The sequence below is a fragment of the Enterococcus sp. B2E4 genome (assembly GCF_030499455.1).
GTDB classification, from domain to species: Bacteria; Bacillota; Bacilli; order Lactobacillales; family Enterococcaceae; genus Enterococcus_D; species Enterococcus_D casseliflavus.
In genome coordinates this window covers 1-57,671 of the sequence record NZ_JAUKPK010000001.1, presented here as the reverse complement: position 1 = coordinate 57,671, position 57,671 = coordinate 1, and the positions used below count along the sequence as shown (strand labels likewise).

Below are 57,671 nucleotides of genomic sequence, written 5' to 3'. Positions count from 1 at the left end.
ATCAACACGTATGGGATCAATAGTATGCACATGGTCAACAAAGCCAAAAGACAAGGGAAAAAAGTGATTTATCATGCCCATTCTACAGAAGAGGATTTTCGTAATTCATTTATCGGCTCAAACCAGCTTTCGCCATTATATAAAAAATATTTGATCAATCTTTATTCTAGAGCCGATCAGTTGATCACCCCGACTCCTTATTCGAAAGAACTTTTGGAAGGGTATGGTATCCAAGTACCGATCGAAGCGATCTCAAACGGCATCGATCTTGACAAATATCAGCCGGATCAAGAGAAAGAAAAAGCCTTTCGTGAGTATTTCAATCTCTTACCAGATCAAAAAGTCATTATATCCGTCGGTTTATTTTTTGAACGAAAAGGCATTCTTGATTTTGTAGAGATAGCTAGACAATTGCCTGAGTATACGTTTATCTGGTTTGGTCATACACCAATGATGACGATCCCTAAACAGATCCGCGACCTCGTCAATGAAGACCATCCAGAAAATGTGTTGTTTCCAGGTTATATCAAAGGGGATATCATCGAAGGTGCATATTCCGCTGCCGATTTATTCTTCTTTCCTTCTTATGAAGAAACAGAAGGGATCGTAGTCCTTGAGGCGTTAGCCAGCCGCCAAAATGTGCTCGTTCGGGATATTCCTGTTTATAAAGGGTGGCTAAGTAATGGGCACAATGCATACATGGAAAAAACCAATGAAGGATTTATTGAGAAAATCAAAGGAATCGTGGAGGGCTCGTTACCACCATTGAGTGAAGCGGGTTATGAAACAGCAAAGCAAAAGAGTATTGATGAAATTGGGTTTAAATTACAAGAGGTTTATACAAAAGTGATGAATACGGAATGAAGAAACTAATGTAAAGTTTGGAGGTACCGTTTTGAAAATCGGATTTTTTACTGACACCTACTTCCCCCAGGTAAGTGGTGTGGCGACATCGATCAAGACATTGAAAGAAGAGCTTGAGAAAAAAGGCCATAAAGTGTATATCTTTACAACGACCGATCCAAATGCTGATCTGGACGAAGAAGATATCATTCGCATGCCAAGTGTCCCGTTTGTGTCCTTCAAAGATCGGCGAATCGTGGTTCGCGGCATGTTGTATGCCTATTTGATCGCCAAAGAATTAGAATTGGAATTGATCCATACCCATACAGAGTTTGGTTCTGGGATGTTGGGGAAAATGGTGGGGCGTAAATTGCAGATTCCTGTGATCCATACCTACCATACAATGTATGAAGATTACTTGCACTACATCGCAAACGGAAAGGTCTTGCGGCCATCTCACGTGAAATATCTTTCACGGCTATTTGCCAACCACTCGACAGGTGTTGTTTGTCCAAGTGAACGGGTCATCGATACGCTGAGAGGGTATGGTGTGGTTTCACCAATGCGGATCATCCCCACAGGGATCGAAGTTGAGAAGTTTCGCCGACCGGATATTACAACTGACATGAAAAAAGAATTGCGGGAGAAATTGGGCATCACTGAGAATCAACCCATGCTGCTTTCCCTCAGTCGTATTTCTTATGAAAAAAATATCCAAGCAATCATCGACGGCATGCCAGAAATTTTAACGAAGATTCCTGATGCGCAATTAGTGATCGTTGGGAAAGGTCCGCATAAAGAAAAATTAGAAGAAAAAGTGGTGGATATGGCTTTATCTGACCATGTTCAATTTGTCGGTGAAGTGGCAAATGATAAAGTGGCGATCTATTACCATGCTGCCGATTACTTCGTCAGTGCCTCCACATCAGAAACACAAGGACTGACTTACACGGAAGCAATGGCTGCTGGAACACCGTTAGTCGTTGAAGGCAATGACTACTTAAACACCTTGATCGATGATCCGTCTTTAGGCGTCACCTATGAGAGTGATCGGGATTTCGCAAAAGCATTTATTGATTATTATGAACGAAAGATTCCTGCTGATCCCGAAGTTCTTGCTAGAAAAATGTACGAGATCTCGGCATTGCGCTTCGGTGAGTCGATGCTATCTTTCTACCATGACATGGTCGCTTATTATGAAACAGAACGCATCGAAAAAGAAACCGAGCAGACGCTAGAAAAATTCAAAGTAAAATTAAAGGCCTTTCGCCGAACGATCGATTAAACAGAAAATTTTCGCAAGTTCATGTTTTTAGCGTATACTAAAGACATGAACTTTTTTATTTTGGAGGGATCTGCATGGAGTTAGGATTTATCGGTACTGGTGTCATGGGTCAAGCGATGGTTGGTCATCTCTTAGCTGCAGGACATACAGTGAATGTTTACAATCGGACGAAAGAAAAAACAGATGAACTCGTTGCGAATGGAGCAATTTGGTGTGACACCCCAACAGAAGTTGCATCAGAAAGTGAAATCATCTTTACAATGGTTGGTTATCCATCCGATGTTGAAGAGGTTTACTATGGGCCTCAAGGGATTTTTCAAACGGCTGTGACGGGCAAAACATTGGTGGATTTTACCACCAGTACACCTGATTTGGCAGAACGAATCTACCAGACAGCGAAGGAAAAAGGAGCAGCGAGTATCGATGCGCCAGTTTCTGGTGGGGATCTTGGTGCGAGAAACGCTACGCTAACGATTATGGTTGGTGGCGATGAAGAAGCTTACCAACAAGTAAAACCACTTTTTGAAGTATTAGGAAAGACGTTTCAACTTCAAGGAGGGGCAGGAAAAGGTCAGCATACGAAAATGGCCAATCAGATCATGATTGCCGGAACCATGACGGGGATGACAGAAATGCTGGTCTATGCGAATCAAGCCGGTCTTGATTTACCACGAGTGATTGACACGCTTTCTGGCGGTGGGGCAGCCAATTGGTCCATGACGAATTACAGTCCTCGTATCCTAAAAGAGGATTATTCTCCAGGCTTTTTTGTCAAACATTTCATCAAAGATTTGGGGATCGCTTTGGATGAGGCCAAGAAGATGGGATTGGATTTGCCAAGCACCGCTTTAGCTAAAAAATTGTATGATCAGTTAGCTGAAAAAGGCTTCGAAAATGACGGAACGCAGGCGCTGATTAAACTTTGGTGGCAAGATGGAAAAAAATCTTAAAATGACAAAAAAAATACGAAAAATCAATGCAAGATAGAGGATGTTTTGATACAATATAACGGACAGAAAAAGGAGGCTTACGAATGAAAAGTTCGCAATTAGTCGCTATCATCAAACGTTTAGAAGCGATGGTCGAAGCGCAAGACAATGAAGTTCAAGTACGTCGTTTTGAAAAAGAAGGCGTCGAAAAATGTACCGTTACTTATGACAATTCGACAGAAACGTTTGAATTAACGGAAGCAGAATCAAGTCAATCTTATCAATTTGATAACGTTGATATTGTAGCCATGGAAATCTATGATTTGATCCAATAAGAATGAGTGGGACGTTCGTCGTCGCTTTCTCATTTCTAAACAGCAAGCCTACTTGGGCTTGCTGTTTTTTATTTATCTGCTGCTTTTTCTTGGCGATACAAGTGATTAAGGATGATCCCTAATGGATCGAGATCTTCCGGGGCTAAAGGAAGCGCAGCGCTTGCTGGCGGGAGTGGCTGGAATGTTTCCTCGGGAGAAAGAACTTTTGTTTGGATCAACTTGCCAAAGCTAACTTGATAGTATTTGATTTGAGTCGTCTGTGATCCTGGCTCCTCTAAGTCAAGGAGAATAGAAAAAATCACTTCTGGTTCTTGAATAAACTGATTGACCCTCACGATTTCTTGGTAAAAGCTTTGTGCTAAATGGATCTCGCGCTGCAGTACACTAGCTTGCTCAAACAATAGGTGATCAATCAGGTATGCTAAGCGTTTTTTAAGGAGTGAAAAACAATCGGTCTTCTTTCCTGCAAAAAAACAGCCGATTTCTCGCCACTTCTGTTCCAAGGGATACGCATCCATTTGAGGGAGCTGCTTACGCAAGGTCAATAGCGTCAGTTCGTTGACAGTCGGCAATTGAAAGGTTTCTGACAATAATTGAAACAATGCTGGCAATTTTTTTGTTTGCCGAAAGGGGCCATAACTGCCAATTTGTGGTGTTTGAGTGATCGTGAAGGTATGATTTGTCAAGTCAACAAAGCAATAGTTGGCTGAATGGTTCATTTGTCGGTTGTAGATAGGATGAAAAGCTTGGATCAAACGACATTCAAGTAATAGTGCATCCAATTCTGTATCTGTTTCGATCGTTTCAAAATCAACGACATTATAAACAAGTCGAAGCACCTTATTGGCATGCTGCTGGTTTTTTCGGAAGTAAGAAACGACACGCTGTTTCAATGATTTGGCTTTTCCTACATACAAGACTTCGTTGTGCTGATCTTTCATTAAATAAACACCAGGCTTTTCAGGCAGTGCATTTGCTTTGTTTTTTAAAAACTCTTTGTTCGGATTCATCGATCGTTCCTCTCCTTCCTTCAAAGAGTAGCAGATGAAGCGTAAGAGAGCAACGTTTGCTGGCCATCGACAAGAAAAAATTAGAAATAGAGTGGAGGCAACAAAATGATAAACTTTGACATTCAAAGGAAATTTCTTTATAACGGAAACGGATTATTTTGTCAACTCGCAGCTTTTAAAATCTTAGAAAATCAATTCTTAAATAAAAATGCGCTTAAAAATAAAAAAAGTTCGAAAAAATTCTTGCATTTCTCAATAACTTCCGATATAGTTTGACTATCAAATGATTTGATTATCAAAGTATTCGGATGGTGAAGGTTATGGAACCCAATTTAGAAACAGTTAATGACTACTTAGTCAGCGTCTTTAATGACATCTTAGTGATTGAAGAATCTGAATTGAAAAAATCTCAATTCAAAGACCTTTCAATTACCGAAATGCATACCATCGAAGCCATCGGGATGTACAAAAAAAAGACCACGACTGAAGTTGCCAAAGAGCTTTCGATCACTGTTGGGACTTTGACCATCGCGATCAATCGTTTGGTGAAAAAAGAATATGTAGAACGGATTCGCAGTGAAGATGATCGGCGAGTCGTCAAACTAGGTTTGACGAAAAAAGGAAAACTCCTTTATCGTGTTCATCAGCATTTTCATCGTGAGATGGTGAAAGGTGTCTTGAGTCAGATGTCTCCTGAAGAGGAACAGGCACTGTTGAAAGCACTGAAAAATCTGCATGACTTTTTACAAGATTATAAGTGAGAATAATGGATGAATATGTTTGGAAAAATTACCGCGACTGCAAGTTATGTTCCAGAAAAAATCGTAACAAATGATGATTTATCAAATTTGATGGATACTTCAGATGAGTGGATCCATTCTCGCACGGGAATCAAACGAAGAAGAGTCGCTGTCGGCGAAAACACTTCAGACCTTTGTATTCGCGTCGCTCAAACGCTTTTGCAAGATGCTCAGCTTTCAGCAGAAAGTCTAGATTTTATCTTGGTAGCGACGATCACACCGGATTTCAATACACCGGCGGTTGCTTGCCAAGTCCAAGGGGCGATTGGGGCAGTCAATGCCTTTGCTTTTGATATCAGTGCAGCATGTGCTGGTTTCGTGTATGCATTGTCTATGGCTGAAAAACTGATTCGAACGGGCGCTAAAAAAGGATTGGTCATCGGTGGAGAAGTACTTTCAAAAGTCTTGGATTGGAACGACCGTTCGACGGCTGTTTTATTCGGAGATGGTGCCGGCGGTCTATTGCTGGAAGCATCTTCAGAGCAGCATTTGCTCAAAGAGTCTTTAAAAGCAGATGGGACGCGAGGCATGTCCTTAACATCTGGTTTTCGAACGAATGAGAATCCTTTTTCACAAAACGCTCCGGCGTATAGTGCTTGTATGCAAATGATTGGACGAGAAATCTTTGATTTTGCGACGCGTGATGTGGTCGCCTCGATCAATGATCTGACACAAGATGAAGCAATCGATTATTTTTTGCTTCACCAAGCAAATTCACGTATTTTAGACAAAGTTGCTCGCAAGCTGAAGCAGCCCCGTGAGAAATTTTTGCAAAATATGCAAGATTATGGCAATACTTCGGCAGCCTCGATTCCGTTATTGCTAGATGAAGAAATCAAACGAGGTACACTGTCACTTGGCAGTGGTCAAAAAGTGGTGTTCTCAGGTTTTGGCGGCGGATTGACATGGGGAACTATGTTAGCCACCTTATAACTTGTTCACGAAACAAAATTACTATTGAAAAACACATTGGAGGAATATACACATGGTATTCGAAAAAATTCAAGAAATCGTAGCAGAAGAATTAGGAAAAGAAAAAGAAGAAATCAAATTGAACACAAACATCCAAGAAGATTTAGAAGCAGACAGCTTGGATCTTTTCCAAATCATTAACGAGATCGAAGATGAATTCGATGTGAAGATCGAAACAGAAGATGGTATCACAACCGTTGAAGATCTAGTTAAATATGTAGAAAAACAACAAGCATAAAACAAAGGCTAGGCAGACAGCCTAGCCTTTCCTTTTTAAGAACGTGTTTTTGCTGATTCATAGACGAACTGCAAGAAGCCATGTTCTCCAACGACAACGATCAAAGTAATGAAGGAGTGCAAGATGAAGACAGCCTTTTTATTTAGCGGTCAAGGCGCACAGTACCCCCAAATGGGAGAAGAGCTCTATCACCAAGAAGCAATCGTTCGTGAGACGTTTGAACAAGCCAGCACCATTCTAGGATATGATATGGCCGAGCTATGCTTTACTGAAAACGAACGTTTAAACCAGACGGAATATACGCAGCCTGCCATCTTAACGGTAAGTACGGCTTTTTGGCGACTTTTGGATGCGCAAGGAATCAAAGCAGATGCTGTTGCTGGCTTGAGTTTAGGCGAATATACAGCCTTAGTCGCTAGTGGTGCGCTTGATTTCCAGACAGCAGTCGCATTGGTGCAAAAGCGCGGTCGGTATATGGCAAGTGCAGCGCCAGCAGGTGTTGGGAAAATGGTCGCTGTGATGAACACACCCGCTGAAACGATTGAAGAAATCTGTAAAGAAGCAAGTCAAGTGGGGATCGTGACACCAGCGAATTACAATACGCCGCAGCAGATCGTCATTGGCGGTGAAGCGCCGGCAGTGGATAAAGCGGTGGAATTGTTACAAGCTGCTGGAACCAAACGGGTGATTCCTTTAAATGTCAGCGGTCCTTTCCATACTGCTTTGTTGGAACCCGCATCGCAGCAATTAGCACAGGAATTAGCTCAAATCACCTTTGATGAGTTACAAGTACCTGTCATCAGCAATACGACCGCGCAGCCAATGCAGCAAGACCAAATCAAGGAACTGTTGACGCTGCAAGTGAAATCGCCAGTGCGTTTTTACGAAAGCATTGCGACACTGAAGCAGCTTGGCATCCAACAAGTCATCGAGATCGGACCAGGAAAAGTATTGAGCGGTTTTATGAAGAAAATAGACAAAGAAATACAGACTGCGCGTGTAGAAGATAGCCAAACGTTGGCAGATACACTAGCCCGATTCAACTAGGAGGAATTTATGGATCTGCAAAATAGAAACGTCTTTGTAACTGGTAGCTCGCGAGGGATCGGTTTTACCATCGCGGAAGCCTTTGCCAAAGAAGGAGCGAATATCGTTTTAAATGGACGAAAAGAAATTCCCCAGTCACTGATCGATCGCATCACCAGCTACGGCGTGAAATGTGTAGCGATCAATGGGGACATTTCTGATTTTGATCAAGCGGCAGCCATGCTTTTAGAAGCAGAAGCGGCAGTCGGACCGATCCACATTTTAGTCAATAATGCCGGGATCACGAATGACAAATTATTGTTGAGAATGAAACCCGAAGATTTTGATTCAGTGATCAAAATCAATTTGACTGGTACCTTCAATATGACGCAGCACGCGTTGAAAAAAATGATGAAGCTGCGAGAAGGCCGCATCATCAATTTGACGAGTGTGGTCGGCTTGACGGGAAATATCGGGCAAGCCAACTATGCGGCAAGTAAAGCTGGCGTGATCGGTTTTACGAAATCTGCCGCTCGTGAAGGTGCCGCTCGGGGGATCACATGCAATGCGATCGCCCCAGGATTTATCGAAACAGAGATGACTGAAGTGCTGTCGGATAAAGTCAAAGAACAATCATTGGCAAATATTCCGTTACAGCGTTTTGGTTCCACACAGGATGTTGCGCAAACAGCAGTCTTTTTAGCAAAAAGCCCCTACATCACTGGTCAGGTGATCAGTGTAGACGGCGGGATGGCAATGCAAGGGTAGGAGGAAGAATAGATGAATCGAGTAGTAGTTACAGGATACGGCGTCACTTCTCCAATCGGAAATGACCCCGAAACATTTTTAGCAAGTTTACAAAACGGGACCAACGGCATCGGCCCGATTACAAAATTTGACGCAGATGCAACAGGGATCTCAGTTGCCGCTGAAGTCAAAGATTTTCCGTTAGAAAAGTACTTCGTTAAAAAAGATACGAAGCGGATGGATCTTTTTTCCATTTATGGAATTTATGCGGCGTTAGAAGCGATGGAAATGGCGAAGTTAGATACAGAAACCATTGATGTGGATCGTTTTGGCGTGATGGTTGGTTCAGGGATCGGCGGCTTGCCAACGATTCAAGACCAAGTGATTCGGATGCATGACAAAGGAGCAAATCGGGTATCACCAATGTTCGTACCGATGTCGATCGTAAATATGGTTGCCGGCAACATTGCATTACGGGTAGGTGCGAAAGGCATTTGTACGACGACTGTTTCCGCCTGTGCTTCTGGTACCCATTCAATCGGTGAAGCTTTTCGGAACATCAAGCATGGCTACGCAGATGTTATGATCGCTGGTGGTTCAGAAGCGACGATCTGTGAAATCGGTATTGCTGGTTTTGCGTCTCTGACGGCGTTAACCACTGAATCAGACCCTGACAAAGCTTCCGTTCCGTTTGATAAAAATCGTAGTGGGTTTGTCATGGGTGAAGGCGCTGGCGTCTTCATTTTAGAATCATTGGCGCATGCGCAAAAACGTGGGGCAACGATTTTAGGTGAAGTCGTAGGGTACGGTGCGAACTGTGATGCCTACCATATGACTGCGCCAAATCCTGATGGATCAGGTGCCGGAAAAGCAATGAAATTGGCGATGCAAGAAGCAGCGATCACCCCGGCTGAAGTTGGCTACATCAATGCCCACGGTACAAGCACGCCCGCCAATGACAGTGCAGAAGCGACATCGATCCAATACGGTTTGGGCGAAGACTATAAAAAACCATATGTTAGCAGTACAAAGTCAATGACTGGTCATTTGCTTGGGGCGGCTGGTGGAATCGAAGCCATTGCTTCACTATTAGCATTACAACATCAATTTATTCCACCAACCATCAACGTGACAGAACAAGATCCTGAGATCGACTTGAACGTTGTTATCAATCAAAGCCAACCAGCAGAATTGACCTATGCCATGAGTAATTCACTTGGGTTTGGCGGTCATAATGCAGTGATCTTGATGAAACGTTGGGAGGAAGCGTAATTGGAAACACATGAGGTAAAAGAGCTGCTCAGCCAATTCGATCAATCGACGTTAACTGAGCTTCGATTAAAAAAAGAGACATTTGAACTTTATTTTAATAAAAATACGACAAGTGGGCTACAAAGTGCATCCTCTGCACCTGCATCTACTCCTGCAGCGAATGCTGCGCCAACTCCTGTTGCACCAACGCCTGCTGTCTCAGCAACACCGGACACAGTAGAAACGGCAAAACCTGTCTTAGAGGGCAAAGAAGTTGTCTCTCCATTAGTGGGTGTCGTTTATTTGAAACCAAGTCCTGATAAAGACAACTTCAAACAAATCGGCGATCACGTGAAAAAAGGTGATATTCTCTGTATCGTTGAAGCGATGAAAGTCATGAATGAAATCGTCAGTGACGTCGATGGCGAATTAGTTGAAGTCTTGGTTGAAAGCGAACAAATCGTTGAATACAATCAACCATTATTCCGTGTGAAAGAAGGGTAAAGCAATGAGCGCATTAACGATTCAAGAAATCAAAGAAATCATCCCTCATCGTTATCCGATGCTTTTAGTGGATCGGGTAGAGGAGTTAGAAGAAGGCAAACGGGTCGTTGCGAAGAAAAACGTTACTATCAATGAGCCGTTTTTCCAAGGTCATTTTCCCCATGAACCAGTGATGCCCGGAGTATTGATCGTGGAAGCAATGGCGCAAGCAGGTGCTGTAGCATTGCTATCATTGGAAGATTTTCGTGGGAAAACTGCCTACTTTGGCGGTTTAGACAAAGCGAAATTCAGAAAAAAAGTAACACCAGGCGATACCTTGATCTTAGAAGTAGAAATAATCAAAGTGAAATCTGCAGCTGGCATCGGCAAAGGAATTGCCTATGTTGATGGGAAAAAAGTGGCGGAAGCAGAATTGACTTTCATGATTGGATAGGTGAGACATGTTTTCTAAAGTATTGATCGCAAACCGTGGCGAAATCGCCGTACGTATCATTCGCGCTTGTCGCGAATTAGGTATTCAAACGGTCGCCGTTTATTCAGAAGCAGATAAAGAAGCGTTGCATACAGAGCTTGCCGATGAAGCGATTTGTATCGGACCTGCCAAAGCAGCCGACTCTTATTTGAATGTACAGCAGATCCTAAGCGCTGCGATCGTCACAAAGGCTGAGGCGATCCATCCTGGATTTGGCTTCCTTTCAGAGAATAGCCGCTTTGCTGCGATGTGCGAGGAATGCAATATCGTCTTTATTGGGCCAAAGAGTGAGACTATCGATGCAATGGGAAACAAAATCAATGCAAGACGCTTGATGATCGAAGCAGAAGTACCGGTCATTCCCGGAAGCAAAGGCGCGATTTCTGATGTGGAAGAAGCTTTAACGATCGCTGAAGAGATTGGTTACCCAGTCATGCTCAAAGCTGCGGCCGGCGGTGGCGGTAAAGGGATACGGAAAGTCGCAGATAAAGAAGCATTGCCTCATCATTTTGCTTCGGCGCAGCAAGAAGCGAAAGCGGCATTTGGCAACGATGAAATGTACATTGAAAAAATCATTTATCCTGCTCGACACATAGAAGTGCAAGTGTTAGGTGATTCTTTTGGTAATATTATCCACCTTGGTGAACGCGATTGCTCGCTACAACGCAACAACCAAAAAGTGTTGGAAGAATCCCCTTCTGTGGTGATTTCTGAAAGCAAGCGAGCAGAACTAGGAGAAGCAGCGGTGCGTGCCGCACAAGCGGTAGGGTATCGTAATGCTGGCACGATCGAGTTTTTAATGGCGGACACTGGGGAGTTTTATTTCATGGAAATGAACACTCGAATTCAAGTGGAACACCCGATCACCGAAATGGTGACAAACATTGATTTAGTCAAAAAACAACTTGAAGTCGCTAGTGGTGAACCGCTAGGTTTGACGCAAGCAGACATCAAGATGACGGGCGCGGCGATCGAATGTCGGATCAATGCAGAAAATCCAGCCTTCAATTTTGCGCCGTCACCAGGCAAGATCAACAATTTGTTTTTACCAAGTGGCGGCCTAGGCGTTCGTGTAGACAGTGCCATGTATTCTGGCTACACGATCCCACCTTATTATGATTCTATGATCGCTAAAGTGATCGTTCACGGCGAGAACCGTTTCGAAGCGTTGATGAAGATGCAGCGGGCGTTAGCCGAATTAGTGACCGATGGTGTCATTACGAATGCAGAATTCCAAATGGACTTGATCAGTCACCCGAAAGTGATTGCGGGAGACTATACAACCGCCTTTTTACAAGAGGAATTTCTGCCAAATTGGACACCTGAACAATAGGAGGGAAGATGAGTGGCTTTATTTAAGAAGAAAAACTACATTCGCATCAATCCTAATCGAGGTCAGCTGCCAACGAACGAACCAGTCGTACCAGATAATCTTTGGGCGAAATGTCCTAGTTGCAAACGAACGCTTTATACGAAGGAGATGGGGGCAGAGAAAGTCTGTCCTCACTGCGGGTATAATTTCCGAATCAGTGCCTGGGAACGGATCGCTATCACGATTGATGAGAAAAGTTTTGAAGAATGGGACACAGATGTAACCACAAAAGATCCTCTTGATTTTCCTGGATATTTGGATAAAGTCGCACAAATGCAAGAAAAAACTGGGTTGCATGAGGCTGTCCTCACAGGAGAAGCAAAAGTTCAAGGATTGCCGTTAGCGATCGGGATCATGGATGCGAATTTCATCATGGGCAGTATGGGAACGGTCGTGGGGGAGAAGATCACCCGTTTGTTTGAACGTGCGATCGAAAAACAGCTACCAGTTGTTCTTTTTACCGCTTCAGGTGGTGCGCGGATGCAAGAAGGAATTTTGTCACTGATGCAAATGGCAAAAATCTCTGCGGCGGTAAAACGCCACAGTAAAGCTGGCTTGTTTTATCTAACGGTTTTAACGGACCCGACAACCGGTGGCGTCACCGCTAGTTTTGCGATGGAAGGGGATATCATCCTGGCAGAACCGCAAGCCTTGATCGGTTTTGCTGGACGACGTGTGATTGAACAAACCATTCGTCAGGAACTACCTGAAGACTTTCAAAAGGCAGAGTTTCTGTTAGATCATGGCTTTGTCGATCAAATCGTTCCGCGGACGAACTTGCGGGAGAAAATCCACCATTTGATTTCTTTGCATACGCGGAAAGGATGGGATCGTAATGACTAGAGCAGCCTACGAGATCGTTGAACTCGCTCGCAGCAAAGACCGTTTGACGGCACTGGATTACTTTGACGGCATTTTTTCTGAGTTTGAAGAGTTTCATGGAGACCGTCTGTTTGGCGAAGATGAAGCCGTTGTTGGCGGCATTGCTTGTTTAGATGGCAAGCCAGTGACCGTGATCGGTATTCAAAAAGGCCGTAATCTGCCTGAAAATTTACGCAGAAACTTTGGCTCGCCACATCCTGAAGGTTATCGCAAAGCGTTACGATTAATGAAGCAAGCAGAAAAATTTCAGCGACCTGTGGTCACATTGATCAATACAGCAGGGGCGTTTTGCGGTATTGGCGCGGAAGAGCGCGGAGAAGGCGAAGCGATTGCCCGTAACTTGATGGAAATGTCCGATTTAACGGTGCCGATCTTGGCAATCATCATTGGTGAAGGCGGCAGCGGCGGTGCCTTAGCACTGGCATTAGGCGATGAGGTTTGGATGATGGAACATTCGATCTATGCCATTTTATCTCCCGAAGGCTTTGCTTCGATCCTATGGAAAGATGGCAGCCGTGCCAAAGAAGCTGCTGGCTTGATGAAGATCACAGCTCAAGAACTATATGAACTCGGTGTTATTGAAAAAGTGATTGCTGAAACCCATGAAGAGGCCTTTTTACCGAAAGAGCAATTGATGGAACAGATGAAAGCGGCAATTTCAAAGAAACTTGCCGAACTTTCTACCTTGCAAACAGATGAATTGCTTGAGGCAAGGTATCAACGTTTTCGCCGATTTTAAAAACTAGGATATCCACTCTGATTAGAGGATGGGTATCCTAGTATTTTTTTATTAAAAGTGTTATTGAATAAATCGTACAAATGGCGAAGTTTTTAGTTTAAAATTTAATTATTCTGTGCTATTATGTATATATTCTGAATATAAGAAGATTATATTGCATAAATATTTGTTTTGAAGAGGAGCGTTTTTAATGAAAAAATTATTTGGAGCACTTGTTGTATTGACGGGGATTTTGGTTTTAGGAGCTTGTGGGAATGGCGGCTCATCGAGTACTGGAAGTTCTAGTGCCAGCGGTTCGGCGGATAATCAATTGGAAGCCATCAAAGCAGCTGGTGTGTTAAATGTGGCAACTTCTGCTGACTTTGCCCCGTTTGAATTTCATGCCTTGATCGATGGCAAAGATACGATCGTGGGCGCAGATATCGATATGGTCAATGAGATCGCTGATCGTCTTGGTGTCGAAGTGAATATTTTGGACCTTGATTTCAATGCTGTTTTGACTGCTTTGCAACAAGGGAAAGCCGATATCGCTGTTTCAGGCATCTCAGCAACTGACGAACGTAAACAGACTTTTGATTTCACCGATAACTATTTTACACCAGAACAAAAATTAGTTGTTAATAAAAACAATGAATCGGCATTTGATTCAATCGAAAGCTTGTCTGGCAAAAAAGTAGGCGCTCAAAAAGGCTCGATCCAAGAAATGATCGTTCAAGATCAATTAGCTGATTCGCAATTGGTTTCCATCGCCAAAGTTCCGAATCTAGTCAATGAATTGAAACAAGGCTCGATCGACGGTTTGGTCCTTGAAAGTGCGGTTGCTGAATCGTATGTTGCACAAAATGATGACCTCGTGATCACTGATGTAGCATTAGAAGCATCTGAAGGCGATTCTTATGCAATTGCTTTACCTAAAGGGAGTACCGAATTACAAGAAGAACTAAACAGTATTTTGAAAGAATTGATTGAAGATGGTACAATCGATGAGTATGTACAAAAGAACACAGATCTAGCCAACGAAAATGCGGCGCAATAGATAGAACGGAGTAGACACAATTATGGATTTATCCTTTTTAGCGATATATTACCCTTATTTTCTTTCTGGTGTGGTGATCACCATCGTGATCTCTATCATCACCGTGATCTTTGGAACGATTCTAGGGGTGATTTTCGCCCTAATGAAATTATCAAAAGTGACGCCTTTGCGCTGGTTTGCTAATGCGTATATTGAAGTCATCCGCGGCACACCGATGCTGGTGCAGATATTGATCGCTTTTGGTCTTTTGCAAGGAATGTTTGCCTTGCCGACGGTCTCGATCGGCGTGTTGAGTCTTGATTTTGGGCGGCTATTTCCTGGGATCATTGCGCTCTCGCTTAATTCTGGGGCATATGTTGCTGAGATCGTCCGAGGGGGAATCAATGCCGTTGATTACGGTCAAACAGAAGCGGCTGGTTCTTTAGGGTTGCGGCCTTTTCAAACGATGCGTTATGTCGTATTGCCACAAGCACTACGCAACATTTTGCCGCCACTAGGCAATGAATTTATCGTTTTGATCAAGGATTCCTCTTTGCTTTCAACGATCGGCATCTACGAGCTGATGAACAGTGCGCAGATCGTTGTCACCAGTTCTTTCCAACCATTAACGCCTTTCTATGTGGCGGCGGTCATTTACTTCATCTTGACGTTTACGACTTCGCGACTATTGAGTTTATGGGAAAAGAAACTAGGCAAAGGCTATCGTCGTTAAAAGGAGAAGACAAGCTATGATGTTAGATATTCAAGATTTACACAAAACCTTTGGCAGCAATCAAGTGCTAAAAGGGATCACAACGACGATCGATCAAGGAGAAGTCGTAGTGGTGATTGGGCCATCTGGGTCAGGAAAAAGCACGTTTTTACGCTGTTTGAACCTATTAGAAGTACCGACAAGCGGAAAAATCTTTTTTGAAGGAACCGATATTACCGATCCAAAGAATGATTTGTATAAGATGCGTGAAAAAATGGGTATGGTATTTCAAAATTTTAATCTTTTTCCGAATATGACGGTTTTAGAAAACATTACTTTGTCCCCGACGAAAGTCAAGAAGGTAGCAAAATCGGCGGCTGATCAGTTGGCAAAACAACTACTAAATGATGTTGGCTTACCAGACAAAGCAAAAGCCTATCCTCAAAGTCTTTCTGGTGGACAAATGCAACGAATCGCTATCGCACGTGCCTTGGCGATGGAACCAGACGTGATGCTCTTTGATGAACCGACTTCAGCGTTAGACCCAGAAATGGTTGGCGAAGTATTGTCCGTCATGCAGCGTTTGGCTCAGCAAGGAATGACGATGGTCATCGTCACTCATGAAATGGGCTTTGCGAAAGAAGTCGCGGATCGGATTTTATTTATGGATCAGGGAATCATTATGGAGGAAGGAACGCCAGAACAGATCTTTGATCATCCGAAAAATCCACGAACCATTGATTTTTTGAGTAAAGTATTGTAAACTGCGAGAAGTTCGCAGTTGTTAGTGATAAATTTGGACCTTTCCTAAGCATCCTTTCAGTAAAAGGATGCTTTTTTGACGGAAAAAAGACTACTTTAAAGAAGTGATAGAACAAACGGTTGTCTTGGCAGGTTCCTTTTTCAGTTCTTTTACAAGAAACCTGCAGAAACTGGCGCACTTGCTAGTATTCAAAAAGATTCTATTGTATAATTACAGGTTGAAGAGGTCTGATCTTGATAGAAACCATCTGCGTGATTGTAGGCAGATCGGACTGTTTCTTTTTAAGGATCGACAATTTGGATCGATGACTAGTCGCCGATTTTTAATACGTGAAGAAATCATGCAGCAAAGGAGATTTTATGTTTTCAAATTATAAACCGACTTGGATGGTCGATGCGATTTATAAAATCACCCCTAGCCAACTAAAGGCACAGGGGATCAAAGGGATTTTGACCGATCTTGATAATACCTTGATTGCTTGGAACAATCCTGACGGAACCGAAGAACTAAAAAACTGGCTACTGGAAATGAAAAATGCTGGGATACCTGTAGTTGTCGTTTCCAACAACAATAGTGAACGAGTGGCACGGGCAGTTGCGCCCTTTGGTTTAAAGTACGTACACCGCGCATTAAAACCCTTTTCAAGAGGGATCAAACAAGGCTATCAACAATTAGGCTTGAAAAAAGAAGAGGTCGTGATGATCGGCGATCAAATCATGACGGATGTACGAGGTGCCAATCGTGCCGGTGTTCGCAGTATTTTAGTGAAACCAGTGATCCCAACGGATTCTTGGAAAACCCAATTTAATCGAGCCGCAGAAAGAAAAATCATGAACTATTTATTGAAGCACAACCCAGAGTTAAAATGGCGTGGAGGAATTTAATATGACAGAAGGAATCGAAGAAATTCACTGTATCGGCTGCGGGGCAGTGATTCAGACAACGAACCCCAATGAATTGGGCTACACCCCGCAATCCGCATTAGAAAAAGGACTTGAATCAGGAGAAGTCTATTGTCAACGCTGCTTCCGTTTGCGCCATTACAATGAGATCCAAGATGTTTCCCTTACCGACGATGATTTTCTGCGTCTACTGAATGAAATCGGGGAAAAAGAAGCCTTGATCGTTAATGTCGTTGATATTTTCGATTTTAATGGTTCATTGATCCCAGGACTGCACCGCTTTGTCGGCAATAATCCTGTTTTATTAGTGGGCAACAAGGTGGATATTTTGCCAAAATCTTTGAAAAAATCGAAGATGACCCAATGGATGAAGGAACGTGCTCATGAAGCTGGTTTAAGACCAGTGGATGTATTATTGACGAGTGCCAAGAAGCCAGGTGAAACGGAAGCTTTACTGCAAGCGATCGAAACGTATCGTGAAGGACGCGATGTCTATGTGGTGGGTGTGACGAATGTTGGAAAATCAACATTGATCAATCAAATCATCAAACAAACAGCGGGGATCAACGAATTGATCACGACTTCGCGTTTCCCAGGAACCACATTGGATAAAATCGAGATTCCCTTGGATGACGGACACTTCTTGATCGACACACCAGGAATTATTCATCGTCATCAAATGGCGCATTATTTAGGTAAAAAAGATCTAAAAATCGTGGCACCAGCCAAAGAGATCAAACCAAAGGTGTATCAGTTGAATCCAGAACAAACTTTGTTCTTAGGAGGACTTGCCCGATTTGATTTCATTCAAGGAGAACGCAGTTCATTTATTGCTTATGTAGCAAATGATGTGGCGATCCATCGGACCAAATTAACGAAAGCCGATGAGTTTTATGAGAAACATGTTGGTGGGCTGCTGCAGCCGCCGCGAGCAGATGAAGTGGCGGATTTTCCTGAACTCGTCCGTTTCGAATTTTCAATCAAAGAAAAAACCGATATCGTTTTTGCTGGACTTGGCTGGATCACGATCACCAAACCGTGTGTCATCGCTGGGTGGGCGCCAAAGGGTGTCGATGTGCTTAGACGTAAAGCATTAGTATAAGGAAGAAGGAAGAATATGGACTTACGAGGAAAACAAAAAAGATTTTTACGAAGTGAAGCGCACCATTTAAACCCGATTTTTCAAATCGGCAAAGGCGGCTTGAATGACGCGATGATGGCGCAAATTGAAGAAGCGCTAGAAAAACGAGAATTGATCAAAGTCTCATTGCTCCAAAATACCGATGAGGTTGCTAACGAAGCAGCTGAAACGATCCGTGAGAAAGTCGGCTGTGAAGTGGTACAGATCATCGGACGAGTGATCGTTTTATTCAAACCGTCAAGCAAAGAAAAATACCAAACGATTTCAAGCAAAGTTCGTTCAATTTAGGAGGGAGAAGGCATGCAAGGACAAACATTTGGAAAGGTACAAACGGTTTTAGAGACGCAAACACAAGAACTTGTACCGAAAAAGCAAGTGGGCATTCTTGGTGGGAATTTTAATCCAGTACACTACGCACATCTGGTCATGGGTGAGCAAGTAGGGCAAGCATTAGGGCTGGATAAAGTTTATTTCATGCCTGAGTATTTACCGCCTCATGTTGATGAGAAAAAGACGATCCCAGCGGAGCACCGCTTGGCGATGTTGGAGTTGGCGATCGCCGATAATCCGCGATTTGCTGTAGAGACCATTGAGTTGGAACGAAAAGGTAAGAGTTATACGGTTGATACGATGCGGGAATTGACAGCTAAGAATCCAGATACCAATTATTATTTTATCATTGGCGGGGATATGGTGAACTATTTACCAAAATGGCATCAAATCGATGAGCTGATGGAATTGGTGACTTTCGTGGGGGTTCGTCGTCCAGAAGTGCCGATCGATAGCCCATACCCGATTATTTGGATCGATATCCCGCTAATGGATGTCAGCTCAACAACAATTCGTAAAAAAGTGCAACAAGGTTGTTCGGTTCGCTACTTATTGCCAGATAATGTGTTACACTATATTCAAGAAAAGGGGTTGTACTTGGATGAAGAGTGAACACTACACACAAGCAGAACGGGAACTTTTGATGCAAAAGGTCCAAATGCAGATGAGTCAAAAGCGCTTTGAGCATGTGTTAGGTGTCGAAAAAACGGCCGTTGCCCTTGCGGAAAAATATGGTGCTTCACCGGTCAAAGCCAGCATCGCCGCCTTGACGCATGATTATGCGAAAGAACGCAGCGATGAAGAATTTCAATTAGTCATTCGTAGAGACGGATTCGACTTGGATCTCTTGAACTGGAACAATGCCATCTGGCATGGACTTGTCGGTGCTGATTTCGTTCAACGAGAATTAGAAATCGATGACGAAGAAATCTTACAAGCGATCCGTTTGCACACCACCGGAGCTGCTAAGATGAGCCTGTTAGATAAAATCATCTATGTGGCAGATTATATCGAACCCGGACGTACGTTTCCTGGAGTCGTTGAAGCCAGAGAGATCGCAATGATTGACTTAGATGCCGCTGTTGCTTACGAAACGAAACATACCTTGCTTCATTTGATCGAAACAGAAGCAGTTATCTACCCAAAAACGATCGAAACCTACAATTTTTGGGTAGCCAAATATAGGAGGGAATTACCATAGATAGTCAGAAAATATTAGAAATTGCTGTAAAAGCCGCCGATTCAAAACATGCCGAAGATATTATGGCATTAGATGTGCGGGAAATCTCTTTGCTAGCAGATTACTTTGTGATCTGTTCAGGAAATAGCGAACGTCAAATCAATGCGATCATTGATGAAGTCATCGATAAAGAAGAAGAAAATCAAGTATCTGTTCGTCGTGTCGAAGGAAAAGATGGTGGAAAATGGGTCTTGATCGACTTAGGTGACGTGATCGTTCACGTATTCAGTGCCTCAGAACGTGCTTTTTACAACCTAGAAAAATTATGGTCTGATGCGCCGCTTGTGGATCTTAATGAATGGGTCGTGGCGTAATGGCTTACGAAACCTTCGCATTTGTCTATGACGAAGTAATGGATTCCAGTCTCTATAAAAAGTGGCTGGATTTTTCTTGTCGTCATTTAGGAAAAAGAAAACAGCTGTTAGAATTGGCTTGTGGAACTGGTGCGTTAGCCGTTGAGTTTGCGAAGGCTGGTTTTGACGTGACTGGGTTAGATCTTTCAGAAGAGATGCTGATGATCGCTAGTCAACGGGCTGAAAAAGAAGAGGCGGCTGTGCAATTTGTTGCGGGTGACATGCTGGATCTCGTAGATGTTGGCACCTATCAAGCAATTACCTGCTATTCTGACTCCCTTTGCTACATGGAAGACGAGCAGAGTGTGCAGCAAGTGTTTGATGGTGTTTACAGTTGTTTAGAAGAAGATGGCGTCTTTTTATTTGATGTGCATTCCGTATATCAAATCGATGAAGTCTTTCCTGATTATAGCTATCATTACCAAACCGATGAATTTGCCTTTCTTTGGGAAAGCTATCAGGGCGAAAAAGACCATAGCATTGAACACTTCTTGACCTTTTTTGTTGCACAAGAGAATGGGTTGTTTGAACGCTTAGATGAGCTTCATCAAGAAAGAACCTATCCTCTTGAAAGCTATTTAAGAATGTTAGAAAATGCTGGTTTTGCTAATGTTGAATGCTATGCTGATTTTATCGATACGAAGCCAAATGAAAAAAGCCGTCGCTGGTTTTTTGTCTGCCATAAGTAACCGTTATGTAAAACAGGAGGGATGTCGATGAAGGCTTGCGGACTAGTCGTAGAATACAATCCTTTTCACCATGGACACCAATACCATGTGGAAAAAGCACGGCAAGTAACGAATGCTGATGTCGTCGTTGCGGTGATGAGTGGAAATTTTTTACAGCGTGGCGAACCAGCAATCATCGATAAATGGCAGCGAGCTCAAGCAGCACTACAACATGGGGTAGACTTGATCGTCGAATTGCCCCCCGCTTGGGCCGTCCACTCTGCTGATTTTTTTGCATCGGGAGCGATTAGGATTCTGCAGGATCTGCAATGTGAGTTGTTATGCTTTGGCACAGATACGAAACACCCCTTCGACTATGCCAAGTTTGCTCACTTTGAAAAAGAAAATCAACTAATGATCGATGACGCATTTCAACGCTTAGCGAGGCAAAATACTACCTATAGTCAAAAAATGAGTGCGGTCCTCAGTGAGCTTTATCCCGAGTACCATGCAGAAAAAGACCAGCCCAATCATCTGTTGGGTATGGCGTATGCACGGGAAGTGCTGCATTATGAAAAACCAATGCGCCTGGTCCCCATCCAACGCGTTGCGGCGTCTTATCATTCAGAACAATTCGATCATCCCACGATCGCCAGTGCAACAGCCATTCGCCAAGCAATCAAACAAGGTGCAGCTGTTGTGGATTTTGTTCCTGAAGCCACACAAACCTTTCTTTCACAAGCAACAGTCGACTGGGAAGCCTTTTGGCCGTATCTTCAATACCAGATCATTTCTGCCCCAATCGAAAAATTAGCTGCTATTTACCAGATGGAAGAAGGATTAGAATATCGACTAAAACAATATGTGACGGCGGCGGATTCTTTTGCAGATTTTATCAAGTTGTTAAAGACGAAACGTTATACCCAAACGCGGCTGCAGCGTCTTGCTTGTTATGTGTTGTTCCAAGTGACAAAAGCTGAAATGAAGGAAGCTCAAGAACATTCCTTTATTCGAGTCTTAGGGTATACGAAGCAAGGGCAGCACTATTTAAAAGAGGTCAAAAAAGAGCTGACCCTGCCGCTGATCGCTAAATTTGGTAAGCAAGAAGCACAGCGCTATGGCTTGTCATTGCGGATCGACCAGATCTATCAGCAAGGGAATCCTCAAATCACAGAACAAAATTTTCGAAGAATTCCGCTTTTTATTGATAAATAAGTGAAAATTACTTCACAGAACGCCATTTGACAAGTATAATGAATAAGGATTTTTAAAAACAAGAAAGCGAAGTGAAATCATGGGTCGTAAATGGGCAAATATCGTAGCGAAAAAAACTGCTAAAGATGCAAACAATAGCCGAGTTTATGCAAAATTTGGAATCGAAATCTACGCAGCAGCAAAATCGGGTGATCCCGATCCTCACGCGAACCAAAAATTACGCTTTGTTATCGAACGTGCGAAAACCTACAATGTGCCAAAACACATTATTGACCGTGCGATTGAAAAAGCCAAAGGTTCTGGCGATGAACAATACTCAGAACTTCGATACGAAGGATTTGGACCAAATGGATCAATGGTGATCGTCGACACGTTGACAAATAACGTCAACCGCACCGCAGCCGATGTTCGGGCCGCTTTTGGTAAAAACGGCGGGAATATGGGTGTTTCAGGAGCCGTTGCTTATATGTTTGATAACACGGCACTCTTTGGCTTTGCCGGTGACGATGCGGATGAAATCTTAGAATATTTGATGGACAAAGAGATCGATGTTCGTGATGTCGTTGAAGAAGATGGACAAATCATCGTTCACGGTGAACCAAGTGACTTCCATGCCATTCAAGAAGCCTTGAAAGAAAAAGGAATCACTGAATTCTCAATTGCAGAAATGCAAATGATTCCTCAAAATGAAGTAACCTTGACGGGTGACGATCTAGAAAAATTCGAAAAAATGATCGATGTGTTAGAAGATCTTGAAGACGTACAAAACGTCTATCACAATGTGGCAGACGCGGAAGAATAAGTGTCGCTTGGCAGCCTAGAGACAATCTGGCTGCCATTTTTTTAGTATGTTTTTTTATGTAGAAGCTTTGTCGCTTATGCAAGAGAAATAATGAAGCGGTAGCGTTGCTCATTTACTGAAAATTCTTCTGTGTTGATCATCTTTTCAGTTGGTTTCTATACATTTTATGTGTTATGATTTACTACATAAGCAAACAAATCGTTAGGGGGGCAGACATGGAAGAAAAAATCGTTTTAGAGCCATTTAATCGAATCTTAAGTGGTTTTGAAAAGCTAGCAGAAGTGTCTGTATCGATTTCTGACTGCTCGGCTCTTTGTCGGAAATATCAAAAGTACGGGGTAGAAGGGTATCGTCTAGGTGATTATCGTGGTTCTTCTTATTTGAATCGTTATTTAAATGTCGTCGTTGATCGCGCACCCTTATTAATTTATAAAGAGCGATTCTTGATTCCATTAGTCTTTCGCATGTCGGAATACTCTGAACGGCTCTTTATCGATGAGTATCGAATGGAAGGGTTCTTCTTGCTTTTGGATTGGCTTTTAGAGCACCGACCAGAAAAAGCAATTATTGATTATAAACGAACGCGTGCTTTGCCTCATAGAAAAGAATTTGTCATCGATAGTTCCTATGTACTTTTTCGATTGACAGAAATTCTAGATGGCGCTGGCTTCCCTCTTAGTCGCTTTACGACGATTGAGGAATTTAGTGAGTGGAATCGTACCCATCGCTTGATCGATAACGGCAGTATTGGACGACATACAAAATTATTCGTTCCAGAAGATCCCGAACACGTTTCTGAGCTGCAAATGATTTTAACCATCGTAGGGATGCGCTATCCAGAAACCCGTTTATTTATTGGCGAGTTAAAAGGCTAAAAAAACATCACGATCGGCTTGTTTCCTTTGGGAACTCGCCGAAAGTGATGTTTTTTGTTATCCGATCGTTGATGCTTCTTGGAACTGATAAGTGGTAGGATCAGCTTTTGCTAGCAGCGGCAATTCCTCTTGGGTGAGGACGGTCAACTGATGCATCGCCCGTGTCGCCATTGTATAAAAAATCAATTGGTCTTGTTCAGTCACGAAAGTGGCACCTGGTGTCCAGACAAATACTTGGTCAAACTCTAGCCCTTTTGCTAAAAAGGCCGGGAAGATCATCACATTGCGTTTCATGAAGTCTTCTTCAGAGGTGATCAGCTGCACTTGTTCCTGCATTGTTTCTGCCAGCTGGGCATATAACTGCTGGCAATCCTTTGCGGTTTTACAAATGATCGCGGTGCGCCAACGCTGATTCTCAGCGGCGTCACGAATACTGGTTTCTAGGAAAGCCAGATTTTCAGTTGCAGTTCCTTTAACAATTGTTGGTACCGCCCCTTTACGAGCCGTCAATTCCACTTGATCACTGCCAACTAAAAATTGATTGGCGAAATCTGTGATTTCCTTAGTCGAACGATAGCTGGTTTTCAATTGATAACGTTTCACACTTTCGCGGGGGAATAATTCTGCTAATGCCCCGACGATCGTTTCATTGCCATACACTTTTTGATTCAAATCGCCGCACAGGGTGATGCCAGCCTTTGGATAAAGCTGACGCAGTAGGGCCACTTGTGCTGGTGGAAAATCCTGCATTTCATCGATAAAGATAAACCGAGCTTTTTCTTCGACATGAACAGGATAAAGCTGTTTGATCAGTAAGAAAAACAAAACGGCGTCTTCTTGTTTGATCTGTCTTTGGCGCATGCCTTGTCGAATATCGGCAATACTTTGCTGCCAAGCCGCAGCCTCGATGCCAGTTTCTTTGACTGCAGCAGACTCAACCGATTGTAAAAAGTGTAAGTATTGCTTGGCTTGGTTGACAAACTGAAAGTTTTTCACTCCCCGGGTCAAGGAACGGAACTTCTTGCGGACGATCTGCTGTCTAAGTTTCTTCCGCAAACGGCGTTCGTTTTCTTCGCTGTATTCTTGATGAGGATCATTGGCAAATACTTGTTGCAATTGTTCTTCGGTCGCTTCTTTGACCCAGTCTTTTTTGGCTTCATCTTTTTCCAAGCCGCCGATTTTTTTTAATAATTTCGTTTGAAGCAGTTGGGTTCTTTGGTAAATCGGCAGTTCGTTATTGGTTTCTTGATACCAGCGGCGAATCTGTTCTTTTGTCAAATAGGTTTGCCCTTGGATTTTTAGATCACGGAACAAGGGACCGATCGGTGCAATCGAACGGACATAACGGTTGATTTTTTCCACCAAGAAAAGACTACTTTTGATTTTTTCAATGGCATCATCGTCGCCGCTTAAAAAGGTTTCTTCTTGTTGGGTTTCTTTCGTCACTTCATAGCCAGTCAGAATCAATTGGATAAAGTGGTGGAAGGTTCTTGTGGGCACTTCACTTTCACCTAAAGAAGGCAGGACCATGGAAATATAGTCAGAAAACAAATGATTGGGTGAAAACAGCAAGACTTGTTTTTCGTCCAACCATTTGCGATTCCGATAAAGTAAAAAGGCGACCCGCTGCAACAAAGCAGAGGTTTTCCCACTTCCAGCAATCCCTTCGATCAGTAAGAATTTATTGGTGGTATCACGAATGATTTGATTCTGTGCTTTTTGGATCGTCGAAACGATGTTACGCATTTGAGAAGAAGAGGCTTCATCCAATATTTCCAACAAAAATTCGTCATTGATGATCTCCGAAGTATCGACCATCGACAAGATTTCACCATTTTGAATTTTAAATTGGCGTTTCAAAAGCAATTCTACCGTAAACCGATCAGTGTCTGTTTCGTAGAAGGTTTCACCAAGCTCTCCTTCATAATAAAGATTGGCGATCGGTGCGCGCCAGTCGATGACGATCGTTTCTTCATCTTTGTCTCGCAATGAAGCGATCCCCAAATAGAGGGTCTCGGTTTCTTGTTCTTCTTTGAAATCGATGCGAGCAAAATACGGATTGCCCGCCATCGTTGTTAAGGTTTTGACGCGTTTTTCTTGTGATTCTGCGGTTTGGTATTTTATCAGCAATTCTTGTTCATGCTGCTGGTACTCGATAACTGATTCATAAAAGGCTTCACTGTCGCCCCCGCGAATTTTCTTATCGGCGATTTCTTTTAATTGATCATCCATTTTAGCGGCTAATTCTTGTTTTTGCTGCGAAAGGATCGCTTGTTCTCTGTGGATCAGAGCAATGGTTTCATTGACATGTTGTTGTTCTTTTTGACGTTCGTTCACGAAGGATCCTCCTTAAAAAAATTGCGACATAAAATTATAGCATATTTTCCCTGCGAATGTCGTGAAAAAAAAGAAACTATGCTAATATTTATAAAAAGAGCTTAGGTGTTCAAAAACGAAACGAAAAAGAGGTGGAGACGGTGAGGGAAGAGGCAGAATTACACCAATTGATCCTGTCTGTGGGGCAACGTGTTGGGGCACGTGCCATCGGTTTATCTGGTTCACGGACCGATCCACAGGCGCCAAAAGATTTTTTGCAAGACTTTGATGTGGTTTACGTAATGGATGATATTCAGCCCTTGGTCGATGATCCTTCATGGTTAGAAGCCTTTGGACCGATCATGATCAGGCAAACACCGGAAGCTAGCACCATCTATCCGCCAAGCTTGGGCGGGTGTTTTACGTACTTGATGCATTTTTAGACGGAGTAAGAATCGATCTCATGCTATGTCCTCTTGCACTGGTCGATCGTCTGGCTAACGAACCAGGCTTGCAGCCGCTGCTTGATCCAGACCAAATACTAAGTTTTGCTAAACAAGCAAATCATTCGCATTACTGGATCAAGCGCCCGACCCAAGCCGCTTTTCAGGAACACTGCAACGAATTTTGGTGGGTAAGCACGTATGTCGTGAAAGGGCTGCTTCGAAAGCAGCTGATTTATGCTGCGGATCATTTATACACTATTTGTTGGCAAGAATTGTTATGGATTGAAGATTTGTTCGTTGCCCAAGCTCAGCAATTTCAGGTGAGTACAGGGAAAAATCATAAATACCTACAGTCGTTTCTATCGGAAAAGGAGTGGCGGGAATTGACCTCATTGCTTGATTTTTCCACGATCACTGCCTGCGGTCAGTCCCTCTTGAAGATGCAAAAACGTTTTGATGGCCAAGCAAAGAACATCAGCGAGAAATTAGGGCTGGCCTATGATTGGCAAGAAGCTGAGAATGTCCAAACATATACGAAGTATTGGAGTGAAAAAAATTGGCAGATGAAACCAGAGAATCAAAAATAAAAGACTGTCAGATTCAAGTGTTTTGGCAGCGGTTTTTAAAAGCAAATCCAAGAAATCAATCTCCTTTGACCTATGAAGATGCTTGGTCCTTTGGTGATACCCCACAAATGGCCGATGAACTGGCAGCACTGGTTTTAGCTGGCAAAAAGACGGCAACGACATCTGCCGCTGCGCTCTATGAAATCGAGCAAGAAGCATTGCCGCAATCAGGAACCTATAGTGTCCTTTTAAATGGGTCGGATGTACCAAAAGCTGTTCTTTACTTAGAGTTAGTGTCGATCATGCCTTTTGATGAGGTGACAGCAGACTTTGCCTTTTTAGAAGGGGAAGGAGATCGCACTTTGGCTTATTGGCGCCGTGTTCATGAAGCTTTTTTTCGACGAGCTTATGCCTCAGCGGGATTGTCTTTTCACGATCAAATGCTGTGTGTTTGCGAAAAGTTTTGTGTCGTTTATCAGGAAGAATAAAGTCATTGTTTTCTTTGGAAACCAAGGTAATAGTTTTTGTCTTTTTGAAAAAGGTGTATAATCAAAAGCAAACAAAGGAGGAAGTCGTATGCCATTTATCCATGTCGAACTAGTTGAAGGACGTTCGCAAGAGCAACTGACGAATATGATGAAAGAAATCACTGAGGCGGTCCATAAAAATACAGGCGCCCCTAAAGAGCATATCCATGTTATCATCAATGAAATGAAGCAAGGAACCTATGCTGTGAATGGCGATTGGAAATAATTCTCTTGCTTTTTTATCAAGAGAGTGGTTTAATTGAGCCATAATCGATCAATAAAAAAGACACCTGAATTTGAGAGTCTTCGATAAGAGAGGGAAATCTTGGCTGAAAATTTCCTAGAAGAAAACCAAAGGATGACCACTTTTTTAAGACCTCTGTTGAAACGGAGGCGGTTGAACCGTTATCTCATGAAGAGGAAAACAGACTTTTTCTGTTTTTGAAGAATAGGTGGAACCACGAGTGATCGTCCTAGTATCGTAACCGATACTAGGACTTTTTTTATTGATTGAAATCATCAAAGGAGGACATTCATATGTCATTATTTATTACATTTCCTGATGGCGCAAAAAAAGAATTTGCTGTTGGGGTAACAACCAAAGAGATTGCTGAAAGTATCTCGAAAAGTCTTGCAAAGAAAGCCTTAGCTGGAAAAGTCAATGGACAACTGATCGATCTTTCACGTCCGATCGAAGAAGATGCAACGATTGAGATCGTGACACCCGATCATGAAGACGCCTTAGGCTTACTTCGTCATTCGACAGCTCATTTAATGGCTCAAGCTATGCGCAGACTCTATCCATCGATCCATTTTGGGGTAGGACCTGCAATTGATTCTGGTTTTTACTATGACACAGACAATGGGGAAAACCCAATAACTGCAGAAGATCTACCAGCAATCGAAGCAGAGATGATGAAGATCATCAAAGAAAATCTGGCAATCGAACGCCGCGTGTTAACAAAAGAAGAAGCGTTGACCCTTTTTGCCGAAGATCCATACAAAGTAGAGTTGATCACTGAATTACCAGATGATGAAACGATTACTGCCTATCAGCAAGGTGAATTTGTCGATCTTTGCCGCGGTCCTCACGTCCCATCAACTGGTCGTATCCAAGTGTACAAATTATTATCAGTGGCAGGTGCTTACTGGCGTGGAAGCTCTGACAACCAGATGATGCAACGGGTATACGGAACAGCCTTTTTCGATAAAAAAGACTTGAAGGAATTTATCCGTTTACGGGAAGAAGCAAAAGAACGCGATCATCGCAAATTAGGAAAAGAATTAGAATTGTTCATGTTATCACCGGAAGTCGGCGCTGGTTTGCCTTTCTGGCTGCCAAAAGGAGCTACGATCCGTCGTACGATCGAACGGTATATCGTGGACAAAGAAATCAGCTTAGGGTACCAACATGTGTATACACCAATCATGGCAAACGTAGATCTATACAAAACCTCAGGGCACTGGGATCATTACCATGAAGATATGTTCCCGCCAATGGATATGGGTGATGGGGAAATGTTAGTATTGCGACCAATGAACTGTCCGCATCATATGATGGTTTATAAAAATGACATTCATTCGTATCGTGAGCTACCGATTCGGATCGCTGAATTAGGCATGATGCATCGCTATGAAAAATCAGGGGCATTATCTGGATTGCAACGGGTTCGGGAAATGACTTTAAACGATGGGCATACATTCGTCCGTCCGGATCAAATCAAAGAAGAATTCAAACGGACACTTGATTTAATGATCGGTGTTTATGAAGACTTTAATATCACCGATTATCGTTTCCGTCTAAGTTATCGTGATCCACAAAACAAAGACAAATATTTTGATGACGATGCAATGTGGGAAAATGCGCAAACGATGCTAAAAGCCGCTATGGATGAATTAGAATTGGATTATTTTGAAGCAGAAGGCGAAGCAGCTTTCTATGGACCAAAACTAGATGTCCAAGTGAAAACAGCTTTAGGCATGGAGGAAACCTTGTCAACGATCCAATTAGATTTCTTGTTGCCTGAACGGTTTGACCTAACGTATGTTGGTGAAGATGGTGAAAACAACCACCGTCCAGTGGTGATCCACCGCGGCATCGTTTCAACGATGGAACGCTTTGTGGCTTATCTGACGGAAGTCTATAAAGGCGCATTCCCAACTTGGTTGGCGCCGATCCAAGCATCGATCATTCCAGTTTCAGTCGAAGCTCACAGTGACTATGCTTACGAAATCAAAGAACGCTTGCAGGCACAAGGACTGCGGGTAGAAGTGGATGACCGCAACGAAAAAATGGGGTATAAGATCCGCGCATCACAAACCCAAAAAATTCCTTACCAAATCGTTGTTGGGGATCAAGAAGTCAATGACGCGACAGTCAATATCCGTCGCTACGGCAGCAAAGAGACCCAAGTCGAAGAATTGAATCTGTTTGTTGATGCAATGGCTGCAGAAGTGAAAAACTATAGTCGAAAATAGTTTTATGATGGATGAAGCGAAAAAGCACCTTCTTTAAGACGGTGCTTTTTTGTCTGAATTCATCAAAATAAATAAATAGGTTTTGTTATGATGATTAGATTGTAGTATAATTGATAAGTGGCAAAAATGAAAAAAAAGAAAAGGAGTTTGTGATGAATTATAATTACGGAGTTAGAGAGAAATCGGTTGTATCGGTCATTTTATTAACATTTATTACTTGTGGCATTTATACATTCTTTTGGATGTACCAAACAACCAAAGAGCTAGCAGAGTACAGCGGGGATAATCGTCTTTCGCCAGAAACATCGATCTTATTATCGATCCTTACTTGCGGATTGTACCAAATTTATTGGTGGTACCGAATTGCGGATGTCTTTATGGGGGCACAGCAACGAGCGAATATGCCTCGTCTGAGTGACAACAAAATCCTTTTTGTCGTCTTGAGCCTTTTTGGTTTTGATTTTATCAACATGGCGATTTTACAAGGAGATATGAACCAAATGTGGGAAGCTGCTGATCAAAATGTCATGATGTCATCTGCTACATCAAACGATTCGTCTGATTCAGATGATTGGGTCGATTATTGATTTGTCCGTTTAAATGGTTAACGGGGTTTCCTTGTCCAGGTTGTGGCATGACGCGCGCCTACTTGCACTTATTTCAGGGCGATCTTGAAGGTGCGCTGCATTTTCATCCCTTGTTTTGGTTAGTGCCGATCGTATTCGGAATCGTTTTGTTCAAAAAAAATCCGAAAATCAGCAAACTTTACCACAGTCACAACCTGTGGCTGACCTTGACACTTTTGGTACTAGTGGTTTATGGTGGTCGGCTCTGGCTTCATTTCCCACATGACGCGCCAATGGACTTTGATCCAGAGAGCATTTTCCCACAACTACTACGTCGGATTGGTCAAGTGATTCACTAACAGCCATTCACCCAAGCATTAAAAATCTTTAAGAAAATGCCTTGTTTTTTTCTGAAAGCGAAGGGAACATGCGACAGTAGTTGAATCTTTATGAAAATTGTGTTATATTTACAATGTAATGATACTTAGAGTGAGTGAGCGGTTTTTTCGCTCACTCTTTTTAATGGAATGAAGTTCGTTTCGTTGAGAAATAAAGGAGGCGATGTTGTGAGTACGGTAGTGGAAACTGTTACAGATATAGTGACCCCTATTCTGGATGCGCAAAAATTTGAATTAGTTGAAGTAGAATTCGTGAAGGAAGGGAAAAATTGGTTTCTTCGTGTGTTCATCGATAAAGAAGGCGGAATCGATATCGAGGAATGTGCCTTTGTCAGTGAACAACTTAGTGAACAATTAGACCAATGCGAACCTGATCCTATTCCACAGGCCTATTTCTTGGAAGTTTCTTCCCCTGGCGCCGAGCGTCCATTGAAGAAAGAAGCAGATTATCAACGGGCAGTCGGCGAGTACATTCATGTTTCTTTATATCAACCGATTGATGGAGAAAAACAGTTCGAAGGCTTTTTACAGTCATTCGACGAAAATCAGCTAGTTATTAAGACCCGAATCAAAACCAGAGAAAAAGAACGAACGATCGACCGGAAAAATATTGCCAAAGCTCGTTTAGCCATTCAATTTTAAACACGGAGGAATGAAAGAATCATGAGTAAAGAAATGTTGAATGCATTGGATGCATTAGAAGCAGAGAAAGGCATTTCAAAAGAGATTGTCATCGATGCCTTGGAAGCGGCATTGGTTTCAGCGTACAAACGTCATTACGGGCAAGCACAAAATGTGGAAGTTGAATTTGATCAGAAAAAAGGCAACATCCACGTCTATGCAGTCAAAGAAGTGACAGAAGAAGTCATGGACTCGCAACTAGAGGTTTCATTAAAAGAAGCGATGACAATCAACCCCGCTTATGAAATCGGCGACAAAATCCGTTTTGAAGTAACGCCTAAAGACTTTGGTCGTATTGCGGCGCAAACAGCAAAACAAGTCATTTTGCAACGGGTCCGTGAAGCGGAAAGAAACATTATCTATAACGAATTTAGTGCGTACGAAAAAGACATTCTGCAAGGAATCGTTGAACGCCAAGACAATCGTTATATCTATGTAAACTTAGGCAAAATTGAAGCCGTGCTTTCAAAACAAGACCAAATGCCAAATGAGTTTTATCAACCCCATGATCGGATCAAAGTATTCGTTTCTCGTGTTGAAAATACTTCGAAAGGCCCTCAAGTATTCGTTAGCCGTAGCCATCCAGATTTGCTACGCCGATTATTTGAACAAGAAGTGCCAGAAGTATATGATGGTACTGTAGAGATCGTAAGTATTGCTCGTGAAGCAGGGGATCGTGCCAAAGTCGCTGTTCGTTCCTTTGATGCCAACGTCGATCCAGTCGGCACTTGTGTCGGCCCTAAAGGTCAACGGGTTCAAGCGATCGTCAATGAACTAAAAGGCGAAAACATGGACATCGTGGAATGGAATGAAGATCCAGCGATCTTTATCGCCAATGCGTTGAATCCAGCAGAAGTCAGCGACGTTATTTTCGACGTTGATAATCCGAAAGCATGTACTGTTGTCGTTCCTGATTACCAATTATCATTGGCGATCGGTAAACGCGGACAAAATGCTCGTCTAGCAGCCAAATTGACTGGCTTCAAAATCGATATCAAATCAGAAACAGACATGGAAGAGTTTTATGCGAAGCTGGATGAAGGCGACTATATCGATGAGTATGATGCAACTGCTTCAGAAGCTGCTGATGAAAGTAGCACAGAAGTAACAGAATCTGCAGAAACAGTTGATGAAGCGATCCTTTCATCAGACATGACTGCAGATGATTATGAAAATGTTGAGTTTGACGAAAAATAGTTGAGGTGAGATCGTGATGAAAAAACGAAAAATTCCTTTACGAAAATCAGTGATTTCAGGCGAAATGCTGCCTAAGAAAGAAATGCTTCGTATCACTCGTTCAAAAGAAGGCGTTGTTTCCATCGATCCAACAGGAAAAATGCCAGGTCGAGGAGCTTATATAGCGATCGAACCGGCTGAAGCCCAGAAAGCATGGGATAAGCGGATCTTGGATCGGGTGCTGGAAACGAAATTAACAGATGAATTTTACCAAGAACTATTGGACTATGTAACGCACCAAAAAGCGCGAAAAGAGTTATTTGCAAATGAATAAAACCAAAGCATTAAATATGTTAGGACTAGCCATGCGTGCTGGGAAATTAGTGACTGGTGAAGAAATGACCTTAAAAGAGATTCGCAATGAGAAAGCTGCTTTGGTCATTGTCGCCAGTGATGCTGGTAAAAATACACAAAAGAAAATTAAGGACAAAAGTTCTTATTACGAAATTCCGCTCCTAGATGCATTTTCTGCTGATGAAATCAGTGCGGCCATTGGAAAATCAAGAATGGTCATTGGCATCTTAGATCAAGGATTTGCAAGGAAGGTGCAGGAATTAATATTAGGTTAGGAAGGTGATTGCATGGGGAAAAAAAGAATTTATGAACTTGCAAAAGAATGGAACAAATCGAGCAAAGAGGTTGTTGAAAAAGCACAATCTTTAGGCTTTGATGTCAAAAATCATATGGGCGCGATCTCAGATGGAGAGGCGCAGAAATTGCAGCAGTCATTAGGCGGCAATCCAAATGGTAAAACATCTGCAAACTCAAATCCCGCAAATCAGAAACCAGCCAACCAGCCGGAAAAACAAGAACAAAAGAAATTTAAAACGCAAAGAAATAATCCTAACTTCCAAAACCGTCATAACAATCAAAGTCAACAGCGAACTACGCAAAGTAATAACCGTCCTGCTGGTCAAGGACAAGTAGAGCGCACGAACAGTCAAGGAAGTAACAGACCAAATAACCAAGGAAGTCATAATCGAGTGAATAACCAAGAGAATCGTAACAATCAAGGGCAACAAAACCGCCCAACAAACCAAGGACAACAAAACCGTCCGAATAATCAAGGGCAACAAAATCGCCCAAACAACCAAGGACAACAAAATCGTCCGAACAATCAAGGACAGCAAAATCGTCCAAACAACCAAGGACAACAAAATCGTCCGAACAACCAAGGACAACAAAATCGTCCGAATAACCAAGGACAACAAAACCGTCCAAACAATCAAGGACAGCAAAACCGTCCGAATAACCAAGGACAGCAAAACCGTCCAAACAACCAAGGACAACAAAATCGTCCGAACAATCAAGGGCAACAAAACCGTCCAGCCGCTCAATCTGCTGGAAATACGCAAGGGGCAGACCGTAACAACAACCGTACGCAAGGCTCGAATGATTCCCGTGGAGGAAATCAAAACCGCGGCAAGTCAAATTACGGTGGACGCAATAACAATTTCAACAACAACAATCGCAATAAATTTAACAAAAAAGGGAAAAAAGGCCGTCAACAAACGGAAAAGAAACCGCCAGTTCCAGCACGTAAATTCCGTGAGTTACCAGAAGTATTGGAATATACAGAAGGCATGAACGTAGCGGATATCGCGAAAAAAATCTACCGTGAACCAGCAGAGATCATCAAGAAGCTCTTTATGATGGGGGTTATGGTCAATCAAAACCAACCTTTAGATAAAGATACGATTGAACTACTTGCTACCGATTACGGAGTCGAACCACAAGAAAAAGTTCAAGTGGATATCGCAGACATCGATAAATTCTTCGAAGCAGAAGAACAAATTGAAGAGAATTTAGTATCACGACCACCTGTTGTTACCATCATGGGTCACGTTGACCACGGGAAAACAACATTGCTTGATACGTTACGTCATTCACGCGTAACAAGTGGTGAAGCTGGAGGAATCACGCAGCATATTGGGGCTTACCAAATCGACATCAATGGCAAACCAATCACTTTCTTAGATACTCCTGGACACGCGGCGTTCACCAGTATGCGTGCACGGGGAGCAAGTATCACTGATATTACGATTTTAGTTGTCGCAGCTGATGATGGTGTCATGCCGCAAACGGTGGAAGCGATCAACCATGCGAAAGCAGCAAAAGTGCCAATCATCGTTGCAGTTAACAAAATCGATAAACCAGGTGCTAACCCTCAACATGTGATGCAAGAATTAAGTGAACATGAGTTGATCCCAGAAGCTTGGGGTGGGGATACGATCTTCGTTGAAATCTCAGCGAAATTTGGGCAAAACATTGAAGAATTGCTTGAAATGATCCTCTTAGTAGCAGAAGTCGAAGATTTGAAAGCTGATCCTACCCAACGGGCGATCGGTACCGTTATTGAAGCGCGCCTTGATAAAGGCAAAGGTCCTGTAGCAACACTATTGGTACAACAAGGAACTCTTCATGTTGGTGATCCAATCGTTGTGGGGAACACTTTCGGTCGTGTCCGCGTGATGACGAATGATTTAGGTCGTCGTGATAAAGCAGCTGGACCTGCAACGCCAGTCGAAATCACAGGATTGAACGATGTCCCTCAAGCAGGTGACCGTTTCGTTACCTTTGAAGATGAAAAAACGGCTCGGGCAGCAGGTGAAGAACGTGCAAAACGTGCCTTGATGGAACAACGTGCATCAAGCAGTCGTGTGACATTGGATAACTTGTTTGAAAGTCTAAAAGAAGGCGAACTGAAAGAAGTGAACGTCATCATCAAAGCAGACGTACAAGGTTCAGCCGAAGCGTTAGCTGCGTCATTGAAGAAAATCGATGTTGAAGGTGTGCGAGTAAACATCGTCCATTCAGCCGTTGGTGCCATTAATGAAAGTGACGTAACGCTAGCAGCAGCAAGTAATGCCATCATCATCGGATTCAACGTCCGCCCTACACCGCAAGCCAAACAGCAAGCGGAAGCAGAAGAAGTCGATATTCGTTTGCATCGCATTATCTACAAAGCGATCGAAGAAATCGAAACAGCGATGAAAGGGATGCTTGATCCTGAATTTGAAGAAAAAATCACCGGTCAAATGATCGTTCGTGAAACCTACAAAGTTTCTAAAGTTGGTACGATCGCTGGTTGCTATGTGACGGAAGGCAGCATTCGCCGTGACAGTGGTGTACGGGTGATTCGTGACGGTATCGTCATCTATGAAGGCAAACTTGCCAGCTTGAAACGCTTCAAAGACGATGTCAAAGAAGTGAAGCTAGGATTTGAATGTGGCGCGATGATCGAGAAATTCAACGACGTAAAAGTCGATGATGTGATCGAAGGCTATGTCATGGAAGAAGTACCAACAAAATAAACGAAATGACAACTATACAAGGAGGCTTTTTGAGTGGCTAACTATCGAGATCGCCGAGTGGCGCAAGAAATCTTAAAAGAAGTCAATCAAATTCTTCGTAAAAAAGTTCGTGATCCTCGCGTGCAAGATGTGACGATCACAGATGTACGAGTAACTGGAGATTTGCAGCAAGCAACGATCTTTTACAGCACCTTGACGGACTTGGCTTCAGATAAGCAAAAAGCCCAAGCAGGACTGGAAAAAGCAACTGGGTTGGTTCGTCGTGAACTAGGCCAAGCGCTAACGCTCTACAAAGTTCCAGAAATCCAATTCGAGTTGGATGAATCTGTACAATACGGGAATAAAATTGATGAAATGATTCGCGCATTGCACTCAGAAGAATAAAAAAAAAGAACAGCTTCCAGTCGAAGCTGTTCTTTTTTATTTGGAAAAAGCATCAGGAATTCATCAGTAAAGTAACCAGTCCAGCAACACCTGCCCCTAAGAGCCAACCACCGATCACATCTGTTAAAAAATGAATCCCTAAGTAGACTCTGCTAAAGCCAATCATAAAGCTAAGCAAAATTGCCAGTAAGGTCATCGGGATGACAGCTGAGGGAACCAATTGTCCAAGATTCAAGGCGATCGTTCCATACATGGCAGCGGATGTGGCAGCATGAGCACTAGGAAAGCTGTGATCTTTTTCTTCAACTAAACGATGATCAATAGGACGATCTCGTCGGACGATTCGTTTGATCAAGTAAGCAGCTGCTGATACTATGAAGATACTGACTGCTGTTTTTGGTGCAAGATCCGCCCGCGATGATGGAAAGGCAAATAACAGTAAAGCGATCGCAACTGTCGGAAAGGCTTTTCCTAAATTGGTAAAAAAGTGCATCATGCGCGTCAAAGAGGGCGTACGGCTTTGGATGATCTGCAAAGCAAACGCTTCTTCCCAACGCTGCATCGTGCCGAGCTGAATTATGATCAAAAAAATGGCAAATCCAATAAATGACCCTATCGTTAAAACAACCATTTTAGGACCTCCTTATATGCTTAGTTTATCATGTAATGAGAAAGAGCGAAAAGGATTTTGTCGTGCAATGAATTTTTTTTATATGTTATAATAAGCAAGTTGAAGTGAAATGGAGGAATACGATGGACGGGATTTTACCATTATGGAAAGAGCGTGGACAAACAAGTCACGACTGCGTGTTTAAATTACGAAAAATATTAAAGACAAAAAAAATCGGACACAGCGGCACACTAGATCCTGACGTGGATGGTGTCTTGCCCATTTGTATCGGAAAAGGAACGAAGATCGTCGAATACTTGGTTGATTCTGGAAAAGTCTACACCGGGGAAATCACTTTGGGCTTCAGTACCACTACAGAAGATCGGTCGGGGGATATCGTTGAACAACAAGCACTAACTCGTCCTTTTACGAAGGAAGAGATCGATCAGGCAATGAAACAGTTGACGGGGACGATTACCCAGATCCCGCCGATGTATTCGGCGGTCAAAGTCAATGGCAAACGACTTTACGAATATGCTCGTAACAATGAAACTGTCGAGCGGCCACAGCGCAAAGCAGAAATTTATTCCTTTGAACGAATTTCAGAGCCGATTATTCATGAGAACAATACGCAAAGCTGGCGTTTTGAAGTTGCTTGTGGAAAAGGGACCTATGTTCGCACATTAGCGGTCGACACAGGGAAATTGCTGGGTGTACCCGCGCATATGTCTGATTTGACTCGCCTAAAAAGCGGTGGTTTTTCAAAAGAACAATCCTACACGATTGCAGAGGTGCAAAAGGCAGTCGATGAACAACGTGTTTCGGAACTACTACTACCTTTAGAATACGGGGTATCAGAATTTCTTCAAGTGACGATCGATGCAGACCTCTGGCAGAAAGTAAAAAATGGCATGCGTTTGCCCTTCAGCGCGTTTGGATTACCAAAGCGCCCAGAGGAATTAGTGGCGATTTTTTATCGAGAACAATTGATCAGTATCTATAAAGCTCATGACAAATACCAGGATATGATGAAACCGGTAAAAGTCATCCGTACAGAAATAGGAGAATGAATATGGAAATCATTGAAATAAGACACCCTTATGATCACGCAGCGATTCCTGAGGAGGAGATCGTCTTAGTTTTAGGCTTTTTCGATGGCGTGCATTTAGGTCATCAAAAAGTCATTGAAACAGGACGAAAGATTGCAGAGGAGAAAGGGTTAAAATTGGCGTTGATGACCTTTAATCAGCATCCCTCGATCGTTTTTCAAAAGGTTGATCCTGAAAAAATGCAATACCTGACCAGTTTGCCGCAAAAAGAAGCGCACATGGAACAACTTGGGGTAGATATTCTTTATATCATTGAATTTACTTCTGCTTTTGCAAATTTGGCACCGCAAGTATTTGTAGATGAATACATGATCGGACTGCATGCAAAAGTTGTTGTTGCAGGTTTTGACTATACCTATGGCAAGAAAGAGATAGCCAACATGGCGCTTTTGCCAACCTATGCAGAAGGACGTTTTGAAGTCGTGACTGTCGCGCAAGAATCGTTTCATGAGGAAAAGGTCAGCTCCACACGCATTCGCTCTGCACTACAAAATGGTGATATGGCGCAAGTCAATCGCTTGTTAGGGTATATTTATGAATTTGAAGGAACCGTCGTTCACGGTGATGCTAGAGGACGAGAACTTGGGTTTCCAACCGCAAATATCAAAGTGAAGAGCACCGTTCGGTTGCCAAAAGAAGGCGTCTATGTGACGGAAATCAAAGTTGGTGACAAGTGGTATCCATCGATGGGATCGATTGGTCACAATGATACGTTTGGTCAAGGTCGCCAGTTAACAGTAGAGATTTATATTCTCGATTTTCACCAAGATATCTATGGTGAAACCGTGGCGATCCGTTGGCATCATTTCTTACGTGATCAAGTCGCTTTCAATGGCGCACAAGCGTTGATCGAGCAATTAAAGCAAGATGAACGAGACACTGAAGCTTATTTTGATGGGCTTTCTGAAGAAAACTAGTCATTCGTAGTGAAAAGAAGCGTTTCTGGCTTCTTTTCACTTTTTCTTTTTCTCTCTTTTTATAACGTAGTTTATTTGAATTCTAATGCTTTCCCCATGAGGAAAAAACGTTTTTTCGATATACTAAAAAATAGGCTAAAATGATAATTTATGCAGTACGCTGCAAAGGGAAAGGGAGAGAAAAAGTGACAATTGGAAAAAAAGCGAAAAAGGGGAAAGAAAAGAAAGATTTAACCAAAATGAAAACGCCGCATACGTATGTCATCATTTTTGGGGTCGTGCTGTTGGCATGGTTGCTGACTTTCTTAGTTCCTGCTGGGAAATTTAGTACACAAGAAATCGAGTATACCGATGCAAATGGGGACATAAGTACCAGAACGGTCTTGATGCAAGATTCGTTTCGTTATGCCTACCCGTTAGATAACGAATACGTCTATCAACAGTTGAATCAATTGGAAGACGATCCACAAGAGCTGGAAGAATTAGATGTCGATCCTGAGGCTTTAGCAGCTGTTCTAGCTGAAGGGCCTAAAGAGTTGTCCCAGAGTCAATTAGATGAGGTCGGGCTAACGGATGACACCCTTTACAGCCTTTATGGCGAAAAGATTTATGATACTTCAGAAAAACTGCATAAAACAGCCAAGGTTTGGGGAACCGATGACTTTGGCGGTTTCGGCTTTTTAAATTTTGTTTTTGAAGGGTTAGTTTCTGGCGACAAATACGGCTCAGCAGTAGGGATTGCAGCACTGATTTTAGTGGTCGGTGGTGCATTTGGTATTATCATGCAAACGGGAGCGATCGATGCGGGGATCTTTGCATTTATCAGCAAAACCCGTGGGTTAGAACGTTTGGCATTGCCGCTGTTGTTCTTTGCTTTTTCATTTGGTGGTGCTACTTTTGGGATGGCAGAAGAAGTCATTCCGTTTTCGATGGTCATGGTGCCTTTCGTGATCGCATTAGGGTATGACTCGATCGTGGCGGTCACTGTCACCTATGTCGCCTCCCAGATTGGGAATGCCACCTCGTGGATGAGTCCATTTAGTGTGGCAGTGGCTCAAGGGATCGCAGGTATTCCCGTTCTTTCAGGCGCAACGTTCCGAATCATCATGTGGGTCGTGGTTACCGCATTATCCGCAGGATACCTCATGATCTATGCCGAAAGAATTCGCAAGAATCCTGAGAAATCGCTCACGTATCAATCAGATGCGTATTTTCGAAATCATCTTGAAAAAACCTCCAGTGAGCAAAAACCATTTTTATTAGGTCATAAATTGATCTTGGTTGAAATGCTGGCGGTCTTGATCTGGATCGTATGGGGTGTGACACAAAAAGGCTATTATATTCCCGAGATCGCTTCTCAATTCTTTGTTATGGGCTTAGGGGCAGGAATCATAGCGGTTCTTTTCAAATTAGAAAATATGGGCTTGAATGATGTGGCGAGTGCCTTTCAATCAGGGGCCTCAGAATTAGCGGGAACTGCAATCGTTGTAGGGATGGCCAAAGGGATTCTTCTGGTTCTCGGCGGTTCTGATGCCAACGTGCCGTCAGCCTTGAATACGATTTTGCACAGCATCGGTGGTTTGTTAAGCAATGTTCCAGCATTTATTGGGGCATGGTTCATGTACATTTTCCAAAGCTTCTTCAATTTGATCGTGACCTCCAATTCAGGTCAGGCTGCATTGACCATGCCGATCATGGCGCCATTAGCTGATCTTTTAGGTGTTTCCAGACAGATCGCTGTATTGGCTTATCAATTAGGCTCAGGCTTCATGGATGCCTTCACTCCAGTATCGGCAAGTCTGATCGGTGTGCTAGGTGTCGCAAGAATCGAATGGGTGAAATGGGCGAAATTCCAGATCAAAATGCAAGGGTTCTTATTTGTATTAGGAACGATCTTCATCTTTATTGCAGTCGCGATCGGCTTGCAATAAGAAGCAATCAGACACGAGGAGGAAGCACTCATGAAGGTGATACGACAAGCGGAGGTTTATGCGCCTGACTATTTAGGAAAAAAAGATATTCTTTTAAGCGAAGACAAGATCATTGCTATTGAAGATTCGATCGAAGGAGGATTCTCAGGGGTTCCTCTTGAAGAAATCGATGGCACAGGGTTACTTGCTGTTCCCGGCTTTATTGACTGCCACTTTCATATCTTAGGAGGTGGCGGGGAAGGCGGCTTTCAGAACCGGACACCAGAAGTGAAATTGTCTCAGCTGACCTCAGCGGGGGTAACGACAGTGGTTGGGTGTTTGGGTACTGACGGAGTAGGCAGAGATATGACTGCCTTGATCAGTAAGGCCCGTGGACTAGAGGCAGAAGGCATCACGACGTACTTGTATGACGGTTCTTATCGATTGCCATTGACTCCGGTCACCGATTCTATCATTCAAGATTTTTTGACTATTGACAAAATCATTGGTATCGGTGAAATTGCCGTTTCTGACCATCGTTCTTCACAACCGAGTTTCGAAGAATTTACCCGCGCGGTGGCGGATGCCCGTGTTGGTGGGATGCTTTCTGGAAAAGCAGGCATCGTAAATGTCCACTTAGGTGGAGGAAAGAGAAAATATGAGCTACTTTTACGAACCATCGAAGAAACAGAGATTCCAATCAGCCAATTTTTACCGACACATGCCAATCGGACCAGCGAGCTTTTCGAAGCAAGTATTGCTTTTGCAAAAATGGGTGGAACGATTGATTTTACGGCGAGTGAGGATCCTGATTTCTGGGAAAAAGAAGACGATGAGGTTCGCTTCAGTAAAGGATTGAAGCGTTTGTTAGCAGAAGGGATCGGGCTGGATCAATTTACCATGACCTCTGATGGGCAAGGTAGCCTCCCGTACTTTGATGAAAACAATCAATTCATAGGTCTGGGTGTCGGTAGTTCGCGAGCCTTGATGGTAGGCATTAAAGAAGCAGTCCAAAAAGAGCAGATTCCATTGGAGATTGCCATTCGAGCAATCACTTCTAATCCAGCGAAAGTATTGAAGCTTGATCAAAAGGGACGTCTTGCAGCAGGGATGGATGCTGATATTTGTTTGCTGAACAAAGAAACATTAACAGTAGAAACGGTTCTAGCGAAAGGCAGAACGATGGTAGAAAAACAAGAAGTAAAAGTGTGGGGTACCTTTGAGCAACTAACATAAGAAGACTCCAGCTTTGACAAACTAAGAAACGGTTGTTTTTCTAAACAGAGTTTTAGAACAAAATAAGCAGCCCGATCCATGACCAGCATTTACTGGACTTGATCGGACTGCTTTTTTCAATTAAACGCAAGCATTCTTAAGCTTGCAACGCATCCAATTTCTTCATATCTTCTTCAGAAATTTCAAAGTCAACTTTGGCATTGTCAGAAATGTATTCTTCATGAACGGATTTTGGCAATGGCAGAATGTCTTTTTGTAGCAAGTAACGAATTGAAAGTTGTGGAATAGATTTTCCATAAGCTTCCGCAATCGTCTTCACTGCATCGTTATCGAGTAAACGACCGGTGGCGATTGGAGAATAGCCTTCCACTAAAATTTCGTGGTCTTTACAAAATGCCAATAACTCTTCATTTGTACGTCCAATATGGTAAACAAACTGGTTGACCATCGGTTTCACATCGCAATGATCAAAAATATTCTGTAAATCTTTTTGATCGAAGTTGGAAACACCAATTGATTTTACTTTCCCACTTAAGTAGGCTTCTTCTAGTGCTTTCCAAACATCGATGTTTTCAAGATAAAAATCTTTGTTTTCTGGATTGTTTCCCATGATTTTCCAAGGACGAGGAGCGTGGATCAAAATCAAATCGATATACCCTAAGTCAAGTTTTTTTAGAGAAGCATCAATGCTATCAACCGCTTCTTGATAGGTCTTCAACTCAGCAGGTACTTTCGTGGTAACAAAAATTTCTTCGCGGGCAACGCCTGAATCGCGCACAGCTTTCCCAACCGCTTCTTCGTTTTTGTAAGCTGCCGCTGTATCGACATGTCGATAACCGTTTTGAATGGCAAATTTTGTGGCGTTGTAAGCATCTTCTGGAGAAGATTGCCAGGTTCCAAGGCCAATCTTAGGAATCGTCAGTTTGTTCTGCAAGGTAAATGTTTCTTGTAATATCACGTATCTCAACCTACTTTCATCGCTTTTTTTTGTTACATCTTCCATTATAAAACGTTTTCTTGTTTGAAACAAATCAGACGCTGAAACTTTTTCGGTAAATTGACTTTCAAAAGGATCTTTGATACATTATCAGCAACCTAAACGCAGAAAGATGTGGAAAAAATGGATTTTGTAAAAGAAGATTTTGCCTATTATCGGCGCTCTTTTGAATTGATGTATCGCAGTTATTTCCGTAGAAGAATGATTGCCCTGGGTGTGGCGATTTTGATTATCTTAGGTTATTTATTTTTGTTACAAGAAAGTTTGCTTTTAAATATCATCTTGCTAGGTATTTTGCTAGGGATGATGGCGTGGCTGGTTTCACTTTATCAGAAGGCGAGTGAGGTCGTACGTGCTTTTGAAGAAGAAAATCAGGTGCCGCAAATTCATCAACTGACAGAATTCGAGGATCATTATGCGTTCCCAATAAACGATGGAACAACGATGCGCGTGAAGAAAAACGGCAATCGCAACTTCCCTTCCAATAATAAGCAGTACACGTTGATGGCAGGCTATAAAAAAGTTTTCTTTGTGCAACAACCCTTGATGATTTTTTACTATGACCTCTTGGAAATGAAGTATGATGAAGCGTATCGTTTGAAACGAAATCGCCAAAACGGGTTCAATCGTTGGTCGCGTTATTTCAGCTTTCGCTCCTTTAAGGGATCAATCGGCAATGTTTTTCAATTCTTGCTGGGAAATATTTTCTTCTTATTTATTGCGTATCGGTTGATCCGCTATCTGATCGATATTTTGCTGCACATTCTATAACGGTCGCCAAGGGGATGATTCTCATCGTTTTCATAGACTGGTGAAAAAGATGATAGGACTTAATTTTTTAAAAAAGGTATACTTAAGTCAGATAAGACAAGCAATTGTCTTTCAAGAATAAGAGTCCTGCTCTTGTTAAGTAAGCCGTCAGCAACAGCTTATCTATTGTGGCGCTAACAGTTTGGGGGAAGTGTTAGTTCTTGTAACAAACAGATTTTTTTCTGGGTGGGATAAGAACAAAAGCGGTATTTTATCGTACTTAATAAGAGTAGTGCTCTTAATTTTTGCTATGACTATTTGAAGACATCACTTCTTGGAAGTGGTGTTTTTTCTTGCCCAAAATAGTCCAAGTGATAGGAGAATTCTAAGAACTATGCTACAATGAGTGCCGATGCTCTCAGCGATGGGAGTAAAAAGAAGGTAGAGGAGAATCACTTAGGAATGCCTGAAGGTCAAACAATAAACGATCCATCTACAAAAAGCGCGCAAAATATTTCTGCGTATATACATATACCATTCTGTGAACATATCTGCTATTACTGTGACTTCAACAAAGTGTTTTTAGAAGGGCAGCCAGTGGATGAGTACATCGAAGCGTTACTAAAAGAAATTGAGCTGAGCCTCTTGCGTCAGCCTATCAATGAGGCGGAAACAATTTATATCGGCGGCGGGACGCCAACGTCGCTTTCGGCGAACCAGCTGGATCGATTGCTTTCAGGTGTGCATGAATTGCTGCCGACCCACACAACCAAAGAGTTTACCGTGGAAGCAAATCCTGGTGATTTGAGTGAAGAAAAAATGCTGGTTTTGAAAAACCATCAAGTCACTCGCTTGTCGATGGGGGTCCAAACCTTTGATAATCGCTTGCTTAAAAAAATTGGCCGCAAGCATACCGCTGAAGATGTTTATTCAACCATTCAGCTGCTGGAAAAACATGATTTTCAGAATGTGACGATCGATTTGATTTATGCACTTCCGGGACAAAGCATAGAAAGCTTCCGTGATACACTGACGCGAGCGATTGATCTCGGGTTGCCTCACTATGCGATGTATTCCTTGATTTTAGAAAACAAAACCATGTTTATGAACTGGGTTCGCCAAGGGAGAATGGCGCTGCCTTCTCAAGAAGCTGAAACGCAGATGTTTGATGAGGCGATCGCCGCGATGACAAAAGCTGGCTTGAATCAATATGAAATCAGTAATTTTGCACGACCAGGGTATGAATCCTTGCATAATCTAGTGTATTGGAACAATGAACATTATTTTGGCTTTGGGGCAGGCGCCAGCGGGTATATTGGACAGACCCGCTACAAGAATAAAGGTCCAATCCAGCATTATTTGAAACCATTACAGGAAAATCAATTGCCAATCCATGAAACCGAAGAATTGACAACCAGTAATCAAATGGAAGAGGAACTGTTTTTAGGCCTTCGTAAAAAGGCTGGCATTTCAAAAATACGCTTTGCAGAAAAATTCGGGAAGTCTTTTCAGGAAATCTATGGTTCAACTAGCGAACAGTTGATTCAAAAAGGCTGGTTGGCTAGTCAAGGTGATCGTGTCTTTTTAACGAAAGCTGGGATGTTCATTGGCAACGAAGTGTCTGAAGCATTTCTCTTGGATGGAGAAAAATAAGAAAGAACAAGGAAGAGAAGTAGCCATTTCGCGCTGCTTCTTTTTTGATTTCTTTTTTTAGCACTCTCTTAGAAAGAGTGCTAAAAAAGTGATGCAAATACTTGACATTCCTAGCAAATATGGTATATTTATAATCGTGTTAGCACTTAATAGGAATGAGTGCTAACGGAGGAGTGGATAAAATGTTGACACCTAGACAACAAATGATTTTACACCTCATCATCCAAAACTATACGAATACTGGTCAGCCCACGGGCTCGAAGCGATTGATGGAAGATGGGGTTGAAGCTAGCTCTGCCACCATTCGTAATGAGATGAAGGCGCTGGAAGAAGCTGGACTTCTGCTAAAAACACATTCATCTTCAGGGCGTGTGCCATCAATAAAAGGGTATCGCTATTACGTTGATCACTTATTGAAGCCATCTGAAGTTGACCAAAACGAAATTCAAACCATTCGTCATTCTTTTGGAAAAGATTTTCATGAAATCAATGAAATCATCCAGCAGTCTGCCACGATCTTGTCCAACTTGACTAGCTATACAGCGTTGTCTCTCGGACCAGATATGAAGGAAAGGAAATTGACGGGCTTTCGAATCGTCCCTTTGAATGCACGACAGATCATCGCGATCATCGTGACGGATAAAGGAAATGTCGAAAATCAAGTCTTTACTCTTCCTGAATCGATGAGCAGCGAAGATTTGGAAAAAATGGTAAGGATCATCAACGACAAATTGATCGGTGAACCTCTAATGACGGTCTACCATCGATTAAGAACCGAGATTCCTATGATTCTGCATAAGTATTTTCAAACGACTGACGGAATCGTTGATCTCTTTGATACGATGCTGAGCCATATTTTTGAAGAAAAAATCTTCGTCGGCGGGCGAATGAATCTTCTGGATTTTGAACCGACGCAAGATGTTAGTCAGTTCAAATCGATGTATTCATTTATGAAAAACGCAGATCAGCTGACACAGCTGCTGGCGCCAAGAGATTCTGCGATTCAAATCAGAATCGGCTCTGAGCTTGGCAACGACTTGTTACAAAATATGAGTTTGATCCAAGCCAGCTATGAAATCGAAGGTCATGGACAAGGAACGATCGCTTTATTAGGTCCATCAAGTATGCCGTATTCACGGATGTTTGGATTGATGGAAGTTTTTCGAGGCGAGTTAGCAAAAAAATTGGCCGATTATTATCGCGCATTAGACGCTGCCAATGAATAAGCGGCAATGAAACAAATCGTAGAAGGGATGGTTGAAACGTGACGGAAAAAGAAGAGCGTTTAGATGAAGAATTAGATAAAACTGCTGAAGAAACCGCAGAAACAACTGAATCTTCAAATGAATCAACTGAAACTGAAGCACAGACTCCTCAACCAGAGGAAGAAGCAGTGGAAAAAAGCGAATTGGAACTTTTGCAAGAAAAGAATAACGAATTGGAAGATCAATTCCTGCGTGCTCGTGCAGAGATCGCAAATATCACTTCACGTAACCGCAACGAGCGGGAACTTTTACAAAAATACCGCTCGCAAGATCTTGGCAAAAAACTGTTGCCAGCAATCGACAATTTGGAACGAGCGATGGCAGCAGATGTCGATCAAGACCAAGCTGCGAATTTGAAAAAAGGCGTTGAAATGGTTCTTGAAAGTCTGCGTCAAGCCTTAAAAGAAGAGGGAATCGAAGAGATTCCTGCTGAAGGTGCAATGTTCGATCCGAACTTGCATCAAGCGGTGCAGACTGTACCTGCCTCTGATGAAACACCGGCAGACACAATCGTTACTGTCTTGCAAAAAGGGTATAAATTGCATGATCGTGTCTTGCGTGCAAGCATGGTCATCGTTGCACAATAGTTCTTTCTATCTATAAGTAGATGTTTAAATTAAAAAAGGGAGTGTATTACTTATGAGTAAAATTATCGGTATCGACTTAGGAACAACAAACTCAGCTGTTGCTGTCCTTGAAGGCGGCGAAGCAAAAATCATTACGAATCCAGAAGGAAACCGTACCACACCTTCTGTTGTCTCATTCAAAAATGGTGAGATCCAAGTAGGGGAAGTTGCAAAACGCCAAGCAGTAACAAACCCGAATACGATTTCTTCTATTAAACGCCATATGGGTGAAGCTGGATACAAAGTAGAAGTTGAAGGCAAATCCTATACACCACAAGAAGTTTCCGCAATGGTTCTTCAATACATCAAAGGATTTGCTGAAGACTATTTAGGTGAAAAAGTTGAAAAAGCAGTCATTACTGTTCCTGCATACTTCAACGATGCGCAACGTCAAGCAACCAAAGATGCTGGTAAAATTGCCGGTCTTGAAGTAGAACGGATCGTCAACGAGCCAACTGCCGCAGCTTTAGCTTATGGGTTAGATAAAACAGATAAAGATGAAAAAATCCTAGTCTTTGACTTAGGTGGCGGTACTTTTGACGTATCGATCCTTGAATTAGGGGATGGCGTCTTTGACGTATTATCAACTGCTGGGGACAACAACCTAGGTGGGGATGACTTTGATAACAAAATCATCGATCACATGGTAGCAGAATTCAAAAAAGAAAACGGCATTGATCTTGGAAAAGACAAAATGGCCTTGCAACGTTTGAAAGATGCTGCTGAAAAAGCGAAAAAAGACTTGTCAGGTGTAACAAGTACTCAAATCAGCTTGCCATTTATCACAGCTGGTGATGCTGGTCCATTGCACTTGGAAATGACCTTGACTCGTGCGAAATTCGATGAATTGACCGCAGACCTAGTCGAACGGACAAAAATTCCAGTACGCCAAGCTTTGAAAGATGCTGGCTTATCACAATCAGAAATCGATGAAGTCATCTTAGTTGGTGGTTCAACACGTATTCCAGCAGTAGTTGATGCTGTTCGTAAAGAAACCAATAAAGAACCAAACAAATCAGTAAACCCAGATGAAGTGGTAGCGATGGGTGCTGCGATCCAAGGTGGCGTGATCACTGGTGATGTGAAAGATGTCGTCTTACTAGACGTTACACCATTATCATTAGGTATCGAAACAATGGGTGCCGTCTTCACAAAACTGATCGATCGGAACACAACGATCCCTACAAGTAAATCACAAGTCTTCTCAACTGCAGCAGACAATCAACCAGCCGTTGATATCCATGTCTTGCAAGGAGAACGCCCAATGGCAGCTGACAACAAAACATTAGGTAGATTCCAATTGACGGATATTCCACCAGCACCTCGTGGCATCCCTCAAATCGAAGTAACATTTGATATCGATAAAAATGGGATCGTCAATGTTTCTGCAAAAGATTTAGGTACACAAAAAGAACAAAAAATTACGATCAAATCATCTTCAGGTTTATCAGATGAAGAAATCGAACGCATGGTAAAAGATGCTGAAGCAAACGCTGAAGCCGACAAACAACGCAAAGAAGAAGTTGATCTACGCAATGACGTCGATGCTTTGTTGTTCACTGTTGATAAAACATTGAAAGAGCTTGAAGGCAAAGTGGATGTAGACGAAGTCAAAAAAGCGGAAGAAGCTCGTGATGAGTTGAAAGCTGCACTTGAAGCAAACAACTTAGAAGAAATGAAAACGAAACGTGATGCTTTGAATGAAATCGTACAAAACTTAACTGTTAAGTTATACGAACAAGCAGCACAACAACAAGCACAAGAAAATCCAGAAGCTGCACAAGGCGGCGCAGACGATGTGGTTGACGCCGACTTTGAAGAAGTAGACGGTGACGATAAATAATCGCTGTTTGTGAAAAAGCCAAAGTCACCGCTTTGGCTTTTTCTTATGAATTTGCGAAACGTATTTTTCTAGAGCGAATTATATGCTAAAATACGAGAGACGCAAGAATATAGTGGAGGGAAGCCAATGGCAGACAAAAGAGATTATTATGAGGTCTTAGGTCTACAAAAAGGGGCTTCGGATGACGAAATCAAAAAAGCTTATCGTAAGCTTTCAAAACAATATCATCCAGACATCAATAAAGAACCTGATGCAGAAGCAAAGTTTAAAGAAATTTCTGAGGCCTATGAAATATTAAGTGATTCCCAAAAAAGAGCTGCTTATGACCAGTATGGTCATGCTGGTACCGATCCGAACTACGGAGGCGGTTATGGCGGTGGATTCGGCGGCTTTAACAGTGGCGGATTCTCCGGTGGCGGTTTTGGTGGATTTGAAGACATTTTCGAATCGTTTTTCGGTGGTGGAGGCGGCAGAGCAGCCAATCCTAATGCACCTCGACAAGGAGCGGACTTGCAATATGCGGTTGATCTTTCCTTTGAAGAAGCGATTTTCGGAGTGGAAAAAACTGTTCAATACAATCGTGAAGAAACCTGTCATACCTGCGGTGGGAACGGGGCAAAACCAGGTACTTCACCAGAAACCTGTCATAAATGTCATGGTGCAGGTACCATCAATGTTGAACGTCAAACACCGCTTGGTCGTGTGATGAGCCGTCAAACCTGTGATGTTTGTCATGGAACTGGGAAAGAAATCAAAGAACCATGTACAACATGTCATGGTACTGGCCATGAAAAGAAAAAACACAGTGTGAAAGTCAACGTACCTGCAGGTGTCGAAGATGGACAACAAATGCGCTTGTCTGGTCAAGGAGAAGCTGGCACCAATGGTGGTCCTTATGGTGATCTGTACGTTGTTTTCCGAGTGGAAGAAAGTGATATTTTTGACCGTGATGGGTCGGAAATTTATTACGAACTGCCGTTAAACTTTGTCCAAGCTGCTTTAGGCGACGAAGTCAATGTACCAACGGTTCATGGGAATGTGAAATTAAAAATTCCAGCTGGTACGCAAACAGGCACAAACTTCCGCTTACGCGGTAAGGGAGCCCCTCGCTTACGGGGAGGCGGCAATGGCGATCAACAGGTCAAAGTGAAGCTGATCACACCTAAGAACTTAAATGAGGAACAAAAAGAGGCATTGCGGGCTTATGCAAAAGCCAGTGGCCATGAAACGAACGAACAACAACCAGAAGGATTTTTTGATAAAATGAAAGATGCTTTTGGTGGGAAAAAGAAATAACCATGAAAAAATCCAACTCATGCCCTTATAAAACCATCCGTTTTATAAGGGCATGAGTGTTTGTATGGCTATAAATGTGCAGTATGGGCAAGAATCGAATCTTCTTGGCCATCTTTTTTTCTTTTCCTTTGAGATCGCTTGCTTAGTGTGTCACAATAAAAGTAGACCAATTAAAGGAGGAGATACAATGGAAAGAATATTTGCGAGTCCGTCACGATACGTTCAAGGAAAAGGGGTCTTGAAGCATGGGTTATCCCATATCAAAGATTTAGGAAAGAAAGTGCTTCTTTTGACCGATGAAACTGTTTGGAAAATTGCCGGTGAAGAACTATTTGAGAACCTGAAAGCAGCCGAGTTAGATCCGGTAAAAGAAATTTTTGGTGGAGAAGCTTCTGCAAATGAAATCGATCGTATCGTCTCTAAAGCCAAAAGTGAATCAATCGAAGTGATTGCCGCATTAGGTGGTGGGAAAGCCATCGATACTGGGAAAGCTGTTGCGGATGAATTGAAAATACCGATTGCTGTTTTGCCAACGATTGCCTCCACTGATGCACCAACTTCGGCACTTTCTGTTATTTATACTGATGAAGGTCGTTTTGAAAAGTATCGTTTTTATAACAAAAATCCTGAACTTGTCTTAGTGGATACCGCTGTGATTGCCAAAGCGCCTGCCAAATTGCTAGCCGCTGGTATTGCGGATGCACTCGCAACCTATGTCGAGGCACGTGCTGTTGCTCGAAGCCATAGTAAAAATATGGTCGGCGGGGTGCAACCAATTGCCAGCATGGCGATCGCTGAAAAATGCGAAGAGATCCTTTTTGAGAATGCCTTAAAAGCCTATCAATCGAATAAAAAACAAGTCGTTACCGAAGCTTTTGAACAAATCGTGGAAGCCAACACTTTGCTTAGTGGATTAGGCTTTGAAAGTGCAGGTCTGGCAGCAGCTCATGCGATTCATAATGGCTTGACAGCCCTTGAAGGAGACGTTCATGATCTGACCCATGGTGAGAAGGTTGCTTTCGGAACACTCACTCAATTGATGCTGGAAAATGCAGATCCTGAAGAGCTCGACCAATATATAGAATTGTATCAGGCATTAGAATTACCGACGACATTATCCGACATGCATCTTGCAAAAGCCAGCGATGCAGACCTATTAAAAATTGGCGAGCAAGCAACCATCGAAGGGGAAACGATCCACAATATGCCATTTCCGGTTTCTGCAGAAGATGTTGCAGCAGCGATCAAAGCCGTGGATGCCTATGTGAGTGCTTACTATCCTCTATGATGTTATTTTATTAAAAATCATCAATGTGTGCTCGGTGATTTCAAAAAACGTTTGACAATAAAAAAGAGTCGTGCTATTTTGATAACAAGCAAATTAAAGGAGGGAACAAGACATGACAAACGTCAACACACAAACTACCTGTTGTTGTTGTATGGTGCAAAAAGCAGCATACCGATTTGTCATGCCTATTATTAGTTCCTTTGTCGCAGAAGATCGCTGAATTTTCTTTAGTGATTCACTTTTATCCGGATAAGACGACATTTTTTTGGGGTACTGATGTAATAGTCAGTACCCCTTTTTGTTTGCTGTTTTTTACCGCTTTCATTGGCGACGGCTGATGATTGCAAATGAAAATGAGTACATGAAGCATACGAGTTGTGCCAAACAAAGTTGAGCGAGGAGTCGAGCGATGATCGTTAATAATATAAAAGCATTGATTGGGCACACCCCATTCTTTGAATTTGATGCCGCAGCATTTGGCGGCAAAAAGGGAAGTACCATCTATGCGAAACTTGAGTATTTAAATCCTGGTGGAAGTATCAAGGACCGCTTAGGGAAGTATTTGATCGATGAAGCGTTTCGCGAGCATGTGATCGATCATGAGACAACCGTTATCGAACCGACAGCGGGAAATACTGGAATTGGTTTAGCTTTAGCTGGAATCGAGTATGGCTTAAAAATGATTTTTGTCATTCCTGAAAAATTTAGCCTTGAAAAGCAGCAACTGATTGAAGCGTTGGGCGGGACCATCGTTCATACGCCCACTGAAGCAGGCATTCAAGGGGCGATTGAAAAAGCAAAGGAAATAGCAAAACAGCTACCAAATAGTTATATGCCAATGCAATTTCACAATCAAAACAATCCTACAGCCTACCAAGCAACCTTAGGTCCAGAGATCTTTCAGGAGTTATCTGGAAAAATTGACAGCTTTGTTGCTGGAGCTGGCAGCGGGGGGACCTTCGCGGGTGTCGCAACATACTTAAAGAAGCAAAAATCAAGCACTCGACTTGCTGTCGTTGAACCAGAAGGATCGATCTTAAATGGCGGGCCTGCCCATGGACATGAGATTGAAGGGATCGGTGTTGAGTTCATTCCCCAATTTTTTGACGATTTGCTTATTGATCAAATTTATACGATCAGTGATGCGGAAGGCTTTGCTTTTACTCGTTACTTGGCAAGAAACTATGGTTTGCTTGTTGGAAGTTCAAGTGGAGCGGCGATGGCAGCAGCAGTAAAAGAAAGCCTCGAATTACCAACTGGAAGCTCGATCGTTACCGTCTTTCCAGATGGAGGCGATCGCTATCTATCAAAACAGATTTATGCGGGTGAATCAGCAATCACCCCATTCATAGGAGGAGTAAACCATGCATTTTAATACAAAAGTAATCCACGGCGGTATCAGCGAAGACGAAATGACTGGTGCTGTTAGTGTGCCAATTTACCAAACATCAACCTATCGGCAAAATGCTCTTGGTCAGCCAAAGCAATATGAATACAGTCGTTCAGGCAATCCAACTCGATTTGCCTTAGAAGAATTGATTGCGGATCTGGAAGAAGGCGCCCATGGGTTTGCTTTTGCCTCTGGATTAGCAGCCACCCATGCGGTCTTCTCGCTGTTTCAGACTGGAGACCATGTCATTTTAGGGGATGATGTATATGGCGGGACGTTTCGTTTGCTCCATCAAGTATTAGAAAAAAGCGGATTGTCTTATACACTTGTCAAAACAAATGAGCTAGCTGCCGTTGAAGCAGCCATCCTTCCAGAAACCAAAGCGATCTTTCTGGAAACGCCGACTAATCCATTATTGAAGATCACGGACATCGCAATCGTTGCCCAACTAGCTAAAAAACAGGACATTTTGACGATCGTGGATAATACCTTTGCGACCCCTTACTTTCAAAAGCCGCTACAATTAGGCGCAGATATTGTGATTCACAGTGCTACCAAGTATCTCGGTGGACACAGTGATGTAGTAGCTGGGTTAGCGGTTGCCAAAGAGCCAAAAATCGCCGAAAGAATTGCTTTTTTACAAAACGCCATTGGTGGTGTATTGGGGCCTCATGATAGCTGGTTGATTCAACGAAGCATCAAAACTCTTGCTTTGCGGATGGAAGCACATCAAAACAACGCGATGAAAATTGCCCACTACTTACAAGCACATCCAGCTGTCGCAAAGGTTTATTATCCGGGATTGATTGCCCATGAAGGACATGAGATCGCCAAATCACAGATGTCTGGGTATAGCGGTATGATATCTTTTGAACTAAACGATGAATCGAAAACAGCAGAATTTGTTGAATCATTAAAGATTTTTACTTTAGCAGAAAGCTTAGGTGGCGTGGAAAGCTTGGTAGAAGTGCCAGCCGTGATGACCCATGCCTCGATCCCTAAAGAAATTCGTGAGCAATCTGGGATCAAAGATGGCTTGATTCGGTTGTCTCTCGGCATCGAAGACGGTGAGGATCTGCAGGCAGATTTAGAGCAAGCGTTTGAAAAGGCAGGTAGCTAGTGATGGGGAGAGAGTTTATTCCAATTTTTTCTGACTGGGCAGCTGAATACGATGAAACAGTTGCAGGTAAGGATGAAGAATATCGAGCGGTTTTTTTCAAATATGAACAGTTACTCGCTGAAATTGCTGAAAAAGCAGGGCAGTCTGTGGTAGAATTTGGTAGTGGAACTGGAAATCTAACACAAGCTCTGCTTGATCAAGGAAAAAACGTGCTGGCAATCGAGCCATCGCCAGAGATGCGGCGAATCGCCAAGTCAAAACCCAGTCTTTCTAAAGTGACTTTTGTAGATGGTGATATGGAGGTTTTTCCTGAGATCACGGATGTGATTGATACGATCGTTTCTACCTATGTTTTTCATCATCTTACGGAGGACGAAAAACAACGGGCAATCGGCAAATATGCTGCGATGCTGCCCAAAGGCGGGCAAGTGCTTTTCGGGGATACGATGTTTCTTTCTCTAGCCCACCAAATGGAACGAATCGATGAAGCACGGCAAGCTGGTCACCAGCGACTAGCCGCTGATCTGCAAAGAGAGTACTATCCAGTTATAGCGGATATCGAACGATACTTTCGTCAGCATGGGTTTACCAGTCGTTTTAAGCAGATCAATGAGTATGTTTGGCTTGTGGAAGCACAAAAAGAGTAGGAGAGAAGTACAATGAAAATTAATGTTGAAAGCTTTAATTTGGATCATACGAAAGTCAAAGCACCTTATGTACGGGTTGCCGATAAAAAACAAGGAACGAATGATACCATCATCAAATATGATGTCCGTTTGAAGCAGCCGAACCAAGCGCATATGGATATGGCAAGTCTGCACTCGCTAGAACATTTGACGGCAGAATTGATTCGTAATCATGCGGACTATATCGTGGACTGGTCACCAATGGGCTGCCAAACCGGCTTTTATTTGACTGTCTTGAATCACGACGATTATGAAGAGATTTTGACCGTCCTAGAAAAAACCATGAAGGACGTTTTGCAAGCAACTGAAGTACCTGCCAGCAATGAAGTGCAATGCGGTTGGGCGGCGAACCATACCTTAGAGGGTGCGCAAAAATTAGCGCAAGAATTTCTTGATGAACGTGACAATTGGTCGACCGTTTTTGCCTAAATAAAAATAGAAGTAGAAAAAAGGTGCCTGCGTTTGGATTCGCAGACGCCTTTTTTGTTAAACCCGCAAAGAGACGGGGATTCACTATTTTTTTGTTTATGGTTCTACTGCTTGGACGGTGATGCCGACTCCGTTTGGATTATAGGTTTGACTAATGTAAAACTCAAATCCTTCATGAACAAAGAAAAGTCTCCGAATGGCGCTAACGTCTCTGATGTGAGCATCTAAACCATACTGTTCGATCAATGTCTCTTTGATCTCCTCAATATCATCCTCTTTCCCGAATTGTGAGAAATCAATACCGAAAAATTCTGGGACATCAACCAATGTGATTCTCGATAAATGTTCATTTCCCGCGTTATCCGAGTCAAAATCAAAGCTGATTTTGGACAGTTTGTCCCTTGAACCTAAAGGAACTCTTTTTGTCTCGAGAGCGCTGCTGTCAGCCATCGGTGATAACAAATCAATGGCTGAATCAGGTAAACGAGTGGTTACTTTTCTTACTTCATCAACCATTGCTCCTTGATCGGGAGAAAAAACTTTTCTAGTCTCTTCCGTAACGATCACATTTTCGCGGCGCCGCTTTCGGTTAATGGCACTGCGCTCTTGATTTACCCGATCACTACGTTTGATGAGAGCGAGGCCGAGATCGCTGATGGATTCAGGGGAAGGTCTTTCTTCCAATAAAGCAGTTAAGTAATCGATCTCTAAAAACTGCTCGTAGGCAGCTGCTGGCTGATTTTCGCTGTAGAAGAGGACAGCTCCGAGTAAAAAACAACTAATGCCCAAACAAAGCAAAAGACTTCTTCTGCGATGCTCCCGGATTTTTTTCATAGGACGATTCAGTTTCATTTTATCCTTCAACTCCTAAGTTTTTTAGACGACTCATGATAATAGAGGTGTTTGAAATTCATGACGCATTTTGCCAATCTTAGTTACGAGAGGTCGCTTAATGGATTACTCAATTTCTGATTCAGAAAACTGATCATGCCAGGTAACGCCAGTAACGGTTCGGTTGGAAAGGGTAACGATGATCGCTTCGCCCTTTTGATTGATCCATGCATTGGACTCTACGCCTAGAATCGCTAGTCGCCAAGAAGGCAGTCCACCCATGATCTCTAATACTTGATCGCAGGACATTCCTTCTTGCAATTGGTGGAGCAAATCTTTGGTGACGCTTCTATTCCAACGTCGTGGCAATCCAATCTGCAATTGCTCGCAATAGGAGAAGTGAGAGGTGGATTCTTCGGTACTTACTGACTGTTGATCAAGGCTGTCAGAAGAGCTGCTTATGTCAATTGTAGTAGACGTTGATTGCTTTTCAGTAGAGGAAGAGCTGCTAGCTTCCGAATCCATTGACAATGATTGAGAAGTCACCGCTGTTTCTAATGAAGAACTGCTTTGTCGCGTTTCATCCAGGAGTTCGTCAATCAGGGTACAGCCAGTGAGTGATAAGGAAAGGAAAATCAATAAGGGAAAGAAACAGATGGTTTTCATACGATGTATGCCTCCAAAGTAATTTTCTGCATTTTTCTTTTGTTGTTATTTTAAGGTTGGTTTTTTATTAAAAGGGTTCTGACCGATGTTTAAACAAAAGAATCAATGTATTTATACAGCTTATGCAGTTATGGAGGGAGTGTTGTTTAATAAGTGTAACATGCCACTCCTGATCTGACTACTCGATTTCAAACTACATTTCATAGTTTTAATAAAATTTAGTCTCTATTCCTGATGATCATGAAATTCACGTGATATACTATAGTCAACTACAAGATAAAAAAATACGGCTTCAGTGGCAAAGGGCATTTGATGCAAACAGATCGTTGGGAATGTTTTCGAGCATTTGAATGTGGCATTGTTTTAATAGGAAAGAGAGGAAGAGGGAATGAAGATCTTAAGGGACTGGCAAGCAAAACATCAAGCGAAAAAATAAGCAAAAAAACAGGCATTACGGTTAAAAAATGCCAAGCTTCGTGCAGCGGGGAAAGAGCCGTTGAAGGGCTGGGGGAAAATGGTTGATACTGGCATCGGCGGGGCGAACAAAGCAAACCCTATCGATACAAAAGTGTTTTTTGGGGAAAATCAAAAGCGGATCGCAGATGAAACGAAACGGAACAAACAATAAAGAAAACCTCTGCAACAGTTCCTTCGTCGGACTGTTGCAGAGGCTTTTTGGCTCTATAATTTATGGGACTGATGAATCAGAATTGATT

Annotated in this window: 60 protein-coding genes and 2 pseudogenes (1 of these 62 running past the window's edge); 56 read left to right on the top strand and 6 right to left on the bottom strand. The window is 42.7% G+C overall.

Features of this window, described 5'->3' with window-relative positions; all coding sequences use genetic code 11:
- From Q1X33_RS00315 to Q1X33_RS00300, 4 genes are all read left to right on the top strand, one after another.
- A protein-coding gene (locus Q1X33_RS00315; protein WP_034868520.1) for a glycosyltransferase crosses the window boundary here: on the top strand, positions 1-864 show its 3' portion. 147 nt of this gene lie to the left of the window's left edge; the window shows 864 of its 1,011 coding nt (coding positions 148-1,011); the start codon falls outside the window, past its left edge; its stop codon occupies positions 862-864.
- A gap of 31 nt (positions 865-895) precedes the next feature.
- A complete protein-coding gene (locus Q1X33_RS00310) occupies positions 896-2,128 on the top strand; it encodes a glycosyltransferase family 4 protein (RefSeq protein ID WP_005225884.1) in 1,233 nt (410 codons plus the stop codon).
- 74 nt (positions 2,129-2,202) lie between these two features.
- Positions 2,203-3,078 carry an NAD(P)-dependent oxidoreductase gene (locus Q1X33_RS00305; protein WP_010748078.1) on the top strand — a complete coding sequence of 292 codons (876 nt, stop codon included), beginning with the start codon at positions 2,203-2,205 and terminating at the stop codon, positions 3,076-3,078.
- Between the two features lie 83 nt (positions 3,079-3,161).
- Positions 3,162-3,392, top strand: a complete 231-nt coding sequence (locus Q1X33_RS00300; protein ID WP_005225886.1) for a YkuJ family protein — start codon at positions 3,162-3,164, stop codon at positions 3,390-3,392.
- 68 nt (positions 3,393-3,460) lie between these two features.
- Here Q1X33_RS00300 and Q1X33_RS00295 read toward each other — a convergent pair whose 3' ends face one another.
- Positions 3,461-4,402, bottom strand: coding sequence for a GIY-YIG nuclease family protein (locus tag Q1X33_RS00295; RefSeq protein WP_034868523.1), 942 nt, complete (start codon positions 4,400-4,402; stop codon positions 3,461-3,463).
- A gap of 320 nt (positions 4,403-4,722) precedes the next feature.
- Between Q1X33_RS00295 and Q1X33_RS00290 the strand changes: the two genes are divergently transcribed.
- The 24 genes from Q1X33_RS00290 to Q1X33_RS00175 all read left to right on the top strand — a co-directional run bounded on the left by Q1X33_RS00290 (position 4,723) and on the right by Q1X33_RS00175 (position 23,421).
- Positions 4,723-5,163, top strand: a complete 441-nt coding sequence (locus Q1X33_RS00290) for a MarR family winged helix-turn-helix transcriptional regulator (RefSeq protein WP_008378199.1) — start codon at positions 4,723-4,725, stop codon at positions 5,161-5,163.
- Positions 5,164-5,172: 9 nt separating this feature from the next.
- A complete protein-coding gene (locus Q1X33_RS00285) occupies positions 5,173-6,135 on the top strand; it encodes a beta-ketoacyl-ACP synthase III (RefSeq protein WP_005225889.1) in 963 nt (320 codons plus the stop codon).
- Between the two features lie 52 nt (positions 6,136-6,187).
- The gene (locus Q1X33_RS00280; protein WP_005225890.1) at positions 6,188-6,412 is read left to right on the top strand and encodes an acyl carrier protein; all 225 of its coding nucleotides are present in this window, start codon (positions 6,188-6,190) and stop codon (positions 6,410-6,412) included.
- 123 nt (positions 6,413-6,535) lie between these two features.
- Complete coding sequence (gene fabD, locus Q1X33_RS00275) at positions 6,536-7,459, top strand: ACP S-malonyltransferase (RefSeq protein ID WP_005225891.1); 924 nt, start codon at positions 6,536-6,538, stop codon at positions 7,457-7,459.
- 9 nt (positions 7,460-7,468) lie between these two features.
- The gene (gene fabG / locus Q1X33_RS00270) at positions 7,469-8,206 is read left to right on the top strand and encodes a 3-oxoacyl-[acyl-carrier-protein] reductase (protein ID WP_008378189.1); all 738 of its coding nucleotides are present in this window, start codon (positions 7,469-7,471) and stop codon (positions 8,204-8,206) included.
- Between the two features lie 12 nt (positions 8,207-8,218).
- Positions 8,219-9,457 (top strand): beta-ketoacyl-ACP synthase II, encoded by a 1,239-nt coding sequence (gene fabF / locus Q1X33_RS00265; RefSeq protein WP_005225893.1) that lies wholly within the window; start codon positions 8,219-8,221, stop codon positions 9,455-9,457.
- Positions 9,458-9,940, top strand: a complete 483-nt coding sequence (gene accB, locus Q1X33_RS00260) for an acetyl-CoA carboxylase biotin carboxyl carrier protein (protein WP_301969445.1) — start codon at positions 9,458-9,460, stop codon at positions 9,938-9,940.
- 4 nt (positions 9,941-9,944) lie between these two features.
- On the top strand, positions 9,945-10,373 hold the full coding sequence (fabZ, locus tag Q1X33_RS00255) for a 3-hydroxyacyl-ACP dehydratase FabZ (protein ID WP_005225895.1): 429 nt from the start codon (positions 9,945-9,947) through the stop codon (positions 10,371-10,373).
- 7 nt (positions 10,374-10,380) lie between these two features.
- On the top strand, positions 10,381-11,745 hold the full coding sequence (locus Q1X33_RS00250) for an acetyl-CoA carboxylase biotin carboxylase subunit (RefSeq protein WP_005225896.1): 1,365 nt from the start codon (positions 10,381-10,383) through the stop codon (positions 11,743-11,745).
- A 12-nt stretch (positions 11,746-11,757) separates the two neighbouring features.
- A complete protein-coding gene (accD, locus tag Q1X33_RS00245) occupies positions 11,758-12,627 on the top strand; it encodes an acetyl-CoA carboxylase, carboxyltransferase subunit beta (protein ID WP_005225897.1) in 870 nt (289 codons plus the stop codon).
- Entirely contained in the window at positions 12,620-13,405 is a 786-nt protein-coding gene (locus Q1X33_RS00240) for an acetyl-CoA carboxylase carboxyl transferase subunit alpha (protein ID WP_005225898.1), read from the top strand. Before accD ends, Q1X33_RS00240 begins: the two co-directional genes overlap by 8 nt.
- A 190-nt stretch (positions 13,406-13,595) precedes the next feature.
- Entirely contained in the window at positions 13,596-14,441 is an 846-nt protein-coding gene (locus Q1X33_RS00235) for a transporter substrate-binding domain-containing protein (protein WP_005225899.1), read from the top strand.
- A gap of 22 nt (positions 14,442-14,463) precedes the next feature.
- Positions 14,464-15,153, top strand: coding sequence for an amino acid ABC transporter permease (locus tag Q1X33_RS00230; protein WP_005225900.1), 690 nt, complete (start codon positions 14,464-14,466; stop codon positions 15,151-15,153).
- 16 nt (positions 15,154-15,169) lie between these two features.
- A complete protein-coding gene (locus Q1X33_RS00225) occupies positions 15,170-15,895 on the top strand; it encodes an amino acid ABC transporter ATP-binding protein (protein WP_005225901.1) in 726 nt (241 codons plus the stop codon).
- A gap of 359 nt (positions 15,896-16,254) precedes the next feature.
- Entirely contained in the window at positions 16,255-16,779 is a 525-nt protein-coding gene (locus tag Q1X33_RS00220; protein WP_005225903.1) for a YqeG family HAD IIIA-type phosphatase, read from the top strand.
- A gap of 1 nt (position 16,780) precedes the next feature.
- Positions 16,781-17,899 carry a ribosome biogenesis GTPase YqeH gene (gene yqeH, locus Q1X33_RS00215; protein ID WP_010748089.1) on the top strand — a complete coding sequence of 373 codons (1,119 nt, stop codon included), beginning with the start codon at positions 16,781-16,783 and terminating at the stop codon, positions 17,897-17,899.
- 15 nt (positions 17,900-17,914) lie between these two features.
- Positions 17,915-18,226: a ribosome assembly RNA-binding protein YhbY gene (gene yhbY, locus Q1X33_RS00210; RefSeq protein ID WP_128431885.1), complete on the top strand. Its 312-nt coding sequence runs from the start codon at positions 17,915-17,917 to the stop codon at positions 18,224-18,226.
- 12 nt (positions 18,227-18,238) lie between these two features.
- Positions 18,239-18,880 (top strand): nicotinate-nucleotide adenylyltransferase, encoded by a 642-nt coding sequence (locus Q1X33_RS00205; protein WP_005225906.1) that lies wholly within the window; start codon positions 18,239-18,241, stop codon positions 18,878-18,880.
- The gene (yqeK, locus tag Q1X33_RS00200) at positions 18,870-19,469 is read left to right on the top strand and encodes a bis(5'-nucleosyl)-tetraphosphatase (symmetrical) YqeK (protein WP_005225907.1); all 600 of its coding nucleotides are present in this window, start codon (positions 18,870-18,872) and stop codon (positions 19,467-19,469) included. The genes Q1X33_RS00205 and yqeK overlap by 11 nt, the downstream gene beginning before the upstream one ends.
- Positions 19,470-19,480: 11 nt before the next feature.
- The gene (gene rsfS / locus Q1X33_RS00195) at positions 19,481-19,822 is read left to right on the top strand and encodes a ribosome silencing factor (RefSeq protein ID WP_034695537.1); all 342 of its coding nucleotides are present in this window, start codon (positions 19,481-19,483) and stop codon (positions 19,820-19,822) included.
- Positions 19,822-20,550 carry a class I SAM-dependent methyltransferase gene (locus Q1X33_RS00190; protein WP_034695540.1) on the top strand — a complete coding sequence of 243 codons (729 nt, stop codon included), beginning with the start codon at positions 19,822-19,824 and terminating at the stop codon, positions 20,548-20,550. Before rsfS ends, Q1X33_RS00190 begins: the two co-directional genes overlap by 1 nt.
- Before the next feature lie 27 nt (positions 20,551-20,577).
- On the top strand, positions 20,578-21,744 hold the full coding sequence (locus tag Q1X33_RS00185; protein ID WP_034868526.1) for a nucleotidyltransferase: 1,167 nt from the start codon (positions 20,578-20,580) through the stop codon (positions 21,742-21,744).
- A 79-nt stretch (positions 21,745-21,823) separates the two neighbouring features.
- On the top strand, positions 21,824-22,546 hold the full coding sequence (locus tag Q1X33_RS00180; protein WP_005225911.1) for a YebC/PmpR family DNA-binding transcriptional regulator: 723 nt from the start codon (positions 21,824-21,826) through the stop codon (positions 22,544-22,546).
- Between the two features lie 215 nt (positions 22,547-22,761).
- Complete coding sequence (locus Q1X33_RS00175; protein ID WP_005225912.1) at positions 22,762-23,421, top strand: hypothetical protein; 660 nt, start codon at positions 22,762-22,764, stop codon at positions 23,419-23,421.
- Positions 23,422-23,478: 57 nt separating this feature from the next.
- Here the strand turns inward: Q1X33_RS00175 and helD are convergent, their stop codons facing one another.
- The gene (gene helD / locus Q1X33_RS00170) at positions 23,479-25,758 is read right to left on the bottom strand and encodes an RNA polymerase recycling motor HelD (protein WP_194185300.1); all 2,280 of its coding nucleotides are present in this window, start codon (positions 25,756-25,758) and stop codon (positions 23,479-23,481) included.
- Positions 25,759-25,889: 131 nt separating this feature from the next.
- Here helD and Q1X33_RS16645 point away from each other — a divergent pair.
- The 12 genes and pseudogenes from Q1X33_RS16645 to rbfA all read left to right on the top strand — a co-directional run bounded on the left by Q1X33_RS16645 (position 25,890) and on the right by rbfA (position 36,333).
- Positions 25,890-26,770: pseudogene (locus Q1X33_RS16645) on the top strand (aminoglycoside 6-adenylyltransferase).
- Positions 26,740-27,237, top strand: a complete 498-nt coding sequence (locus Q1X33_RS00155; protein ID WP_194185302.1) for an ASCH domain-containing protein — start codon at positions 26,740-26,742, stop codon at positions 27,235-27,237. The pseudogene Q1X33_RS16645 and the gene Q1X33_RS00155 overlap by 31 nt, the downstream one beginning before the upstream one ends.
- An 88-nt stretch (positions 27,238-27,325) precedes the next feature.
- Positions 27,326-27,502 carry a 2-hydroxymuconate tautomerase gene (locus tag Q1X33_RS00150; RefSeq protein ID WP_005225916.1) on the top strand — a complete coding sequence of 59 codons (177 nt, stop codon included), beginning with the start codon at positions 27,326-27,328 and terminating at the stop codon, positions 27,500-27,502.
- Positions 27,503-27,813: 311 nt separating this feature from the next.
- On the top strand, positions 27,814-29,754 hold the full coding sequence (gene thrS, locus Q1X33_RS00145; RefSeq protein WP_194185303.1) for a threonine--tRNA ligase: 1,941 nt from the start codon (positions 27,814-27,816) through the stop codon (positions 29,752-29,754).
- Between the two features lie 152 nt (positions 29,755-29,906).
- Positions 29,907-30,341 carry a DUF4234 domain-containing protein gene (locus Q1X33_RS00140; RefSeq protein ID WP_301969441.1) on the top strand — a complete coding sequence of 145 codons (435 nt, stop codon included), beginning with the start codon at positions 29,907-29,909 and terminating at the stop codon, positions 30,339-30,341.
- Positions 30,326-30,679 carry a DUF2752 domain-containing protein gene (locus Q1X33_RS00135; RefSeq protein ID WP_034868534.1) on the top strand — a complete coding sequence of 118 codons (354 nt, stop codon included), beginning with the start codon at positions 30,326-30,328 and terminating at the stop codon, positions 30,677-30,679. Before Q1X33_RS00140 ends, Q1X33_RS00135 begins: the two co-directional genes overlap by 16 nt.
- 207 nt (positions 30,680-30,886) lie before the next feature.
- Entirely contained in the window at positions 30,887-31,360 is a 474-nt protein-coding gene (gene rimP, locus Q1X33_RS00130) for a ribosome maturation factor RimP (RefSeq protein WP_005225920.1), read from the top strand.
- Positions 31,361-31,381: 21 nt separating this feature from the next.
- Complete coding sequence (gene nusA, locus Q1X33_RS00125; protein WP_005225921.1) at positions 31,382-32,596, top strand: transcription termination factor NusA; 1,215 nt, start codon at positions 31,382-31,384, stop codon at positions 32,594-32,596.
- Positions 32,597-32,612: 16 nt separating this feature from the next.
- Complete coding sequence (locus tag Q1X33_RS00120; RefSeq protein WP_005225922.1) at positions 32,613-32,909, top strand: YlxR family protein; 297 nt, start codon at positions 32,613-32,615, stop codon at positions 32,907-32,909.
- Entirely contained in the window at positions 32,902-33,204 is a 303-nt protein-coding gene (locus Q1X33_RS00115; protein ID WP_034868540.1) for a YlxQ-related RNA-binding protein, read from the top strand. The genes Q1X33_RS00120 and Q1X33_RS00115 overlap by 8 nt, the downstream gene beginning before the upstream one ends.
- A gap of 12 nt (positions 33,205-33,216) precedes the next feature.
- Positions 33,217-35,949, top strand: coding sequence for a translation initiation factor IF-2 (gene infB, locus Q1X33_RS00110; protein ID WP_301969440.1), 2,733 nt, complete (start codon positions 33,217-33,219; stop codon positions 35,947-35,949).
- Between the two features lie 33 nt (positions 35,950-35,982).
- Positions 35,983-36,333 (top strand): 30S ribosome-binding factor RbfA, encoded by a 351-nt coding sequence (gene rbfA, locus Q1X33_RS00105; RefSeq protein ID WP_005225925.1) that lies wholly within the window; start codon positions 35,983-35,985, stop codon positions 36,331-36,333.
- A gap of 52 nt (positions 36,334-36,385) precedes the next feature.
- On the opposite strand, the gene Q1X33_RS00100 is transcribed toward rbfA, so the two are convergent.
- Positions 36,386-36,964, bottom strand: a complete 579-nt coding sequence (locus tag Q1X33_RS00100; protein WP_005225926.1) for a phosphatase PAP2 family protein — start codon at positions 36,962-36,964, stop codon at positions 36,386-36,388.
- A 122-nt stretch (positions 36,965-37,086) separates the two neighbouring features.
- Between Q1X33_RS00100 and truB the strand changes: the two genes are divergently transcribed.
- The 4 genes from truB (at position 37,087) to iadA (ending at position 42,115) form a co-directional block, all read left to right on the top strand.
- Positions 37,087-38,013 (top strand): tRNA pseudouridine(55) synthase TruB, encoded by a 927-nt coding sequence (gene truB, locus Q1X33_RS00095; RefSeq protein ID WP_005225927.1) that lies wholly within the window; start codon positions 37,087-37,089, stop codon positions 38,011-38,013.
- Between the two features lie 2 nt (positions 38,014-38,015).
- Complete coding sequence (ribF, locus tag Q1X33_RS00090; RefSeq protein WP_015509590.1) at positions 38,016-38,969, top strand: riboflavin biosynthesis protein RibF; 954 nt, start codon at positions 38,016-38,018, stop codon at positions 38,967-38,969.
- Positions 38,970-39,208: 239 nt separating this feature from the next.
- The gene (yfcC, locus tag Q1X33_RS00085; protein ID WP_170927566.1) at positions 39,209-40,900 is read left to right on the top strand and encodes a putative basic amino acid antiporter YfcC; all 1,692 of its coding nucleotides are present in this window, start codon (positions 39,209-39,211) and stop codon (positions 40,898-40,900) included.
- A 30-nt stretch (positions 40,901-40,930) separates the two neighbouring features.
- Complete coding sequence (gene iadA / locus Q1X33_RS00080; RefSeq protein ID WP_086338286.1) at positions 40,931-42,115, top strand: beta-aspartyl-peptidase; 1,185 nt, start codon at positions 40,931-40,933, stop codon at positions 42,113-42,115.
- 136 nt (positions 42,116-42,251) lie between these two features.
- On the opposite strand, the gene Q1X33_RS00075 is transcribed toward iadA, so the two are convergent.
- Positions 42,252-43,118 (bottom strand): aldo/keto reductase, encoded by an 867-nt coding sequence (locus Q1X33_RS00075; RefSeq protein ID WP_050759602.1) that lies wholly within the window; start codon positions 43,116-43,118, stop codon positions 42,252-42,254.
- A 117-nt stretch (positions 43,119-43,235) separates the two neighbouring features.
- Here Q1X33_RS00075 and Q1X33_RS00070 point away from each other — a divergent pair, with 117 nt between their 5' ends.
- From Q1X33_RS00070 to Q1X33_RS00020, 11 genes are all read left to right on the top strand, one after another.
- Positions 43,236-43,883, top strand: a complete 648-nt coding sequence (locus Q1X33_RS00070; RefSeq protein ID WP_034868543.1) for a hypothetical protein — start codon at positions 43,236-43,238, stop codon at positions 43,881-43,883.
- A 441-nt stretch (positions 43,884-44,324) separates the two neighbouring features.
- Positions 44,325-45,515 (top strand): radical SAM family heme chaperone HemW, encoded by a 1,191-nt coding sequence (gene hemW, locus Q1X33_RS00065; protein ID WP_005225933.1) that lies wholly within the window; start codon positions 44,325-44,327, stop codon positions 45,513-45,515.
- Between the two features lie 182 nt (positions 45,516-45,697).
- Positions 45,698-46,741, top strand: coding sequence for a heat-inducible transcriptional repressor HrcA (gene hrcA, locus Q1X33_RS00060; RefSeq protein ID WP_005225934.1), 1,044 nt, complete (start codon positions 45,698-45,700; stop codon positions 46,739-46,741).
- A 38-nt stretch (positions 46,742-46,779) separates the two neighbouring features.
- The gene (grpE, locus tag Q1X33_RS00055) at positions 46,780-47,367 is read left to right on the top strand and encodes a nucleotide exchange factor GrpE (protein ID WP_005225935.1); all 588 of its coding nucleotides are present in this window, start codon (positions 46,780-46,782) and stop codon (positions 47,365-47,367) included.
- Positions 47,368-47,419: 52 nt separating this feature from the next.
- Positions 47,420-49,249 (top strand): molecular chaperone DnaK, encoded by a 1,830-nt coding sequence (dnaK, locus tag Q1X33_RS00050; protein ID WP_301969439.1) that lies wholly within the window; start codon positions 47,420-47,422, stop codon positions 49,247-49,249.
- Positions 49,250-49,375: 126 nt separating this feature from the next.
- The gene (gene dnaJ / locus Q1X33_RS00045; protein WP_005225937.1) at positions 49,376-50,545 is read left to right on the top strand and encodes a molecular chaperone DnaJ; all 1,170 of its coding nucleotides are present in this window, start codon (positions 49,376-49,378) and stop codon (positions 50,543-50,545) included.
- Between the two features lie 187 nt (positions 50,546-50,732).
- Positions 50,733-51,833, top strand: coding sequence for a glycerol dehydrogenase (locus tag Q1X33_RS00040; protein ID WP_005225938.1), 1,101 nt, complete (start codon positions 50,733-50,735; stop codon positions 51,831-51,833).
- A 409-nt stretch (positions 51,834-52,242) separates the two neighbouring features.
- The gene (locus tag Q1X33_RS00035) at positions 52,243-53,208 is read left to right on the top strand and encodes a PLP-dependent cysteine synthase family protein (protein ID WP_005225939.1); all 966 of its coding nucleotides are present in this window, start codon (positions 52,243-52,245) and stop codon (positions 53,206-53,208) included.
- Positions 53,198-54,343, top strand: coding sequence for a cystathionine gamma-synthase (locus tag Q1X33_RS00030; protein ID WP_005225940.1), 1,146 nt, complete (start codon positions 53,198-53,200; stop codon positions 54,341-54,343). The genes Q1X33_RS00035 and Q1X33_RS00030 overlap by 11 nt, the downstream gene beginning before the upstream one ends.
- A 2-nt stretch (positions 54,344-54,345) precedes the next feature.
- A complete protein-coding gene (locus tag Q1X33_RS00025) occupies positions 54,346-54,990 on the top strand; it encodes a class I SAM-dependent methyltransferase (RefSeq protein WP_005225941.1) in 645 nt (214 codons plus the stop codon).
- A gap of 12 nt (positions 54,991-55,002) precedes the next feature.
- Complete coding sequence (locus Q1X33_RS00020) at positions 55,003-55,458, top strand: S-ribosylhomocysteine lyase (protein WP_005225942.1); 456 nt, start codon at positions 55,003-55,005, stop codon at positions 55,456-55,458.
- Positions 55,459-55,554: 96 nt separating this feature from the next.
- Here Q1X33_RS00020 and Q1X33_RS00015 read toward each other — a convergent pair whose 3' ends face one another.
- Positions 55,555-56,310, bottom strand: a complete 756-nt coding sequence (locus Q1X33_RS00015; RefSeq protein ID WP_005225943.1) for a hypothetical protein — start codon at positions 56,308-56,310, stop codon at positions 55,555-55,557.
- Positions 56,311-56,415: 105 nt separating this feature from the next.
- The gene (locus Q1X33_RS00010) at positions 56,416-56,955 is read right to left on the bottom strand and encodes a hypothetical protein (RefSeq protein ID WP_005225944.1); all 540 of its coding nucleotides are present in this window, start codon (positions 56,953-56,955) and stop codon (positions 56,416-56,418) included.
- Between the two features lie 388 nt (positions 56,956-57,343).
- Between Q1X33_RS00010 and Q1X33_RS00005 the strand changes: the two are divergent.
- Positions 57,344-57,583, top strand: a pseudogene (locus Q1X33_RS00005) (hypothetical protein).
- The last annotated feature ends 88 nt before the right edge of the window (positions 57,584-57,671 follow it).

Excerpts from the sequence above, each read along its gene's own strand:
- Q1X33_RS00290 (WP_008378199.1), top strand. The coding sequence starts at position 4,723 with ATGGAACCCAATTTAGAAACAGTTAATGACTACTTAGTCAGCGTCTTT.
- Q1X33_RS00285 (WP_005225889.1), top strand. The coding sequence starts at position 5,173 with ATGAATATGTTTGGAAAAATTACCGCGACTGCAAGTTATGTTCCAGAA.
- fabZ (WP_005225895.1), top strand. The coding sequence starts at position 9,945 with ATGAGCGCATTAACGATTCAAGAAATCAAAGAAATCATCCCTCATCGT.
- iadA (WP_086338286.1), top strand. The coding sequence starts at position 40,931 with ATGAAGGTGATACGACAAGCGGAGGTTTATGCGCCTGACTATTTAGGA.
- Q1X33_RS00115 (WP_034868540.1), top strand. The coding sequence starts at position 32,902 with ATGAATAAAACCAAAGCATTAAATATGTTAGGACTAGCCATGCGTGCT.
- hemW (WP_005225933.1), top strand. The coding sequence starts at position 44,325 with ATGCCTGAAGGTCAAACAATAAACGATCCATCTACAAAAAGCGCGCAA.
- Q1X33_RS00190 (WP_034695540.1), top strand. The coding sequence starts at position 19,822 with ATGGCTTACGAAACCTTCGCATTTGTCTATGACGAAGTAATGGATTCC.
- Q1X33_RS00100 (WP_005225926.1), bottom strand. The coding sequence starts at position 36,964 with ATGGTTGTTTTAACGATAGGGTCATTTATTGGATTTGCCATTTTTTTG.
- thrS (WP_194185303.1), top strand. The coding sequence starts at position 27,814 with ATGTCATTATTTATTACATTTCCTGATGGCGCAAAAAAAGAATTTGCT.
- Q1X33_RS00305 (WP_010748078.1), top strand. The coding sequence starts at position 2,203 with ATGGAGTTAGGATTTATCGGTACTGGTGTCATGGGTCAAGCGATGGTT.
- yhbY (WP_128431885.1), top strand. The coding sequence starts at position 17,915 with ATGGACTTACGAGGAAAACAAAAAAGATTTTTACGAAGTGAAGCGCAC.
- Q1X33_RS00220 (WP_005225903.1), top strand. The coding sequence starts at position 16,255 with ATGTTTTCAAATTATAAACCGACTTGGATGGTCGATGCGATTTATAAA.
- infB (WP_301969440.1), top strand. The coding sequence starts at position 33,217 with ATGGGGAAAAAAAGAATTTATGAACTTGCAAAAGAATGGAACAAATCG.
- Q1X33_RS00235 (WP_005225899.1), top strand. The coding sequence starts at position 13,596 with ATGAAAAAATTATTTGGAGCACTTGTTGTATTGACGGGGATTTTGGTT.
- Q1X33_RS00120 (WP_005225922.1), top strand. The coding sequence starts at position 32,613 with ATGAAAAAACGAAAAATTCCTTTACGAAAATCAGTGATTTCAGGCGAA.
- Q1X33_RS00240 (WP_005225898.1), top strand. The coding sequence starts at position 12,620 with ATGACTAGAGCAGCCTACGAGATCGTTGAACTCGCTCGCAGCAAAGAC.
- dnaK (WP_301969439.1), top strand. The coding sequence starts at position 47,420 with ATGAGTAAAATTATCGGTATCGACTTAGGAACAACAAACTCAGCTGTT.
- fabG (WP_008378189.1), top strand. The coding sequence starts at position 7,469 with ATGGATCTGCAAAATAGAAACGTCTTTGTAACTGGTAGCTCGCGAGGG.
- Q1X33_RS00150 (WP_005225916.1), top strand. The coding sequence starts at position 27,326 with ATGCCATTTATCCATGTCGAACTAGTTGAAGGACGTTCGCAAGAGCAA.
- yqeK (WP_005225907.1), top strand. The coding sequence starts at position 18,870 with ATGAAGAGTGAACACTACACACAAGCAGAACGGGAACTTTTGATGCAA.
- Q1X33_RS00070 (WP_034868543.1), top strand. The coding sequence starts at position 43,236 with ATGGATTTTGTAAAAGAAGATTTTGCCTATTATCGGCGCTCTTTTGAA.
- Q1X33_RS00300 (WP_005225886.1), top strand. The coding sequence starts at position 3,162 with ATGAAAAGTTCGCAATTAGTCGCTATCATCAAACGTTTAGAAGCGATG.
- Q1X33_RS00075 (WP_050759602.1), bottom strand. The coding sequence starts at position 43,118 with ATGGAAGATGTAACAAAAAAAAGCGATGAAAGTAGGTTGAGATACGTG.
- Q1X33_RS00230 (WP_005225900.1), top strand. The coding sequence starts at position 14,464 with ATGGATTTATCCTTTTTAGCGATATATTACCCTTATTTTCTTTCTGGT.
- Q1X33_RS00295 (WP_034868523.1), bottom strand. The coding sequence starts at position 4,402 with ATGAATCCGAACAAAGAGTTTTTAAAAAACAAAGCAAATGCACTGCCT.
- fabD (WP_005225891.1), top strand. The coding sequence starts at position 6,536 with ATGAAGACAGCCTTTTTATTTAGCGGTCAAGGCGCACAGTACCCCCAA.
- nusA (WP_005225921.1), top strand. The coding sequence starts at position 31,382 with ATGAGTAAAGAAATGTTGAATGCATTGGATGCATTAGAAGCAGAGAAA.
- dnaJ (WP_005225937.1), top strand. The coding sequence starts at position 49,376 with ATGGCAGACAAAAGAGATTATTATGAGGTCTTAGGTCTACAAAAAGGG.
- Q1X33_RS00015 (WP_005225943.1), bottom strand. The coding sequence starts at position 56,310 with ATGAAACTGAATCGTCCTATGAAAAAAATCCGGGAGCATCGCAGAAGA.
- Q1X33_RS00180 (WP_005225911.1), top strand. The coding sequence starts at position 21,824 with ATGGGTCGTAAATGGGCAAATATCGTAGCGAAAAAAACTGCTAAAGAT.
- truB (WP_005225927.1), top strand. The coding sequence starts at position 37,087 with ATGGACGGGATTTTACCATTATGGAAAGAGCGTGGACAAACAAGTCAC.
- Q1X33_RS00020 (WP_005225942.1), top strand. The coding sequence starts at position 55,003 with ATGAAAATTAATGTTGAAAGCTTTAATTTGGATCATACGAAAGTCAAA.
- Q1X33_RS00035 (WP_005225939.1), top strand. The coding sequence starts at position 52,243 with ATGATCGTTAATAATATAAAAGCATTGATTGGGCACACCCCATTCTTT.
- Q1X33_RS00250 (WP_005225896.1), top strand. The coding sequence starts at position 10,381 with ATGTTTTCTAAAGTATTGATCGCAAACCGTGGCGAAATCGCCGTACGT.
- yqeH (WP_010748089.1), top strand. The coding sequence starts at position 16,781 with ATGACAGAAGGAATCGAAGAAATTCACTGTATCGGCTGCGGGGCAGTG.
- yfcC (WP_170927566.1), top strand. The coding sequence starts at position 39,209 with ATGAAAACGCCGCATACGTATGTCATCATTTTTGGGGTCGTGCTGTTG.
- fabF (WP_005225893.1), top strand. The coding sequence starts at position 8,219 with ATGAATCGAGTAGTAGTTACAGGATACGGCGTCACTTCTCCAATCGGA.
- Q1X33_RS00025 (WP_005225941.1), top strand. The coding sequence starts at position 54,346 with ATGGGGAGAGAGTTTATTCCAATTTTTTCTGACTGGGCAGCTGAATAC.
- ribF (WP_015509590.1), top strand. The coding sequence starts at position 38,016 with ATGGAAATCATTGAAATAAGACACCCTTATGATCACGCAGCGATTCCT.
- Q1X33_RS00280 (WP_005225890.1), top strand. The coding sequence starts at position 6,188 with ATGGTATTCGAAAAAATTCAAGAAATCGTAGCAGAAGAATTAGGAAAA.
- Q1X33_RS00040 (WP_005225938.1), top strand. The coding sequence starts at position 50,733 with ATGGAAAGAATATTTGCGAGTCCGTCACGATACGTTCAAGGAAAAGGG.
- Q1X33_RS00185 (WP_034868526.1), top strand. The coding sequence starts at position 20,578 with ATGAAGGCTTGCGGACTAGTCGTAGAATACAATCCTTTTCACCATGGA.
- Q1X33_RS00205 (WP_005225906.1), top strand. The coding sequence starts at position 18,239 with ATGCAAGGACAAACATTTGGAAAGGTACAAACGGTTTTAGAGACGCAA.
- Q1X33_RS00225 (WP_005225901.1), top strand. The coding sequence starts at position 15,170 with ATGATGTTAGATATTCAAGATTTACACAAAACCTTTGGCAGCAATCAA.
- Q1X33_RS00140 (WP_301969441.1), top strand. The coding sequence starts at position 29,907 with ATGAATTATAATTACGGAGTTAGAGAGAAATCGGTTGTATCGGTCATT.
- Q1X33_RS00030 (WP_005225940.1), top strand. The coding sequence starts at position 53,198 with ATGCATTTTAATACAAAAGTAATCCACGGCGGTATCAGCGAAGACGAA.
- hrcA (WP_005225934.1), top strand. The coding sequence starts at position 45,698 with ATGTTGACACCTAGACAACAAATGATTTTACACCTCATCATCCAAAAC.
- Q1X33_RS00010 (WP_005225944.1), bottom strand. The coding sequence starts at position 56,955 with ATGAAAACCATCTGTTTCTTTCCCTTATTGATTTTCCTTTCCTTATCA.
- Q1X33_RS00175 (WP_005225912.1), top strand. The coding sequence starts at position 22,762 with ATGGAAGAAAAAATCGTTTTAGAGCCATTTAATCGAATCTTAAGTGGT.